This is a genomic window from Corynebacterium sp. 239_CJEI, from assembly GCF_001055995.1.
Lineage (GTDB): Bacteria > Actinomycetota > Actinomycetes > Mycobacteriales > Mycobacteriaceae > Corynebacterium > Corynebacterium jeikeium_D.
The window spans coordinates 1-46,469 of sequence record NZ_JVOW01000016.1 but is presented as its reverse complement, the minus strand read 5'-3'; the positions used below and the strand labels follow the sequence as shown (position 1 = coordinate 46,469).

Annotated in this window: 66 protein-coding genes and 1 tRNA gene; 57 read left to right on the top strand and 10 right to left on the bottom strand. The window is 58.5% G+C overall.

Annotated elements, in window-relative coordinates; genetic code table 11:
- The coding region (locus ADB08_RS11340) for an IS30 family transposase (RefSeq protein WP_049170654.1) at positions 1-711 on the top strand (711 nt) is incomplete at its 5' end.
- A 133-nt stretch (positions 712-844) separates the two neighbouring features.
- Here the strand turns inward: ADB08_RS11340 and ADB08_RS05180 are convergent.
- Both ADB08_RS05180 and orn read right to left on the bottom strand, forming a co-directional pair.
- Positions 845-920: transfer RNA gene (locus tag ADB08_RS05180), tRNA-His, on the bottom strand.
- A 142-nt stretch (positions 921-1,062) separates the two neighbouring features.
- Positions 1,063-1,716 carry an oligoribonuclease gene (gene orn, locus ADB08_RS05175; RefSeq protein ID WP_016422281.1) on the bottom strand — a complete coding sequence of 218 codons (654 nt, stop codon included), beginning with the start codon at positions 1,714-1,716 and terminating at the stop codon, positions 1,063-1,065.
- Here orn and ADB08_RS05170 point away from each other — a divergent pair.
- Together ADB08_RS05170 and ADB08_RS05165 are read left to right on the top strand one after the other, a co-directional pair.
- A complete protein-coding gene (locus ADB08_RS05170) occupies positions 1,715-1,903 on the top strand; it encodes a hypothetical protein (RefSeq protein WP_042388509.1) in 189 nt (62 codons plus the stop codon). The genes orn and ADB08_RS05170 overlap by 2 nt on opposite strands.
- A gap of 95 nt (positions 1,904-1,998) precedes the next feature.
- A complete protein-coding gene (locus tag ADB08_RS05165) occupies positions 1,999-2,643 on the top strand; it encodes a TetR/AcrR family transcriptional regulator (protein ID WP_016422282.1) in 645 nt (214 codons plus the stop codon).
- 152 nt (positions 2,644-2,795) lie between these two features.
- On the opposite strand, the gene ADB08_RS05160 is transcribed toward ADB08_RS05165, so the two are convergent.
- The 6 genes from ADB08_RS05160 to ADB08_RS05135 all read right to left on the bottom strand — a co-directional run bounded on the left by ADB08_RS05160 (position 2,796) and on the right by ADB08_RS05135 (position 6,733).
- The gene (locus tag ADB08_RS05160; protein WP_239660024.1) at positions 2,796-3,824 is read right to left on the bottom strand and encodes a tyrosine-type recombinase/integrase; all 1,029 of its coding nucleotides are present in this window, start codon (positions 3,822-3,824) and stop codon (positions 2,796-2,798) included.
- A 162-nt stretch (positions 3,825-3,986) separates the two neighbouring features.
- Entirely contained in the window at positions 3,987-4,400 is a 414-nt protein-coding gene (locus ADB08_RS05155; protein WP_049171500.1) for a hypothetical protein, read from the bottom strand.
- Positions 4,401-4,592: 192 nt separating this feature from the next.
- Positions 4,593-5,381 (bottom strand): hypothetical protein, encoded by a 789-nt coding sequence (locus ADB08_RS05150; protein ID WP_049171498.1) that lies wholly within the window; start codon positions 5,379-5,381, stop codon positions 4,593-4,595.
- Positions 5,378-5,764, bottom strand: a complete 387-nt coding sequence (locus ADB08_RS05145) for an ImmA/IrrE family metallo-endopeptidase (protein WP_239660023.1) — start codon at positions 5,762-5,764, stop codon at positions 5,378-5,380. The genes ADB08_RS05150 and ADB08_RS05145 overlap by 4 nt, the downstream gene beginning before the upstream one ends.
- On the bottom strand, positions 5,754-6,230 hold the full coding sequence (locus ADB08_RS05140; RefSeq protein ID WP_049171493.1) for a hypothetical protein: 477 nt from the start codon (positions 6,228-6,230) through the stop codon (positions 5,754-5,756). The genes ADB08_RS05145 and ADB08_RS05140 overlap by 11 nt, the downstream gene beginning before the upstream one ends.
- Before the next feature lie 179 nt (positions 6,231-6,409).
- Positions 6,410-6,733 (bottom strand): hypothetical protein, encoded by a 324-nt coding sequence (locus ADB08_RS05135; protein WP_049171492.1) that lies wholly within the window; start codon positions 6,731-6,733, stop codon positions 6,410-6,412.
- Between the two features lie 76 nt (positions 6,734-6,809).
- Here ADB08_RS05135 and ADB08_RS11620 point away from each other — a divergent pair, with 76 nt between their 5' ends.
- From ADB08_RS11620 to ADB08_RS11885, 4 genes are all read left to right on the top strand, one after another.
- Entirely contained in the window at positions 6,810-7,037 is a 228-nt protein-coding gene (locus tag ADB08_RS11620) for an XRE family transcriptional regulator (protein WP_152682211.1), read from the top strand.
- Positions 7,038-7,109: 72 nt separating this feature from the next.
- Entirely contained in the window at positions 7,110-8,150 is a 1,041-nt protein-coding gene (locus tag ADB08_RS05125) for a phage antirepressor (protein ID WP_065421652.1), read from the top strand.
- Between the two features lie 4 nt (positions 8,151-8,154).
- Complete coding sequence (locus ADB08_RS11590; RefSeq protein WP_161798514.1) at positions 8,155-8,313, top strand: hypothetical protein; 159 nt, start codon at positions 8,155-8,157, stop codon at positions 8,311-8,313.
- Positions 8,314-8,450: 137 nt separating this feature from the next.
- Entirely contained in the window at positions 8,451-8,657 is a 207-nt protein-coding gene (locus ADB08_RS11885; protein ID WP_152682210.1) for an HNH endonuclease, read from the top strand.
- 559 nt (positions 8,658-9,216) lie between these two features.
- Here the strand turns inward: ADB08_RS11885 and ADB08_RS05120 are convergent.
- Positions 9,217-9,696 (bottom strand): hypothetical protein, encoded by a 480-nt coding sequence (locus tag ADB08_RS05120; protein ID WP_049171487.1) that lies wholly within the window; start codon positions 9,694-9,696, stop codon positions 9,217-9,219.
- 85 nt (positions 9,697-9,781) lie between these two features.
- On the opposite strand from ADB08_RS05120, the gene ADB08_RS11330 reads away from it, so the two are divergent.
- The 50 genes from ADB08_RS11330 (at position 9,782) to ADB08_RS04900 (ending at position 44,938) form a co-directional block, all read left to right on the top strand.
- Complete coding sequence (locus ADB08_RS11330) at positions 9,782-9,991, top strand: helix-turn-helix domain-containing protein (protein ID WP_080971487.1); 210 nt, start codon at positions 9,782-9,784, stop codon at positions 9,989-9,991.
- On the top strand, positions 9,988-10,203 hold the full coding sequence (locus ADB08_RS05115; protein WP_049171485.1) for a hypothetical protein: 216 nt from the start codon (positions 9,988-9,990) through the stop codon (positions 10,201-10,203). The genes ADB08_RS11330 and ADB08_RS05115 overlap by 4 nt, the downstream gene beginning before the upstream one ends.
- The gene (locus tag ADB08_RS05110) at positions 10,200-10,706 is read left to right on the top strand and encodes a hypothetical protein (protein WP_049171483.1); all 507 of its coding nucleotides are present in this window, start codon (positions 10,200-10,202) and stop codon (positions 10,704-10,706) included. Before ADB08_RS05115 ends, ADB08_RS05110 begins: the two co-directional genes overlap by 4 nt.
- Before the next feature lie 134 nt (positions 10,707-10,840).
- On the top strand, positions 10,841-11,158 hold the full coding sequence (locus ADB08_RS05105) for a hypothetical protein (protein WP_152682209.1): 318 nt from the start codon (positions 10,841-10,843) through the stop codon (positions 11,156-11,158).
- 206 nt (positions 11,159-11,364) lie between these two features.
- On the top strand, positions 11,365-11,580 hold the full coding sequence (locus ADB08_RS05100) for a hypothetical protein (protein ID WP_152682208.1): 216 nt from the start codon (positions 11,365-11,367) through the stop codon (positions 11,578-11,580).
- Positions 11,577-11,714, top strand: coding sequence for a hypothetical protein (locus ADB08_RS11585; protein ID WP_161798513.1), 138 nt, complete (start codon positions 11,577-11,579; stop codon positions 11,712-11,714). The genes ADB08_RS05100 and ADB08_RS11585 overlap by 4 nt, the downstream gene beginning before the upstream one ends.
- 10 nt (positions 11,715-11,724) lie before the next feature.
- Entirely contained in the window at positions 11,725-12,609 is an 885-nt protein-coding gene (locus ADB08_RS05095) for a YqaJ viral recombinase family protein (protein ID WP_049171474.1), read from the top strand.
- Positions 12,602-13,099, top strand: a complete 498-nt coding sequence (locus ADB08_RS05090; protein WP_049171472.1) for a hypothetical protein — start codon at positions 12,602-12,604, stop codon at positions 13,097-13,099. The genes ADB08_RS05095 and ADB08_RS05090 overlap by 8 nt, the downstream gene beginning before the upstream one ends.
- A complete protein-coding gene (locus ADB08_RS05085) occupies positions 13,083-13,457 on the top strand; it encodes a hypothetical protein (RefSeq protein WP_049171471.1) in 375 nt (124 codons plus the stop codon). The genes ADB08_RS05090 and ADB08_RS05085 overlap by 17 nt, the downstream gene beginning before the upstream one ends.
- Before the next feature lie 8 nt (positions 13,458-13,465).
- Positions 13,466-13,777, top strand: coding sequence for an HNH endonuclease (locus tag ADB08_RS11825; RefSeq protein ID WP_080971486.1), 312 nt, complete (start codon positions 13,466-13,468; stop codon positions 13,775-13,777).
- A 43-nt stretch (positions 13,778-13,820) separates the two neighbouring features.
- A complete protein-coding gene (locus ADB08_RS05080) occupies positions 13,821-14,252 on the top strand; it encodes a single-stranded DNA-binding protein (protein WP_161798512.1) in 432 nt (143 codons plus the stop codon).
- Positions 14,252-14,578 carry a hypothetical protein gene (locus ADB08_RS05075; RefSeq protein ID WP_049171466.1) on the top strand — a complete coding sequence of 109 codons (327 nt, stop codon included), beginning with the start codon at positions 14,252-14,254 and terminating at the stop codon, positions 14,576-14,578. The genes ADB08_RS05080 and ADB08_RS05075 overlap by 1 nt, the downstream gene beginning before the upstream one ends.
- Positions 14,579-15,062: 484 nt before the next feature.
- Complete coding sequence (locus tag ADB08_RS11480) at positions 15,063-15,497, top strand: hypothetical protein (protein ID WP_152682207.1); 435 nt, start codon at positions 15,063-15,065, stop codon at positions 15,495-15,497.
- Positions 15,494-15,940, top strand: coding sequence for a hypothetical protein (locus ADB08_RS11160; protein WP_053087313.1), 447 nt, complete (start codon positions 15,494-15,496; stop codon positions 15,938-15,940). Before ADB08_RS11480 ends, ADB08_RS11160 begins: the two co-directional genes overlap by 4 nt.
- A gap of 142 nt (positions 15,941-16,082) precedes the next feature.
- Positions 16,083-16,499 carry a RusA family crossover junction endodeoxyribonuclease gene (locus ADB08_RS05060; protein WP_049171461.1) on the top strand — a complete coding sequence of 139 codons (417 nt, stop codon included), beginning with the start codon at positions 16,083-16,085 and terminating at the stop codon, positions 16,497-16,499.
- 469 nt (positions 16,500-16,968) lie between these two features.
- On the top strand, positions 16,969-17,415 hold the full coding sequence (locus tag ADB08_RS05055) for a hypothetical protein (protein WP_049171459.1): 447 nt from the start codon (positions 16,969-16,971) through the stop codon (positions 17,413-17,415).
- A complete protein-coding gene (locus tag ADB08_RS05050; protein ID WP_049171458.1) occupies positions 17,412-17,687 on the top strand; it encodes a hypothetical protein in 276 nt (91 codons plus the stop codon). Before ADB08_RS05055 ends, ADB08_RS05050 begins: the two co-directional genes overlap by 4 nt.
- A gap of 94 nt (positions 17,688-17,781) precedes the next feature.
- A complete protein-coding gene (locus ADB08_RS05045) occupies positions 17,782-18,240 on the top strand; it encodes a hypothetical protein (RefSeq protein WP_049171457.1) in 459 nt (152 codons plus the stop codon).
- Positions 18,224-18,376 (top strand): hypothetical protein, encoded by a 153-nt coding sequence (locus tag ADB08_RS11580; RefSeq protein ID WP_161798511.1) that lies wholly within the window; start codon positions 18,224-18,226, stop codon positions 18,374-18,376. The genes ADB08_RS05045 and ADB08_RS11580 overlap by 17 nt, the downstream gene beginning before the upstream one ends.
- Positions 18,373-18,537: a hypothetical protein gene (locus tag ADB08_RS11575; protein ID WP_161798510.1), complete on the top strand. Its 165-nt coding sequence runs from the start codon at positions 18,373-18,375 to the stop codon at positions 18,535-18,537. Before ADB08_RS11580 ends, ADB08_RS11575 begins: the two co-directional genes overlap by 4 nt.
- Entirely contained in the window at positions 18,534-19,040 is a 507-nt protein-coding gene (locus ADB08_RS05040; protein ID WP_049171455.1) for a hypothetical protein, read from the top strand. Before ADB08_RS11575 ends, ADB08_RS05040 begins: the two co-directional genes overlap by 4 nt.
- Positions 19,037-19,324, top strand: a complete 288-nt coding sequence (locus tag ADB08_RS05035) for a hypothetical protein (RefSeq protein ID WP_049171451.1) — start codon at positions 19,037-19,039, stop codon at positions 19,322-19,324. Before ADB08_RS05040 ends, ADB08_RS05035 begins: the two co-directional genes overlap by 4 nt.
- Entirely contained in the window at positions 19,321-19,710 is a 390-nt protein-coding gene (locus tag ADB08_RS05030) for a helix-turn-helix domain-containing protein (RefSeq protein WP_049171448.1), read from the top strand. Before ADB08_RS05035 ends, ADB08_RS05030 begins: the two co-directional genes overlap by 4 nt.
- Positions 19,707-19,985: a hypothetical protein gene (locus tag ADB08_RS05025; protein ID WP_049171445.1), complete on the top strand. Its 279-nt coding sequence runs from the start codon at positions 19,707-19,709 to the stop codon at positions 19,983-19,985. Before ADB08_RS05030 ends, ADB08_RS05025 begins: the two co-directional genes overlap by 4 nt.
- 8 nt (positions 19,986-19,993) lie before the next feature.
- Positions 19,994-20,146: a hypothetical protein gene (locus ADB08_RS11570; protein ID WP_161798509.1), complete on the top strand. Its 153-nt coding sequence runs from the start codon at positions 19,994-19,996 to the stop codon at positions 20,144-20,146.
- Positions 20,143-20,778 carry a hypothetical protein gene (locus ADB08_RS05020; RefSeq protein WP_049171442.1) on the top strand — a complete coding sequence of 212 codons (636 nt, stop codon included), beginning with the start codon at positions 20,143-20,145 and terminating at the stop codon, positions 20,776-20,778. Before ADB08_RS11570 ends, ADB08_RS05020 begins: the two co-directional genes overlap by 4 nt.
- 69 nt (positions 20,779-20,847) lie before the next feature.
- Positions 20,848-21,432 (top strand): helix-turn-helix domain-containing protein, encoded by a 585-nt coding sequence (locus tag ADB08_RS05015; protein ID WP_049171440.1) that lies wholly within the window; start codon positions 20,848-20,850, stop codon positions 21,430-21,432.
- Positions 21,429-21,659, top strand: coding sequence for a hypothetical protein (locus ADB08_RS05010; protein ID WP_049171437.1), 231 nt, complete (start codon positions 21,429-21,431; stop codon positions 21,657-21,659). Before ADB08_RS05015 ends, ADB08_RS05010 begins: the two co-directional genes overlap by 4 nt.
- A 1,199-nt stretch (positions 21,660-22,858) precedes the next feature.
- The gene (locus ADB08_RS05005; protein ID WP_049171436.1) at positions 22,859-23,149 is read left to right on the top strand and encodes a hypothetical protein; all 291 of its coding nucleotides are present in this window, start codon (positions 22,859-22,861) and stop codon (positions 23,147-23,149) included.
- Between the two features lie 85 nt (positions 23,150-23,234).
- Positions 23,235-23,804 carry an NUMOD4 motif-containing HNH endonuclease gene (locus ADB08_RS11155; protein ID WP_053087311.1) on the top strand — a complete coding sequence of 190 codons (570 nt, stop codon included), beginning with the start codon at positions 23,235-23,237 and terminating at the stop codon, positions 23,802-23,804.
- A 6-nt stretch (positions 23,805-23,810) separates the two neighbouring features.
- The gene (locus ADB08_RS04995; protein WP_049171433.1) at positions 23,811-25,394 is read left to right on the top strand and encodes a hypothetical protein; all 1,584 of its coding nucleotides are present in this window, start codon (positions 23,811-23,813) and stop codon (positions 25,392-25,394) included.
- 13 nt (positions 25,395-25,407) lie between these two features.
- On the top strand, positions 25,408-26,811 hold the full coding sequence (locus tag ADB08_RS04990; protein ID WP_065421651.1) for a phage portal protein family protein: 1,404 nt from the start codon (positions 25,408-25,410) through the stop codon (positions 26,809-26,811).
- Positions 26,804-28,216 (top strand): head maturation protease, ClpP-related, encoded by a 1,413-nt coding sequence (locus ADB08_RS04985; protein ID WP_049171430.1) that lies wholly within the window; start codon positions 26,804-26,806, stop codon positions 28,214-28,216. The genes ADB08_RS04990 and ADB08_RS04985 overlap by 8 nt, the downstream gene beginning before the upstream one ends.
- A gap of 28 nt (positions 28,217-28,244) precedes the next feature.
- Positions 28,245-28,628 (top strand): hypothetical protein, encoded by a 384-nt coding sequence (locus ADB08_RS04980; RefSeq protein WP_049171424.1) that lies wholly within the window; start codon positions 28,245-28,247, stop codon positions 28,626-28,628.
- A gap of 37 nt (positions 28,629-28,665) precedes the next feature.
- A complete protein-coding gene (locus tag ADB08_RS04975; protein WP_049171422.1) occupies positions 28,666-29,598 on the top strand; it encodes a hypothetical protein in 933 nt (310 codons plus the stop codon).
- A complete protein-coding gene (locus ADB08_RS04970) occupies positions 29,598-29,924 on the top strand; it encodes a hypothetical protein (RefSeq protein WP_049171420.1) in 327 nt (108 codons plus the stop codon). The genes ADB08_RS04975 and ADB08_RS04970 overlap by 1 nt, the downstream gene beginning before the upstream one ends.
- Positions 29,925-29,934: 10 nt before the next feature.
- Positions 29,935-30,372 carry a Gp19/Gp15/Gp42 family protein gene (locus ADB08_RS04965; protein ID WP_049171418.1) on the top strand — a complete coding sequence of 146 codons (438 nt, stop codon included), beginning with the start codon at positions 29,935-29,937 and terminating at the stop codon, positions 30,370-30,372.
- Entirely contained in the window at positions 30,353-30,691 is a 339-nt protein-coding gene (locus ADB08_RS04960; protein ID WP_049171417.1) for a hypothetical protein, read from the top strand. The genes ADB08_RS04965 and ADB08_RS04960 overlap by 20 nt, the downstream gene beginning before the upstream one ends.
- Positions 30,684-30,962, top strand: coding sequence for a hypothetical protein (locus ADB08_RS04955; protein WP_049171414.1), 279 nt, complete (start codon positions 30,684-30,686; stop codon positions 30,960-30,962). Before ADB08_RS04960 ends, ADB08_RS04955 begins: the two co-directional genes overlap by 8 nt.
- The gene (locus ADB08_RS04950; protein ID WP_049171413.1) at positions 30,959-31,354 is read left to right on the top strand and encodes a hypothetical protein; all 396 of its coding nucleotides are present in this window, start codon (positions 30,959-30,961) and stop codon (positions 31,352-31,354) included. The genes ADB08_RS04955 and ADB08_RS04950 overlap by 4 nt, the downstream gene beginning before the upstream one ends.
- 88 nt (positions 31,355-31,442) lie before the next feature.
- A complete protein-coding gene (locus ADB08_RS04945; RefSeq protein WP_049171409.1) occupies positions 31,443-32,360 on the top strand; it encodes an Ig domain-containing protein in 918 nt (305 codons plus the stop codon).
- A 135-nt stretch (positions 32,361-32,495) separates the two neighbouring features.
- A complete protein-coding gene (locus ADB08_RS04940) occupies positions 32,496-32,846 on the top strand; it encodes a hypothetical protein (RefSeq protein ID WP_049171406.1) in 351 nt (116 codons plus the stop codon).
- Positions 32,847-33,007: 161 nt separating this feature from the next.
- Positions 33,008-33,202 (top strand): hypothetical protein, encoded by a 195-nt coding sequence (locus tag ADB08_RS11775; protein WP_239660022.1) that lies wholly within the window; start codon positions 33,008-33,010, stop codon positions 33,200-33,202.
- Positions 33,203-33,220: 18 nt separating this feature from the next.
- Positions 33,221-38,998: a phage tail tape measure protein gene (locus ADB08_RS04930; protein WP_049171400.1), complete on the top strand. Its 5,778-nt coding sequence runs from the start codon at positions 33,221-33,223 to the stop codon at positions 38,996-38,998.
- Positions 38,999-39,009: 11 nt separating this feature from the next.
- The gene (locus tag ADB08_RS04925; protein ID WP_049171397.1) at positions 39,010-40,227 is read left to right on the top strand and encodes a hypothetical protein; all 1,218 of its coding nucleotides are present in this window, start codon (positions 39,010-39,012) and stop codon (positions 40,225-40,227) included.
- Between the two features lie 6 nt (positions 40,228-40,233).
- Positions 40,234-41,907 (top strand): hypothetical protein, encoded by a 1,674-nt coding sequence (locus ADB08_RS04920; protein WP_049171394.1) that lies wholly within the window; start codon positions 40,234-40,236, stop codon positions 41,905-41,907.
- Positions 41,908-42,255, top strand: coding sequence for a phage gene 29 protein family protein (locus tag ADB08_RS04915; protein WP_049171391.1), 348 nt, complete (start codon positions 41,908-41,910; stop codon positions 42,253-42,255). It abuts the gene before it with no gap.
- Complete coding sequence (locus tag ADB08_RS04910; RefSeq protein WP_049171388.1) at positions 42,252-43,061, top strand: hypothetical protein; 810 nt, start codon at positions 42,252-42,254, stop codon at positions 43,059-43,061. The genes ADB08_RS04915 and ADB08_RS04910 overlap by 4 nt, the downstream gene beginning before the upstream one ends.
- Positions 43,058-44,566, top strand: coding sequence for a hypothetical protein (locus tag ADB08_RS04905; protein ID WP_049171385.1), 1,509 nt, complete (start codon positions 43,058-43,060; stop codon positions 44,564-44,566). Before ADB08_RS04910 ends, ADB08_RS04905 begins: the two co-directional genes overlap by 4 nt.
- Before the next feature lie 3 nt (positions 44,567-44,569).
- Positions 44,570-44,938 (top strand): hypothetical protein, encoded by a 369-nt coding sequence (locus tag ADB08_RS04900; RefSeq protein ID WP_049171382.1) that lies wholly within the window; start codon positions 44,570-44,572, stop codon positions 44,936-44,938.
- A 166-nt stretch (positions 44,939-45,104) separates the two neighbouring features.
- Here ADB08_RS04900 and ADB08_RS04895 read toward each other — a convergent pair whose 3' ends face one another.
- The gene (locus ADB08_RS04895) at positions 45,105-46,316 is read right to left on the bottom strand and encodes an IS110 family transposase (protein ID WP_011273191.1); all 1,212 of its coding nucleotides are present in this window, start codon (positions 46,314-46,316) and stop codon (positions 45,105-45,107) included.
- Positions 46,317-46,469: the final 153 nt, after the last annotated feature.

The following is a 46,469-nucleotide window of genomic DNA, read 5'->3' as shown; positions in this document are numbered from 1 at the left end:
GATAATACGTCCATGACTATTAGCCACGAGTCGATTTACCAGGCCCTTTACGTACAAGGGGCAGGCAGCTTGCGCAAAGAACTTGTGTTTGAAAAGTCCTGCCGGACTACCCGGCCAGGGCGTAAACCCCGCTCGCTTTTAGCCGGGGTGCCCAAGCCACGTGGAAAACGCTGGACTCATGATGCCAATATTTCACTTCGCCCAGCCGAAGCCAATGATCGTGCGGTACCCGGTCATTGGGAAGGCGATTTGATTATTGGCGCAGATGGCACCAGTGCTTTAGCGACGTTGGTGGAACGCCGCAGCAGGTTTGTGCTGCTCGGCAGACTCGGCACTGACCATACTGCCGCCAGTGTCAATGAGGTGATGGTACGGATGATTCGTCGGCTCAAAGAGTCGATGGACACCACGATTTCGACGTTGACCTGGGATCAGGGAGTGGAGTTTGCCAAACACACCGAGTTTTCTGTCGCGGAGAATATCCAGGTGTTTTTCGCCGATCCGCATTCGCCGTGGCAGCGAGGTAGCAATGAGCGGATGAACCGGGATATCCGGTTTTATTTCCCCAAAGGCACCAACTTTACCGATGTCACCGACCAAGAGGTCGCCGAGGCGGAAGCATTGCTGAATAACCGGCCACGGGTAGTGCTCGACGGGTTAACTCCCCGGGAGGTAATCTCTGGTGTTATCCATGATGCAATGACCGCCTGACCCTACCGGGCCATTTTTGTCATAAACGCAGTCAGTAACTTGGATTGGCCCGCCGCCGCCAACCATAAACGCAGTTGCTAAGGCGGAAACACAAAAACCCTCGGCCCGGAAAAACCTGGCCGAGGGTTCTACTTGGGGTGACTGACGGGACTCGAACCCGCGACACCCAGGATCACAACCTGGTGCTCTACCAACTGAACTACAGTCACCATTACCGCATTAAAGGAGCTGTATTCTCAGCTCATCTCTGCAGCGAACTATATGGTAGCCCACAGTGGGCTGGAAACAAAAACAGCAGGTCAACCCGGATAAATTTGGGAAAGGGTGGGGTTTGGGTCGTCGTAAAGCGAGCTAGCCGCGAATCTCACCGTACTTTTCCGTCGATTCCTTGCTTGCGGCAGAAATAGCGTCGCCTTCGGGGCCGGGGTGGGGCAGAAGCATGGCGCGGCGGTAGTAGTCCAGCTCGCGGATCGACTCCTTGATATCTGCAAGAGCTCGGTGAGCGAGACCCTTTTCTGGAGCGCCCTTGAGGACCTGGGGGTACCAGCGGCGGGCAAGTTCCTTGAAGGAAGAGACATCAATCATGCGGTAGTGCAGGTGCTGGTCGAGCTCTGGCATGTAGCGGTGGATGAACTTGCGGTCGGAGGCAATCGAGTTGCCTGCCAGTGGGGCGGTGCGCGGCTCGGGAACCCACTGACGGATGTAGTCCAAAACAGCCTGTTCGGCGTCGGCGACATTAGTCTTGCTGTCGCGAATTTCCTGATCCAGGCCGGACTTCGCATGCATCTTGGTGACGAAATCATCCATCTGCGCCAATTCGGTCTCGGACGCGTGCACGACGATGTCCACGCCTTCCCCGAGGACGTTGAGGTTGGCATCGGTGACGAGAGCCGCGATTTCGACAATGACGTGGCGCTCGGGTTCGAGGCCCGTCATCTCACAGTCAATCCACACGATGCGGTCGAGCTCAGGGGAGAGCTGGAGGTCGGGATCGGGCTGAGCCATGATTTCACCTTTCGCTGAGATTCGGCATGATTCTGCAGTGCGCCTTATTTTGTGCCCGGACTGGGCTGTGGGGCACACGCTGACTACGCCCAGCTTAGCGATGTGGATTGTGCTGTGGTCGGGCGTGTGGATTGCCGTGTGGTTTGTGGAGCGAATTGTGGGGGAAACGAAATTAACTGGAAAGTAAGATCTTAGAATTGGACAACGGGGCATGAACTAAATCGACCTATTTGCCTGATAAAATTACTTCTGAGTTCGGATTCCAACGGGAGAAATAGTTACATGGATGAGACGAGGCGTGTTGGCGACGCTGCTCAAAGCACCACTGCGGCACAGAAACCATCCGTCGATGATGTCATCATTGCCGCTGCGCGCGAAAGCGTAATGACTGTGGGCTTGCGTAGGACTTCGATTGCAGAAATTGCTCGCAAGGCAGGAGTTTCGCGTCCGACCGTATATCGTCGATACGCTGACATTGGTGAGCTTCTGGGGGAAGTGACCAACCGCGAAATCCTGCACATGCTTGAGGGGCTCCGCTATGTCCCTGGCGATTCGCGCGCTCGCATGTTGCTGCGTATTCGAATCGTCGTTCAACGCATCATCGAAAGTGACTTTTTCCCTGGCCTGGTCAAGACAGATCCCGACCGTGTCTTAGAAGCGCTCACTGGAGAGATGAGCGATACACAGCTGGAAATTGTGGAGAAATTCATTCTCCCCGGTGTCCGTCACGGGCAGGAAGACGGCACTATTCGCGAGCACGATCCATATCTGCTGGCGCGCAACATTTACCGTCTGATTCAGACGATGGTGCTGGTGTGGCGCCCGGATGGCAAGGACGCGACGCTAGACAAGGAATCTGTCGAAGAGGTCGTCGACATGGTTGACCGCTACTTGCGCCCGGATCCTGCGGATAACAAGAAGAACTAAGAAGTAAAAACCCGCCTGCATCTGGTATAAAACCAGTTCAGGCGGGTTATTTTTGCGCCCCCAGAAGGATTCGAACCAAATGGGAAGACCCAAACTACCAGCATAAACGGGGGAAACGAAGGGCAATCCACGACATTCCCACGACATCTGAATTAGACCACTCCACGCAGCTGCTCATCCATCACATCCGCCACCGCATCCAAATCATCATCAAAAAGATCTGCATACGTGTCTAGCGTCATAGCCGCGCTCGCATGTCCAAGCTGAGATTGCACTACTTTCACTGACGCGCCAGACCCCACCATTAGTCCAGCGGCCACATGCCGCAGGCCATGCGGAGTAACATACGGGAACTTCTTGTTAGCCTTCATGACCCGTTCAAGATTCCCGTAATACCAATCCGGCGTCGATGGTGTCGGCAGTGGCCCACCATCACGCGCAGGCCACAGAAGCGCGTCCGGTAATTTATCCTTCAGCAGTGGCTCGAGCATCCGCATAACCTTTTTCGGCACTGCTACCGTGCGCTGCTCGTGCGTCTTTGGCGTTCCGATAATGACCTCACTGCCAACGGTGACAGCATTACGTTCAACACTGATACGCCGTTTGAGAACATTGACATCACGCACGCGTAGCGCTGCCGCTTCGCCCCACCGCAGACCGGTGGTTGCGAGCAGCCAGATGAGCTCAGGACGTTTGGAGTCTTTGGCTAGGGTCTTGACCTGCTCGGCGGTCAGGTACACCTTTTTCGCCTTCGGTTTACGCGGCAGGCGCACACCGCGCGCCGGATTAGAGGCCAGCACCCCGTCACCAACAGCGACATCGAGAACCTGCGCGAGACAAGCGTGCGCCTTCCTTACCGTCGACGCGCCAGCGCTGAACTCGGCCAGCCAGGTCTGCACGTCTGATCGTTTAATCCGGCCAATCTGCCACCCACCCCAGTACGGCTCCACATGCACTCGCCATGTGGATTCAGTGGTGCGATACGTCGACGGTTTGAGATGCGTCTGCGCCGCCAGCCATGAGGTGCCGAGGTCTTTCACGGTGCGACGCCGCTCAGTTTCCGGTGACCAGGTGCCACGGCCGATGTTGATCGTATTGGCTGCAGCCCATGCTTGTGCTTCGTCTTTGGTGCGGAAGCCTTGTTTGGTGCGGCTGGTGCCGTCTGGTGCGCGGTACTGCACCCTCCAGGCTGTCCCTTTTGCTTTCTTGTAGCGCTTAATGCTGGCCACTGCTAATCTCTTTCTTGTCGCTGGTTGGTTGAGCCACCCCCCCCGGTTCCCACGGCGGCACTTGTGGGGGCGCTCCCTGAATTGGTGTCGGGTCGAGCGCCCCCCCCCCTTTTGTTAGTCAGTGTCGCTGGTAGACAGGCTTGTTACCGTCGCCGGTAACGTCGTCGCGTCAAAATCACAGCGGAACTTCTGTGGCCACGGAATTAGCCGACCTGTCACGACTTCGATTTCGAACTCCATGTACCCGGTTGTTTCGCCCTGCTCGATGTAAGCGCTGTGCCTGCCCTCCCAGCCAACCGCGCGGTTCATGGACTCGTTGTTCCGTTCCAAGAGCTCGGTGTAACAGGCTTGTTTCCCGGCTTCGAAAAGCTGCTCTCGGGTCGGTTCGTCGTTGGTTCCCGGAATCGCGAAGATGATGCCGATGAATGCGACAATGGCGACTATGGCGGTTACTGGGATGACGAACCAAAGGCGCTTATAGAACGGTTTCTTAGTAGTCGGTTGTGTAGTGCGGTCTTCAAACGTCATGTTCTTTGTCTTTCGTACATGTCCCGCCAGACGGCGAGAAGGTGAGTGGTGGTACGGTAGGGCTGAATCCGGTGACAAGTCCTCCAGGGGAGGACTTCCTGCCCCGATAGGCGGGATAGCCGGTTTCGTCATGTCTATGGCATGCCGGGGCGCTCTCTAATGTCGTGCTGGGTCGAGTGCCCCCTTGTTTTTCTACCTGCGCTTACTAAACGGCGGTTCCAACTTCGACCTGGTCACAAAGTGGTGAACTACGAACGCCGCCTCGATGGCGAACAAGACCAGCCCGAAACCGAAAAAGCTAAAAAGCAAGAACGCAAAGTTAAATAGGAAAATGAGAAGCCACCACAGCATCATTGAGCCTCGACCAGGCTTCTCTAGACCTGACGCATCCTCACGGAAATGCTCGAGCACGCGATACGCCTGCCCAACAGTTAGATAGTCCATTCGTGGCGCGCGGTTATTCGGGAAGTGGTGCCCAATCTTCCCGCGCACGAATCCTCGCTGGAACGGGGTCGCGCGTTTTGATCCATCCGGCGCGAGTAGCACTTCCCAGTTCGCGGACTCCGCGGGAACTTCCGATGCTGCTGCCACGCGCTGCGTGGTTTCCAAATCTGGTGTGGTTGTGCCGTAGGTGCGCATTAGAAAATCGTCGTATTCTGCCTGCGCGATGAAGAGTTCTTCCGTGTCCAGCCGAACCGATGCGTAGAAGTCGTCCCAATCGTGGCATGTCCAAACGCGCGCTGGAACGTCTGCTGGCCCGTCGATGGTGCTGGCTAGCTCGGCGGCGTGCTCGATGTATCCGAGCGGGTGCTCGTCGTGGGTCACGTTGATTCTGTTGCCGTCGACAGTGAGTGTCGCGATGATTTCGAAAGCCTCTCCTGGGGTTGCGAAGTTGGATTCCGCGAGTGACTTCAGGTAGTCGAAATTCCTGGATTCGCCTTCAATGTCGGTGTCGAAGCGCGCTTCCTCTTCGGAGTTCATGACCGTGTCCTTTCGTAGGTGTCTCGCCAGACGGCAAGTAGGTGGGTGGTTACGCCAAGCTCACGGGCGATGGCTCCATCGTGAGCGCCGTAGAGCGCTTCCGCTGCGGCGTAGTCGGTGTGAGAGATGAGCATGTTCGCTGCCGTCATGTCGGCGGCGCGTTCCATGCGCTGGTCGAAATGTTGGATACCGGTCGGCACGTCACCTGTGAGCGCGTGCCCGAGTTCGTGCGCCAACGTGCAACGGTAGTTCGCGGCACGGAGGTCACTACGCAGGCTGATAGTCCTCGTGTGGTGGTGGTACCAGCCTTTGGGGCCACGGTCGTGGGTGGTGACGGTGACCCCTAGTTGGTCGGCTAGCTGGTGTAGGTCATCAGTCGTCAAACTCCGTGTTCTCCTCCTCGTGGTAGTCACTGTCATCGGCTACCGCGTCTTGAGGAATATCAGACCGAGCGGATTGCTTGTTCGAACGATGTTCGTCGAGGCTGGCGACTGGTGCTTCGGTGCCGTCGTAGTCGATGGCTTCGCCGGTGGGATCACCGAAGAGATTGAGGGCTTCCGGATCGGAACGACGGAGGATTTCGTCGAGAATCTGCTGATTACTCATGCGCCCGACCGAAACCTGCACGCTAATTTCCTTAACAGCCTGTAGTGATACGAAGCCCAGGTCAAGCAGTGACTTGATTTCATTAACCCCGTAGGCACGGGATATGGCAATGGCGTATTCAGCGGTTGTTTCGCCTTTTTTCTGGTGCCGTAGGAATGTCGCTTTCGATACGCCAGCACGGTCTGCTGCTTGGCTTGCGGTGGGGGAATCGGGAAGGCTTTTGAGCCAATCTTGAAGCGTCATAGGTTCATTATGAACCATATCCAAAAACCTGTCAAGCCCTGCATAAACAAACAGTTTGAATGGTCGAGGTTGACAATGAACCCAGCAAGGTTCATAATGAAATCACCGGCGCAGGGAAGCGGCCGGAGGAGACAGCCCCCAGTAGCGCCTTGGGTATGGAGCTACTGGAGGCACGTGACCTAGAGGAGGTCAGTATGAGCAACCGAATCAAGCAACTTGTTCGGATTCTCAAACGGACGGTAACCGTCAGGCCATCTAACGCTAACCGGCGTCGCGGTGGTGACCAGAACAGTCGCGTACCCGTCACTCTCAGTCCCCAGGTCCAAGAATCTGAAACCCGGGTCATCAATAAGAGCCGCGTTAATCAGAGCGACATAGAACTCCACCAATGCAGTCGGTGCAGTGAATGTCACAGGCCCAACGGTGAGAGTCGCCATGTTTTCACTGTCCGTACTACCGACGGCCTCCACGAACTCTTCCTTAGAGAGCTCAGAAAGAGACATTGAAAATCACCTCCTAACTGGGGAAGTGTCCCCGTAGGAAAGCTTAGTAAAGAAAGTGAAGCCCACTATGGAAACTATGTCGGCACCACGCTTTCGGGTGCGCCCGGGGGTGCTGGATCACATTATGCGCACCCGCCGACTGCAGACAGAAGAGCAGTTGGCGGCAGCTCTAGGCACCACTGTTGACCGGTTGCCGGACCTTCGTTCTGGAGCGCCGATTACAGCCAGGATGGCGCTACATATCGCCGCCCTGCAGGGGGACAGTGATTTCGTTGCCGGGTACTGCGAACCACTCGCCGCATAAGAAAAGCCCCTCGCTGGAACGAGGGGCAGAGCAGACCACAAAGGTCAAACACACACCAGAAAGGATACCACAATGAGTATCACCCCGTTCAACTTCCAAGGCAAGGAAGTTCGTGTCATTGCCGACAACCCAGAAAAGCCACTCTGGGTAGCGCGCGACGTAGCAACAGCGCTCGGATACAAGAACACCTCCGACGCAATTAAGCGTCACTGCAAGGGGGTCGCGAATCACTACCCCCTTCAGACTAGCGGCGGGACGCAGAATGTCCGCGTCATTGCCGAACCAGACCTCTACCGCCTGATTGTCGGCAGCGACCTGGACACAGCGCAGGAATTCGAGCGCATGGTGTTCGAAGAAGTCCTGCCGTCAATTCGCAAGCACGGCGCATACATGACCTCTGAAGCAATCGAAAAGGCGCTTACCAACCCAGACACCATTATCCAGCTCGCCACAACCCTCAAAGAAGAGCAGGCGCGGCGCGCGGAACTCGAAGCGCAGGCGAAGGTGGATGCCCCGAAGGTTCTGTTTGCTAACGCGGTCGCAACCGCCAAGACAGACATTCTTGTTGGCGACCTAGCCAAGATCCTTAAGGGCAATGGCATTGAGGTCGGTGCGAACCGACTGTTCAAGTGGATGCGCGAGAACGGCTTCCTCATTGCCCGTAAGGGGACGGATTGGAACATGCCGACGCAGAAGTCGATGGAGCTTGGCTTGTTTCGCGTGAAGGAGACCGTAATTCAGCACTCTGATGGTCATGTTGGCGTGAGTAAGACGTCGAAGGTGACCGGCAAGGGACAGGAGTACTTTGTCAGCCGGTTTTTGGACGGTCGATTCACAATTGACCGAAATGTGCTGACCGTCAATGGGGTTGAGTTCGACCTGGACGAAAAACTGACCGTCACAATGCGCGGTCGAGATGGGGAGCAGGGCAGGCAGGAAACGTTTCGCCTTGGCGCAGCGTCCAGTGCGGACATCTCTCATTACTTCCATGAAGTTCATGCGGGGAGTCATAAGCGATGGAGGGGCCGCGTTGATGACCTCGAGATGTTGGCGCGGGAGATTATCGCCCAGCGCGTGGCGTGCGTGCAGGACTTGAAGGATAAGGAGGTATAGCCAAATGACTGATTTTGACTACGAGGACGATATGACCCCGGAGGATCGTCGCGCCGCTGTGGAAGGTGCTCGGAAGATTGCTGCGGAGATGCGTGAGCACGGCTTTGAGACGTTCATGGAATGGGCTCAGTGGCGGTGGGCTAAGCAACAGGAGGAACAGTGAGTTTCTGCGAGTGGTGTGGAACTGAATTTGCCCAGCCTAAGCGCAGTAGGGGCAGGCAGAGGAAGTACTGCAAGAGGTCATGCAGGCAGCGCGCCTATGAGTCGCGGCGATATGGGATTGACGAGCTGTGGAACCAGATGAGGGGGGAACATCGTGACTGTTACCTCTGTGGCAAGCCGCTCGATTGGGCGGGAGGTCGAGATGAGATTTGCCTGGATCACAAGGTTGCGACTGTTCGTGGTGGTCGCACGAGTCCGGGGAATTGTAGGCCGGTTCATGTGCTCTGCAATTTGAGGAAGTCGGACAACTTGTTGCATCCGGATTTCTTTCGTCAGTCAGCGTAGTGATGCTGTGCAGCCCTTGAGGTAGTCAGGCCTCCGTGGTTGGTTCGACGCCATCCGTGGGCGCTGGAAATAGAACATGTGTTCGGTTTCCGTTTGTTATTTGAAGAATTTCATAGGTCGGTGCTGATACTGGCGCGTCGAGCATGGTGTGTAGATTGCGATGACCCGCGCAAGCCGGAGGGCAGGAACCCAGGTGATGTACCTGGAGGTAACGCGCGCCGACCATAAATAAAAGTACTCAGAGGTCTTGAAGATGGTTGCCCTGTTTTGGCTCGACAACGGAAGCGAGGGGCGCGGGTTCGACTCCCGCCAAGACCACTAGGGCGCGTCAACGTCACCGCCAGGCAGCCCCCCTTTTTTTCCTTGCTTTCAAGGGGGATGGGTTGAGGACCGTCAGCCACGCCTGCGCGCCCTACCAAAAACGACACACAAAAGGAGACACAATTGACCTTCTCCGCGTTCGTCCTCGGAGTCAGCATTTTCGCGCTCGTATGCTCAATCTTCGCAGCAGCCTACACATCCCTGTGTAACTACCTCATCGAATGGGACGCCGATTACATCAGTGCTTACCGCGAGTTATCGCGTTCAGGATCGATGAACGCTCTGACAGAGAAGGAGCAGTCCATTCTACGGCGGGGGCGGGCTCCAACCATTCAAGAGTTACTGTTTCGTCGTCCGTGGGGTTCCAAGAAATCTTGATGTCAATCACTGGCTTCTGATAGGCCCCGTGCGCTACGAGCAACACGGCCTCGCCAGGACGGATGTTCAGGGGCTCATCGTCGCGTAGCACCTTCTGGTAAACCGCGGCAGTCTCAATGTTCACATTGAGAGCTCCGACTGTTCCAGTGTTACGGACAATGTATTCGCCATCTTTTGGCTGCCGTACCGACCATGAGTACCGGCGTTCGTCGACTGTTCGTTGTGCTGCGTCAGCGCTGCGTTCGGCCTCCTTCTTAGAGCCGTGCGACGAGTACGCAGACCAGGCTGAGACTGCCAGTGCGCACACTGCGACTACGAGAGCAAGCCAATCAACGAGCATTCTTTTCAACTTTCAAAACTCGCCCCTCGTCCCTGCTGCAACCAGGAAACGAGGGGCTTCTTTTACTACCTAGAGAGGGGTAGCAATGAAAACTTTATCAGGGGTTACGTACCTATCTCCGGATGAGTTCGCGGAGGCTGCGAACTGTCACCCAGAAACTGTCCGCAAGGCCTGTAGACGCCGTGAGATTCCGGGGGCGACGCAGCGCACTCGACGGGGCCGTTGGAAGATTCCAGCGTCCAGCGTGCCCGCTTTTGCCCGCGGCCTGGAGTTCTACGGCGGTGATGCAGCATGAGCCAGCATGATGACCTTTTCGACCTGGTGGATGCGTGTGATTTGCGTGTGCCGGATAAGCGGGTGATTGATGAGCGCCCGGATTTGTTGGAGCTGTATACGCGGCGTCCGCGTCGTATCGAGCCGCGTGGAATCAAGTGGGATTGGGCAGCAACCGCGCTGTGTCTCACCTTCGGGACGCTTATCTTCATGGCACTGGTGATGTGCCTGTGAGCCACCAAATCGTGGAGATGTCGGACGGCACGTTCCGAATCGCAGTAGACGGCAAACGCAAAGACCTCACACAGTACCGGACAAGACAGAACGCTACCGAAGCTGCAGCGTCTATTCCGACTGCTGATGAGATGCGCGCGCACTACGAGACACTGCGGGCTAGCGGAGTGACCGTGTCTGCGGTCGCTGCCCACATTGACGTCAGCTACAAGCACGTGTGGCAGATCGTGAATGGCTGGTCGGCTGCGGTTGAGAGACGCAAGCGGTTCATGGAGATGGCAGTCCCGGAGAGCGGGCGTGCCGGAGAAAAAGGCGTGCTGGATGGATTGACCGACCAGGAACTCGACGAAATCAGCGAGGAATACGTGTTCGCCCGCACACAGCTGCGTCAGCCTACGGAGTGGGTGAAGCGTTGGCTACAGCGGTCGTACCCGCAGCTGACAGATGAGATGTTTCTGGTAATCGCCAGGACTGCGTTTCACCGGGTGAGGAGGGAAATATGAGCCGACAAAGAACCTGCATTATCCCCGGCTGCAATGCCCTTCCCGCCTATAAGGGCAAATGCACTTATCACCTCGGGTTCGTCATGGACGGCGACTCGACTGGTCGGCATAAACGCATGAGAAAGGAGACTCCGATGCCTAGACAGTTTCAGTTCTTCGACGCACCTCCACGGCGCGTTGTTGCCCGGAAGCAGCTTGAAGGCGGGCTGCTGGAGTTCGCGGAGGCGTTGCAAGCGAATCCTGGCAGGTGGGCGCAGTGCCCACCGGATCTTATCGATGATGATTTTGGGAGGTTGAGCCAGGGGGACAAGGAACGTGCTGTCGCGCGTATGGCTCGCGCTATCTCGAAGGGTGTGGCGTGGCGGCGTGATGGTGGGGTTTTTAAGGTGTCGAAGTCTGGTTTTCAGGTGTGGGCTTCGTGGCTGCCGGACGGGGAGGTGGCGGGTGCTTAGGGTTGTGACGGCTGATTGCTTTAAACGCTTGGATACGGTGCGGAAACCTGTTCTTCGGCAGGAGGTTCCAGCGTCGAAAGTCAGGTTTGAGTACCGGCAACTGTGCCGCCAGGTGTCACCAACGCTCGCCAAATTCCGCCTGTGTGAGCACTACGGTTTCGAGCCGTGGGAGGTGTCCGCGATCTTGTACTCGCCGGGTGATGGCCGTGGCTGAGCGGATGTCCGGGGTGCGTTATCGGGCGTTGCACAATATCGATAAGTGGGGGACGTTGCCTTACATCCGTGGCCTGGACGTTAACCGTCTGGTGGATGCATGGCTGGTTGAGCGTGTCGGTTCTGGCCGGTCGTACCAGCTGACGATGTGGGGGAAGGTAGCGCTGGAAGAGGAACGGAGATTACGTGAGCAGGAGGGTAGTAGATGAGTGCTGAGTTTCCGGAGGTTCGGCCACCTGAGGGCCGGACGTATCCGGAGGATGGTTTGAGCGCTGTGGCTGTTGGCTGCGGCGCTTTGTTGTTGGTTGTGGTCGCTGTGTTTGCTGCGGCCACTTTGTTTTAAGGACGGATAGATGAAGATTTTGAGGTTTGAGTCTGAGGATGAGTGGCTTGCTGCTCGACGCCAATATGTGACTGCGACGATGATCGCGCGTCTTGCGCAGTCGCGGTCGGAGTGGCAGCGCGTATGGGACGAGCGGGAACACGGTTCCAGCTTCCACGGCAATCGCTACACCGACTGGGGTAAAGACCGGGAACCAAATATTGCCGCATATATCCAGATGTTCGGCGATTCCCGGTTTGAGCGCAACGAAGCCTTGTTTGTCCATGAGGATGGTGTGAGCGCTGCAACCCCGGACATGGTGCTTGATGATGAAGGCGACCTCATGCTGGCGGAGATTAAGACCGTCAAGGCGGAGCTCGCTTGGTCGCGTCCGCCTGCTGGTTCTCATCCGCGTGATTTCATTCCGGCGAAGTATTACGACCAGGTGCAGTGGCAGTTGTTTGTGACGGGCGCGCATAGGTGCGTGTTCGCGTGGGAGCCGCATGATGATTTCTTCCCGCAGCAGATTGAGTGGTGCCTAATCGAGCGTGACGCTGATCGTGTGCGTGAGCTCTGCCAGATTCGTGATGAGTTTTTGGCGGGGGATTGGCGCGATGATGCGCGACCCGATGTGTCCAGTATCCTCCGCAGGCTGCATGAGGTGCGGTTGATGAAACGCCCGCTAGATGAAGAAGAACAGGAACTCCTCGATGAGCTCCGTGAGTGCCTGGGTGATGAGGACACGGCGTTTGAGGACGCTGGGCTCAAGGTTTCCTGGACGCTCCCGAAGCCTCGTAAGACCTGGCAGAAGAAAGCATTTGAGGAAGCGCACCCTGATTTGGTGGCCGAGTTCACTAAGGAAGTTCCGGCTAAGAAGAGGACGCTTCGCGTCACGGAGGTAAAGACCGATGCCTAAGTTCAATCCGCAAGACTATTCGACTGTCGATGAGCGCCTACGACTGTTCTGGTCCGAGAACCCGAACGGGCGCATCAGCACCGACCCGACGCATATTGAGGGAGAGATTGGGGCGACGCGGTGGGTTGTCCGAGCGGAGGTGTATCGGGACGCTACCCAGTCGGAGCCGACTGCGACCGGCTACGCCTTCGAGGTGGATGGTACCGGCATGGCGAACCAGTCCAGCGCGCTTGAGAACTGTGAAACGTCCGCTATCGGACGCGCATTGGCTAACGCTGGCTACTCGGGTGATAAGCGGGCGAACCGGCAGGAGATGATGAAGGCCTTCGTGGTGCAGGCACGCGCTGAGATTGCGCAGGCCACGACGAAGGAGCAGCTTCAGGACTTGTGGCGGCAGGCCAGCGCTGCGGGCGCTCTGGATGCGCTTAAGGCGGAGATTGAGGCGAAGGTCGCGGAGTTGAACGGAGCGGGCAATGAGCCAGCCGGATAATTTCGAGCCACTTAACCCGGTGCAGGTTGAGCACCACCTCAGGGAACTGTCGAATCGGATTGCTAAGGGCGTGCGGTACGTGTCTGAGCGTCAGTATGAGTTCGATGAGAAAGAGCGCCTGTATAAAAAGGCGTTCGCTATTGCGTTTACGACGTCGGACGGAAGTGTTGAGGATCGTAAGCAGCATGCGGTGTTGGCGACTGGGGATGCGTGTGAGGCGCGTGACGTGGCTAAGGCCAGCCTGGACTACGCCAAGGATTTGGTGAAGTCGTACAGGGACGAGATGTCGTCGTATCAGACGATTAGTGCGATGGTGCGGGCGATGTACTCAACAGCCGGGCGGGGTGAAGGCGCGTGAGTGAGCGTATGCCGCAGGAGGTTGTGGACGCGGTTCACGCCAGGGCTGGGTATGCGTGCGAGGCGATGGTTCCCCCGGTGTGTACTGGCGCTGGTGAGCATTTGCATCATCGGCAGTTGCGGAGCCAAGGCGGGGAGCACACGGCCAATAATGTCGTTGCTATCTGTAGCGCATGCCATGAGTGGGCGCACCGCAACCCCAGACAGGCGGAGGCGCGCGGGCTGATAGTCCGCAGCATGCATGACCCGGACACTACGAAAGCCCGATATAGGAACGGGGGTTATGTCCTACTTGCAGACGTTGACCCTGAACATTACTGACCAGCAAAGCGCTGGTCATTTTTCATTTGAAGGAGAAGTAACCATGAAGAGCATCAATCATATTGTTGTCGATGGCAACGCGGTAGCGGATGCGGAACTGTTCGTCACCAAGACCGGAATTAGCATCTGCAAGTTCCGGCTTGCCCATAACCACAGGAAGAAGAACCAGCAGACAGGCCAGTGGGAGACAACAAACACGTCGTTCTGGAACGTGTCATACCTCGGCAACGACGCGGAGGCGCTGGTGTCGCAGATCAAGAAGGGCGCTCGCTGGCAGGTGGCGGGGCAGGTGGAGATTGAGCAGTGGGAAGACCGTGAGGGGAATAGGCAGCGGACTCCGAGCATTAAGGCTGATGTTGTGACGGAGGTTCCGAGTTTGCGTCCGAATGGTGCTGTGAATGGCGCTCCGGCGCGTGACCCGTGGAATAGTGCCCCGCAGGGCGGGTTCCCGCAGAACGAGCAGCCCCCGTTCTAATGGACTACAACGAATTCCCTAACGCCAGGTACCCGGCACCCGACCACCTCGAGGATGGCAGGCCGGACTACCTGGACGAAGGGCTGAAAAGCATTCTCAACTCAGCGAAAACCGACGAAGAGCGCTTGGCTTACCTCGAGATGGCCATGATGAAAATCTTCGGCCCGAAGCCAGCTGAGTACATCAACCAAGTTGTGAAATCTAAGAAGGGCACGGTAGTCCTCCGGTCGCCAACGCAAGCTGAAGACACGATGGCGGCGCGTGGATATTTGATTGCCCTTCAGCAACAAGATCATAGAGGAAGCGATTCTGATGCCTCGCATTAGGACGATTAAACCTGAGTTTTGGTCGAGCCCTGGGGTGGCGAAGATGAGTCCGCTTGCCAGGTTGACTTTTATTGGGATGTGGAATTGGGCGGATGATGCTGGGCGGGGGACGTATAACCCTCGTGAGTTGATGGGTTTCATCTTCCCGAATGACTACGAAATGACAGTCGCGGAATTTGCGCAACTATGCGCGGAAATTGAGCGGCATGTAGCGGTAATTTTTTACAAGGTCGCGGATAGGGGTTTTTACTACATCCCGTCGTGGAAAAAGCATCAATCGAAGTACGCGAAGATGCAGGCCTCGAAATTCCCCGCTCCGGATGATGGCGTGAGAATCAATCCGGTAAACATGCAGGTCATTGACGGTGTAGCGGAAAGTAGCGGAAATTCCGCAACTATGCGCGGAAATTCGGGCGATAGTAGCGGAGATTCGGCTATAGGAACAGGGGAACAGGGGAACAGGGGAACAGGGGAACAGATATATATGTCCGAAACAAGTTCGGACGTGGTTGCAACCCCCAAACCACCTACGAAGCCAGCCCCGAAAAGGAACGCCTACCCACCCGCCTTCGAAGCGTGGTGGAGCGCCTACCCACGCCACCGCAACGCATCGAAGAAACAAGCACTCGAGTCATGGCGGAAAGCCACCAAGCAGATACCGCCAGCCGAACTGCAGTCGTTGACCGAGCGCTACGCGGCGACTCACGGCATCCCTGATGAGTCCAAGATCCCGCATCCGACTACGTGGCTGAATCAGTGCCGTTGGGAAACCGTGGATGCGACAGACAAGCCAGCAGCGCCACGCACCCCGATGGACAACAACACCATTGAAGCCTGGCTAGGCGAACCAATCAACGAACCAGACTTCGTAGACGCGGAGTTCTGGGAACACACCAGCATTGAGGAGGCTGGACAATGACCCCCGATGAAAAGAAGAGGCTCGCTGCGATTGTTCTGCAGCGTGGCAAGAACCTGGCCCCTGACCGGTTTGTGGCTCCGAGTCCTGCTGTCACTGAGGCCTGGGGTGACGCTTTGGGGACGGTGAACATCCCGGTCGAGATTTGGTTAGAGGCGGTTGTGTTCTGGGCGATGCATGACCGTAGTGAGCGGATGGCGAAGCCGAGTGACATTGTCGCTGCTGCGCGTGATGTCCGTGACCGTTGGGAGCGCGACCCGCAGCGCCGGCAGCTACTCGAGCAGTACAGGCTGGCGCGTCGTGAAGCCCGAGACGCGGCACTCGAGCGCGGGGAACTCCGGCAGGTACGCACGATGCCGTCGATTGATGGTGTGCGGTGGCCGAATGGGGATGAGCAGCGGCGTGATGTGGCTGTGGGGGAGTTGGGGCGTGGTAGTGGCGCATGAGCCGTCTTGAAGCTTTGTGGTGGGGGTTTTGGATCGTGCCACCCACTACTGCGAAGGAGCACCGGGCGTGGCGCACCTTGACTTACGTTCTTGACCGCGACCTGTATCGGGCGCGGTTTTTTCATGCAAGGAGAAACCAACGATGAGGTTTTTTGTTCCGGGGCACCCAGCCCCGCAAGGAAGCAAGCAGGCATTCGTGCGCGGTAAACGCGCGGTGCTGGTGGAAGTCAGCAAGCGGGTGAAGCCGTGGCGTGAGGCCGTGCAGGACGCGGCCATCACTCACGGCTGCCAGTCGTTGAACGGGCCGGTGTCGGTGAAACTCACGTTTTTGATGCCGAGGCCGAAGGCCATGCCGAAGTCCGCACCGCTGACGATGTGTGCCCGCCCGGACGCAGACAAATTAGCGCGCGCTGTCCTCGACGGTCTGACAGGCGTGTGTTTCGAGGATGATTCGCAGGTGACCCGCCTGCTGGTTGTGAAACGACGCGCAGGCACGGCAGAGGAACCGGGCGTGATGATCCATGTCGAACCGGGGGAGGAGATTCCTAATGTCGCCTAGAAGCCGATTTAAGCCGTCGAACCTCGGAATGTGGGTATGGGTGGCGCTCGGTCTGTCCTGGTCGCTCTACGAGCACGCTAGGGGGCAAAAAAGGGAGCCTGAAAAACAAAAGGGCCCCCAAGAGGCGCATACGTTGAGAGGCGTTGGGGGTGCGGTTGAAATTAATCTTACACACCCCTCTGGAGACTGCCCACCATCAAAACAAGGACCCCTGGTTGCGCATCCACGGAGAGGCTTTGCAGGGGGACCGTCGGGATTAACCTTACCCGCTCCCCATCACCCCAGCGAAGCCACTACTGGACACCCTCGGACTAGAGGAGATGCCCGAACGAATTCACTAATGACCGCGACAGGGGAGCCAATGAGCCAGGAAAACACTGATTTCCCATGCGCCACCTGCAACCGATGGTCACAGAACTGCTGCGGCCCCTGGGAAACACCCCAAGAACACGACGACTAGGAGCACCAAATGACACCAGAAGAAGCACGCCAACTACTCGAAGGCACCACACCCGGCCCGTGGGGATTCGATACGCAAACGTATGAAGAACCGTGTTACCCAGAACTTGTGGTCGATTTTCAGGTAACCACCCATAACGGCAACCAAGTTGCGGAGCAGACCGACTTCGATAGTGACGCTTATGAATCCGGGCGGAACTTCAACCTCATGGCTGCCGCCCCGGACATGGCCGCAATGATTGCAGGAATGACCGCCGAATACGCAATACAGGGCAAGGCCTCAAACTCCGATGAATGGATCACACTTTCCCAATGGACAGAGGAACTGCCGCCTCCAGGGTTAGAGACCGAAATCACCCTCACTGACGAGGACACAGGCGAAACGCACCGAATCGACGCACGTATCGCCGTCCGCTACGTCACCGCACCACAACCACTAGAAGGAGAAGAACAGTGACACCAGAAGAAGCTGCGGTCATCGTCGACCGCTGGGCCAATGAAGGCCAACCCACTACCTGGATTTCTGAAGTCGTCGACGCGGTAACCACCATCCTTGAAATGCGCACCGAGTACACCGTCGAATACCAACCCAACCCAGATTCCCCGTGGCATCGAGTTGCGGAATGGTCGGAAGAATACCCGCTTATCGACGGCGAAGAGCTCAACCCCCGCGAGCGCATCGTGAAGCGCTACGCCACCTACCGACAGCCACTAGGAGAAGAACAATGACCATCGACATCATCATTCAGCTACTCACTGACCCCGGTTTCGCTATCGGCTACCTCGGCGAAGCCGCAAACCACATCGTGAACGGAGCACCACTATGAGCGCTATCGAATTCGCAACCAACGACGCCAACCAAGCTCGCCGATACCTCAACTGCGAGCAAATGACCTACCTCACCGACGAGACGAAACAAGCCATCCTAGACGGGGTGAAACAGGGAATCTGCCGAGTCCGCGACCCTCAAATGTATGGTGGCTCATCTGGTGTGGTGCCCGAAACCAAAGACCCGGACGTGTGGAACCCGTTCATTGAACAGGTGCAGAAGCTTCACGACCGGGACTTTGAGAATCGGCCAAAACCGTTCACTTTCAAACCAGGACTCCTACCGGATGGGTACGAGGTCGAATGGGGGCATTGGACGGAAGACGGCCACATCTTCTGGTGGGGGACAGACGACGTCTCAGCGCGCATAGCCCGCGATCATGAACGCCCAGTCATCCGCTATGTCAGCCCCGTAATCCACATCAAGGAGGGTGACGATGAACCACGTGATTGAGCTCCCTGACGATGACGGCACCGAATTCGACGCGGGTGACCTCGGCACCGCCTGGCTCCCATACACCGAACCCCGCGCATGCGACCTGGAAGCCCTCGCCGTAGCCCTCATCCAACACGCCAAGGACATGCAATGACCAGGCCGCCTAAGCCCCGTGTGTGGAAAGCCGGGCAAGACTGCTGGGCCGTCACCACCGACTACTTTTGCGAAGAACTCAACCAGATGATGTACACCACCCGGCTGCTACGCACCTGGCAGCAAGCCATCCGATACGCCACCCACCAGGAGAACCAATGACCAGTATCAAAGATCTTGAGACGCAGATTGAAGGCGCAGAAGATGCCCTCGCCTTTGCTAAGGGCGAACTCGCCGACCTCAAGACCCGCCTCCGAGAACTCAAGGAACAGCAGGAGAAGGACAAGCAACCAGAGCCAGGGCCAGAGCAGGAGTCGCTGTTCGGCCGCTGGGCAACGCACCCGACATACGGGCGCGGAATCATTGTCTCCAGCGAGCCTAACGATGACGGTTACGTGCGGATAGCCTGCCGAAACGACAATCTCAGGGACGGCGCGGAGATACATTATGAACACCCTGAACACCTCACGTTCGACCCGGCGACCCTCAACACCGTCAAAGATTTCAACGACGCGCCCGAGGGAACCATCGCCGAAATCATGGTTGAACCGAAAGGCGTGTACGTCAAGAAGGACAGCGTTTGGCGTGGGGCGGGGGAGGAGTATCCGACCCCAGTACAGTCACTCGCTAAAGCACGAGTAATCCGGTGGGGGAACGGACAATGAGACTGACTGACCAGGTGCGCGCCCTAGAAGAAGAAAACACCCGGCTCCGTGCCGCGCTTGCCGCAGAGCAGGACAAGCGCCGGAAGTGGCAAGGCGCACTCAACCGCGTAGAAGACCTCATCGAGCGCGAAAAAGGCCCGCACATCAAGGACTATCACGCCGCTGTGGAACGCAACGATTACCCGACCGGGCAGGCCGCATTTTCCTCGCTATCGGCGCTGTGCCAAGCGCTTATATACATCAAGGACGCACGCGTAGAAGCACGAAAAGAGGCCAGCCAATGATCTGTGTCGGTGACCTCGACAGCATAGGTGCCACCATCAAAGCCAGACGCGAAGAACGCGGCTGGACACGCACCGAACTAGCAGCAGCCACACGCCTACCACTGCCGCTAATTAATGACATCGAAGCCGGACGCGAAGACGTGAGTCTCAACGACATCCGCGTATGCCTTTACGCCCTCAACCTGTACGTCGGCTGGGAAGTAACAGCAAAGCCACGGTGGCGAGTAGACAGCCACGTCTCAGCCACCATCCCAGGTGTCAACACAAGGACATGGACAGCCACCGCCTACCGACCAACCGGCTATATCGCTGAGTCTCGACTGTTCGGAACCTGGCGTGAAGCCTACGACTACGCAGACACACAAGCCCGGAAGGGGAAACCATGACCGTAATCGGCGCACTGTTAGCAGCCGTCGTAATCGTCGCCTACATCGGCGCTTGCATATTCGCATTGTGGCTCGGAACCGATGAAGAACAACCCGTAACGGCCACCGTCATCGCAGTAGTGCTCGTAGCCCTGCTGCTATTCGGGATAGGAAAGCTGATAGAAAACTCCGACAACTCCGTGCATTGCGGCCCCGGCACCGTCTATCGGGAGTCCAGCCGATACGACCCAGCCACCAAGCAAGTCCGCCACGACTGGGTATGCGAAGCGAATTAGGAGACCCAATGACCACGTTTGAGGTTCACCTCATCGATAAGCGCACCGGCGCGGTTGAACGCTCCCTACCAGTAGACACCTGGCTGGAAGCACAACTCATCGCCCGACGAGCCAACCACGACAAATACACAACCCGCATCACAGAACAGGAGAACCAGTGACCCCCGCCCTTATCGTGGGCGCGCTTACCCTCGCAGCAACCATCCTGGGAGCCGCAGTAAGCGCAGCCGACCACAAACGAGACCGACCGGGGGCGAGCAAGGATTCGGCAGCACAGGAAAGGACTAACACCATGTGGAACCTATTCGGAAAACCAGCCCCAACCCCCGAGGAGTCAGCCCCCGCCCAGGAGGAACTAGCCCCACGCCCGGACTACGGCGACACCTACCACTTCGAAAACATCGGAGTCGCCTGCGATCCTCCAGCAGAATACATATGGACTGAATACGGGCCACGACGAAATACCCCGCCGCTCGACCCGCCGCCCTCAATCCAAAAAGACCTCTACGACGCGAAATGCGGGGCCATCAAACTCACCAACCCACTCGGAGAAACCGGGTGGCAACCCACCATTGGGCGCATCGAACTCTGGGGAACCGACGTGCAATACCGACACAACGGGCACGCCAGCACCATCCGAGCCATCTTCGACGGAGCGGACACCCCCAGTGACGCAATCAGGAACAGCTGCTGGACGGAAAAACTAGCCATTGAGGCAGCGGAGGAGATGAAGCAGAGACTCATCGGCAAGTATGAGGAACGCCTACGCACACAATGGAGACCAGCAGAGTAGAACTCTCATGCTAAAATAGATGAGATAAACCATTGCCTAGCAGGGAAGATATAAGCAACATTGGAACAGATGCTCGCCGATAAATACCTGCAAGCACTCTCAACAATCCAACGACTCGCCCCGCTGCTCGACCAGCACCTCGAACCCGCACGCGGTAATCAGACCGACGCATACAAAGCCCCCAGTCTGCCCCGCTCCAAACCCCCGCTGTCGATGACCTGGCTCGACCTCAAACTCACCATCGAGGAGGTTCTGCGCACCACCTGCAGGCAGGTGCGTGCAGACACCGGCGGGCTGTACGGCAAGCCCGTGCCCACAGTGCAGGGCATGGCCGGGTGGCTCAGCAACCAGCATGAGCACCTGGCAGGGTGCATGTGGGCAGACTCCGAGGTGTGGTGGCACATGCAAACCGGGCAAGAAGGCTCGAGCGCAGTGGAGGAAACCATCAACCACGCACGACTACTCGAAGAAACCCTCGACCCAGTAGTGAAACACCCACCCGCAGGCACAGCCCAACAAATGTGCCTAGCCACCGGCGTACCCGCCGACACCATCCGCAACTGGTGGCGCGCAGGCAAACTCCCCTCCATCAAGATCGGAAACCGCCGCATCTACAAAGCCACCGACATCCAACAGGTAGCATCGAAGCCATGAGCGTAGACACCGACCTGTCATGGATGTGGCAACCCATCCCCTCTGGCTTTGACTGCTACACCAAAGAAGAAGCCAGGCAGGACGCAGCCCGTATCGCCCGGCACATCCTCAACCACCAGCACCAACTCGACACCACCCCGCTCGACTACACAACCACCATGAAGGCAGTGGCCATGCCGTACAACATTGGCAACCGCCCCGTGCCCGAACCCCCGCAAATGTGGTGACAAGACTTCACAGTTACCACCTTCAGGGTGTATACTGTTCGTAAGCATGAAATGAACCCCCACCCCATCCACCTTCCAGGATGAGGGCCTGGGGGTTATTTTTATGCCCACCAAAAAACACCCCCACCCCCTCGACGCTAAACAGCCCGCGAGGAAGGGGGAACATCCCAGGGGCTACCAAGCCCCATCCCCTGCGCGACCACCGCGCCCACACCCACACCCCAGCCACAACCGGCCACGGGACAGGGCAGGGCACCACCGGCGCGCAGGGGCATGCATGGGGCGCGCGAACCACTCAAGTCGACAACGCAACGCGAAGAACATTGCATCGCTGCAACGATGTCGAACACAGTACAGCAGCATAAGCGCCAAGCAATAGCGTAAGAGCAGCAGCCGTGAAGCGAACAGCAACGACATCGAACACAGCACGCTGCGACACGGACACGCTGAGCTCAGCGACGCAACAACGCAACGCGAAGAACCTTCACCACTGCAAGCGACAGTGAGCACAGCAGCAAGCATGGCAAAGAGACACGAGCACAACAGCGAAGCAACACGACAACGCAACGCGAAGAACATTCAGCATCAACAACACGATGCACACAAAGGGTGTGACTCAACAGGTGAGCAATCAGCAAGCCATAAACCAACCACAACAGTGGCGAGCACACGCTGATCCATGAGGTTCAAGCCCTCACACACCCACCAAACCCCAGGAGCCCAGCCCATGCAATACCGCAAACTCACCAAAGCCCAACAAGGCCGCGGTTGGGCACACGACAAAACCCGAGCACGCCTCCTCCACAACCACACCGACGGCGCACCCTGCTGGTGGTGCGGCAAACCCATGTACCGCGATGCGAAACTCAATTGGGACCAACGGCCTTTGCACGCAGACCACTCACGCGCTCTCGGTCAATACGGAGCTCACAACAACCTCGCAGACCGACTCTTGCACGCAACCTGCAATCAACAACGCGGCGACGGCACCAGAGACAACCAACGCCCCACAGCACAACCCACCCCACCCCCCTTCACCTGGTAACCCCACCCACGTATTAGACAGTAGTGACAACTACACAGTAAACCCCCACAAAATCTTAAGGACGTGGGGTTTCCGCGACCTCTCGCATCCCGCCTTCTCGCTTGTCTCTCTCTCGTGTTGTTTTCATCAAATTCTAGTGTTCAAGGGGTTGAATATGTCGCTTGCTGATGAGGTTAAGGAACTTACTGGCGGTCGGCCGGTGTCGGCGTTCGATCGTGTGGCTGTGGAGACGGTGGCAGCACTGTCGTACCGGTTGAAGGAAGCCCGCCTTGTTCTTGAGGAAGAGGGTTGTGTGGTTGATGGGCGTCCTCATCCGGCGACGGAGGTTGAGGCGCGGTGTTCTGCGGAGTTGCGTGGGTGGGTTCGGTCGCGTCCTGATTTGTTTGGTGAGCAGAAGAGCAGTGGCCCGTCTGGGTTGCGGAAGTTTGAGCCGAAGATTGTGTGATTAGAAGCAGGAAAAAGAGCAGCCCGGACTGGTGTTGGTAGCACCGGCCCGGGCTTAACCATTTGATCACGATAGGAGCGTGACAATGGCTGTGAGCCATATTAGCAATCAGGAAGTTTGGAAGCAGATTGCCGGATATGAGGGGCTGTATGAGGTGAGTAACCGTGGCCGTGTCCGGAGCCTGGATAGGGTCGCAGCCAATGGCCGGAAGTTTAAAGGCAAGGTCTTGCGAACGGTCACGAATCACAACGGCCATATCCGTGTGATGCTCCATAAGGACAGGAAGCCTAAGTATCACTGGGTACACCGGCTTGTCCTTGAGGCGTTTGTGGGGCCAAGGCCGGAGAATTACGACGCGTGCCACAACAATGGCATTCCGGACGATAACCGACCGGAGAATCTGCGGTGGGATACCAGAAGTGCTAATGCGAAAGACCGAGTGCTTCATGGGAATCACTACAACTATGAAAAAGAAAAGTGTCCGCGTGGGCACCTTCTTGTTCAGCCGAATTTGAAGCCTGCCGACTATAAGCGCGGTTGGCGCAATTGTTTGGCGTGCGCCAGGGCAAAGAACACTATCTACTCGCGCCCAGGCCTCAAAGACGATTTTCAAAGAATCGCAGATGCCCGGTACGAGGCGATTATGAATCAGTAGAAGGCGGTGGCTGTTGTGGCATTGATTGGTGTGCAAGAGCCTAGGCTTTCGTCAATCCCCGAGGGCTATTACGACGCTGGGGAGTTGGCGGTTCAGTTCGCGGAGTTCTGCGGGCTGACGTTGTACCCGTGGCAGGAGGACATGCTGCGGGATATGTGCATTACGGATAGGCCGGTTGAGGTCACCCAGGACGCTTTGGGTAGGCCGACTGTTGTTGGGACGTATAGCTGGTCTGCTCGTGAGGTCGTTGGCGTCGTTGCCCGCCAGAACGGGAAGGGCCACGTGATTGTGGCCCGCGAGTTGGCGGGTATTTTCTTGTTTGGTGAGAAGACTCTTTTTCATACGGCGCATTTCATGGATACGGCGATTGATGCGCAGAAGCGCCTGTGGGAGGTCATTGAGGCTAACGATGAGCTCATGGCGTGGTGGGTCGGTGAGTATGAGGGGGTTCCTCGTAAGACCACGGGTAACGGCAAGGAGTCGATTGTCTTTCCGAATGGTGCGATCGTGTATTTCCGTACGCGTACGAAGAAGACGGGCCGTGGCTTGTCGGTGGATTTCCTTGTGTTGGATGAGTGTTTTGATTTGCCGCATGAGACGTATGCGGCGTTGTCGAAGTTGACGCGTGCTCGTGAGCGGGCGCAGACGTTGTTTATTTCGTCGCCGGTGAATCGTTTTGAGCATCTGCATGGTGCGGTGATGTCGGCGAAGCGTTGGGCCGGGATTGATGGTGAGCCTGGCGTGATGTTTAAGGAGTGGTCGCCGGCGGAGGATGATGACCCGTTTGCTCCGGAGACGTGGGCTCGGTGTAATCCGTCGTTGGTGGATTCTGGGTTTGGTGCGCAGTTGGCGGATATTGAGTCTGATGCGCGGACGGCTAAGAACAGTGAGCTACTTCTTGAGCAGTTCATGGTGGAGACGTTGGCGCGTGGTAATTGGGTGCCGCGTGACGGTGAGGAAACACAGGAGTACGTGTTGGACCCGGAGGTGTGGGGCGGCAGGTTTGACCCGTCCCCGGTGCCTGCGGGTGATTCGTGTGTGGCGGTGGATGTTGACCCGGATGGGCAGCGCGTTGCGGTTGTTGCGGCGGTGAAGACTACGACGGGTTTTCATTTGATGTTGAATCCGCTTTTGCAGTTCGACCGGCCGGAGACTATCAGCGTGGTGGTGTCTGGGGTTGAGAAGAATGACCCGCTGGGTGTTCTTTTGGATCCTAAGGGCCCGTCGTCGACGCTTGTGCGCGGTTTGAATGACGCGGGCGTGGAGCCTACGGAAATGTCGTTCAAGTCTGTGACGGCGGCGTGTGAGTTGTTCCTGGCCCTGTTTGCGGAGGGGAAGATTACGCATGATGGTGACGCGCGGTTTGTGGAGGCGTTGAAGTCGGCTGTGTTCCGGACGGGGCATGGTGGTGGTCGTGCGTTGTCGAAGCAGGCGGGTTCGATTGAGCCGTTGGTGGCTGCGACTTTTGCTGTGTGGGGGTTGGTGGAGTTTGCGCCGCCGGAGCATGTGGATGTGAAGCGGAAGACCAGGTTTGTTGGTTCTGCGAAGCCTGTTGTGGCTAGGCAGCGGGTTAAGACGATGGCGTTTTAGGAGGTGATGCGCTGTGGCTAGTGATGAGCGACGTGAGATTGGTTATGCGTCGGCGGTTCGTAACCGTTACTTGACCGAGGAGAATAAAGACCTTCAGTTTCCGCAGTCTGCTCGCGTGTTTGCGAAGATGCTGCGTGAGGACACGCAGGTTAAGTCGGTGATTCGTGCGGTGACGTTGCCGATTCGTCGTGCTGGTTGGCGTCTTGACGCTAACGGGGCTCCGGATGAGGTTGTGGCGCATGTCGCGGAGGATTTACGGCTGCAGGTTGTGGGTGAGTCGCCGACGAAGCCGATTGCGCCGCGTCGTGGCCGGGTTTCTTTTGAGAAGCATCTTGAGGACGCGTTGAAGTGCCTTGTCTATGGGTACATGTTCTTCGAGCAGGTTTATGAGCCGGGCGAGGATGGGCGGGAGCACTTGGTGAAGCTTGCGCCGCGTTGGCCGGGTACGATTTCGAAGATTAATGTCGCACCGGACGGTGGCCTTGATTCGATTGAGCAGCGCGCTTACGACACTGGGCGGTACAGCCTGAAGGCCACGAAGGTCAGCGTCGATGACCTGGTCGCCTACGTGTACGAGGATCAGTGCTCGGAGTGGACTGGGCAGTCGGTTCTCCGGCCCGCGTATAAGAACTGGGTCCTCAAAGATGAGCTTCTTCGTAAGGAACTCACAACCCTTGACCGCAACGGCATGGGTGTGCCGGTGTATCGCGGTTCTGAGTTGGCGATTGACCCGGACGCTGATCTGCAGTATGGGCAGGAGGTCGCGGAGCGGCTGCGTTCGGGTGAGTATGCGGGTGCGGCTATCCCGGCTGGTGCGCAGCTGGAGTTGAAGGGCGTGTCTGGGCAGTTGGTGTCGCCGCGTGAGGCGATTGCTTACCACGATTCGCAGATTGCTAAGGCTGTTCTGGCGCATTTCTTGAACCTTGAGGGCAAGGGTGGCTCGTACGCGCTGGCGCAGACGCAGTCTGATTTGTTCGTGCAGTCTCTGCAGACGATTGCGGAGTGGATTGCGGATGTGTTCACGCAGCACGTTATCGAGGACTTGGTTCAGGCGGCGTTCCCTGAGCATGGCGGTTTGTGCCCGCGGCTGGTGTTTGACCCTATCGCGTCGAAGAAGGAGCTGACGGCGCAGGACTTGGCGACGTTGGTTCGTGATGGTGTGATTCTGCCGGATAAGGATTTGGAGGAGCACGCGCGTCGCGTGTACTCGATGCCGCCGAAGCAGAAGCTTGAGGATGCGTTGGCGGGTAAGAAGTTCCGGCAGGGGCTTGAGGAGAAGTTTGGTGTGACTCTCACGCCTACTGCGGAACCGGAGCCGCCGGGCGAGCCTATGGCGAACTATGTTGTCCGTGACGCTGACGAGATATTGCGCTCATGGATTAAAGAACGAACGAAACGAGGTGCTGTAAGTGACTGAGGTTCGTATTTTCGGCGAGATTGGCCGCGACGTGACCGCTAAGGCAGTCGCCGAGCAGCTAGACGGCATCACCGACGATGTGACAGTTCGGGTGAACAGTGGAGGCGGTGACGTGTACGAGGGCATTGCAATTATGAACCAACTTCGCGCGTGCCCCGGCCATGTGACCGTTGTTATTGAGTCGCTGGCGGCATCGGCGGCGTCATTCATAGCGGTTGGTGGTGGCGACACTGTCATTTCACGGCCTAATGCTGAGGTCATGATCCATAAGGCGTGGACTATGAACGTCGGCAATTCTGACGATATGCAGAAGGCGATTGCTGACCTGCAGCGGCAGGACGTGAAGCTTGCCGGTATTTATGCGGCGAAGGCTGGCGGTGATGTCGATGAATGGCTGGACCGTATGAGCGCGGAGACGTGGTACACGGCGGAGGAAGCGCTGCAGGCTGGCCTAGTCGATGTGATTGAGGATGCGCGCCGCCCGGTTGAGCCGGTGGCCGCGTCGAGTATCCGCGCTAGGTACTCGTGTCGGGCTGAGGCCCCGCCGCCGAAGATGTTGGGCGGTCGGGAATCGCCTGGTGTTAATGAACCGATGCCCAGTGATGGGCGGAAGGAGGACGCTGTGGATAGCGTCAAGAATCTTGCCCAGGAACTGGGTGTTGAGCCGGATATGCTTCTTGAGAAGCTGTCCGGCCTTTTTAATGAAGCGGTTGAGGTCAACGCGCCGATTACCGTCACCTACCCGGATGAGGTGGAGGTGAACCCGACCGGCAAGGTTGTGGTTGAGCCGGACACTGAACTGCCGGAGGGTCTGACGGTTGAGCCGTCTATCGGTGAGGGTTTCACTGCGGAGGCTGACGAGGCCGGGGTGGTGACTGTCCGCGCTAGTGACGCGGTGGCTGTTGATGACACTGCCGAGCTGGTTATCGCTTTCTCGTCTGGTGAGTCTGCGACCGTTGGTGTAACTGTCGTTGCCGTCGATAAGGACGATGAGGACGATGCGGAGGGCGAGCCCGCTCCGGAGCCGGCCGTTCCGTCTGAGGATGGTGCTGAGTTCGCGGGCGAGAACTACGTGACTATTCCTCGCGCCTACTTCGATGAGCTCACTGCGCAGTCGAAGGCCGGTGAAGAGGCACGTAAGGCGAACCTGAAGGCGGAGGCCGACGCATGGGCCAGCAACCTTGTCCGTAAGGGCATTGCGCTCGCGTCAATGAAGGCCGCATGCGCCCAGGAATACCTCAATGACCCGGAACTCGCGGAAAAGCGTTGGGGTAGCCTGCCGCCGATCATTAACCGTAAGGAAAATGGCTACGGCGTTGACCCGGAGGCTGACGTTGAGCCGGGTGTCCGGTCTGCCGAGGAGCTGCGCGCTCTGTCTAAGTCCCGCATGTCGGGCAAGAAGTAACAATCACTGATTCCTAGAGGAGGAATTCATGTCGAACCCTACTTTTGTTCAGGGCCCGATTTCTTTCCCGGCTGCAACTGCGCTGGAGAAGTTCACTCTCGTGAAGGTCAACGCTGAGGGCAAGGTCGAGCCGGCTGGCGCTGAGGGCGCTGTGTTCGGCGCGGTCACCGAGAAGGCCGACCCGAACCTGACCACTCTGCCGACCAACATTGCGGTTCACTACGGTGTTGCCGCGGTGAAGCTGAAGGTCGCTGGTGGTGATGCCACCAAGATTAAGGCCGGTGCCGCTGTGTTCGCGGCGGCTAACGGTGAGGTCGCTGCTACTGGCACGGTGAAGGTCGGTGTCGCTGTTGCCGCTGGCGAGGGTGACCGTGTCCTGACTGTTCTCAATGGTCTGCCTGCGTCTGCCTAGCCGGTAGCGCATTAACCTGAAAAGGAGATTGTTTAATATGGCTGAGGTTCATAACTCTGCTTTTGATGTGCTTTCCGGCCTGACCGTCGAAGAGGCACTGTCTAACCCGCATTTCATGCCTGACCTCATTCTTGATGAGCTCAACGGCGCGGAGTTCCAGCGCGTCTTTTTCCGTGACGTGACCGTGAACTCCAACATCATTGGTTTCCGTGAGGCAACCCCGAACTTCCTGGAAGACGATGTTGCTAACGTCGCGGAGTACGGCGAGATTCCGGTTTCTGACCCGACCGCTGGCGAGCTGAAGACCGCTGCAATCGAGAAGCTTGGTATCGGTATTCGTGTTTCGTGGGAGCAGCGTAACGACAACGACATGGACGCTGTCCGTCGTGAGCTGGAGGCCCGCACGAACACGATTATTCGCGCGCAGGCTCGTGACGCTCTGAAGGCTCTGAATGCTGCGAAGATTCAGGAGCACCAGATTACGACCGCGTGGGATAAGCCCGACGCTAACCCGGCTGCTGACTTCCTGGACGCGTCCGAGGTTGTCCTCGGCGCCGAGGACGGCGACGGCCACTACTTCGGTTACACCCCTGATGTTCTGCTGATTCACCCGATGACGCTGAATCTGCTGAAGCGTAATCCGGAGGTTCAGAAGCTGTACATCGGCGACATGGCGCACGCTAACCCGCTGTTCAACGGCATCTCTGATGAGCCGCTTATTTTCGGCAACGTTCAGATCGTGAAGTCGTTCTTCGTCCCGAAGGGTGAGGCGTACCTGGGTCAGCAGCAGACTGCTGGTTTCATGGCGCAGCGCGAGCCGGAGTGGGTTTCCGAGTTCTACGAGGAGCGCGGTAACTCTGGTCGTGGTGGCGCTAACCAGTCGTGGCGTTCGGATTACACTCACCGCCGTGGTTTCGCGGTTGATGGCCCGAAGTCGATTGTGAAGCTGACAGGCCTGGTGACTGAGTAATGCGTAAGGTCACGTTGGCGAAGTCGATTCGCTTTCCTGGTGACCGTCTGCGTCTTGCCGGTGAGGTCGTTGAGGTTGACGATGGTGTGTTTGCGGAGTTTGTTGGGCGGGGTGTGTTTGTTACAGGCGCGCCGAAGCCTAGTGAGCCCGTGGAGCGTCAGCGTGAGCCGGAGGCCGACGCCGAGGCTGTACCGGAGCCCGCTGGTGGTGCCCCGCAGCGTCCACGTAAAGCCGCGGCGTTGGATGCGTGGAGAGCCTACGCGACCGCGAAGGGCGTAGACCCTAAGGGCATGACGAAGGCGGAGCTTATCGCCGCCGTCGGTTAGGTGGTGAACGATGCTGATTGATGGTTTCGTAGCGCGGTTCCCCCGCGCCCTGAAGCCGGGGGAGCGTGAACGCGCCGAACTACTACTCCAGGACGCGCGCGACATGATTGCCGCCGAGTTCGGCAGGGCTGGCATGAACCTCGATGAGGAAATTGCCCGCTCTGACTGGCTGGAAGCGGTCGTGTGCCGTGTCGTGTTCGAGATGGTGTCGGCGGTGCTGCTGGTCGGTGACCGTGCTGGGTATCGCCAGTACTCGGTGACCGCCGGCGACATCACCGAGTCCGGCACTTACTCGGATGTGAATGGTAGTGCGTGGGGTGGGCTGGTGCTGACTGATAAGCACCGGTTCGATTTGGGGCTGGTGCAGCACGCTACGGCGCGTGGCCGGTTCCCTGGTGCCCCATCCTGGCCGGAACGGAGGCTTCGTCGTGTTCGACACCGTAGTTGAGATCGTCACACCGGGCACTAGGCCGGGGTATGGCCGCGATGAGCTTGACTATGACAACCCCGCCGCTGTTGAGCCTGTGCCGTTCGGTGTGGAGGTACAGCCCGCAGGCAGGTTCGAGGATGACGCTGGCGGCCGCCGCGTGTTCGTGCAGTCGGGTTTCCGCCTGATTTGCCCGCCGGGGCAGTTCCTGGACGTGTCGGCTACACAGCGTATCCGCGTGCCGGGTATCGGTGACTGCGACATCGTCGGTGACCGCGCCGACTGGTGGCACCGCACCCACGGCCACACGTCCCTACAGCTGGAGGTGGCCAATGGGTAGCCCGGAGATTGATATTGATTTCGATGAGATGTTCCGTGAGGTCATGCAGCAGCCTGGTGTGAAGGGCGCGGTGCAGGGCAGGGCGGCGAAGATCGCTGCGGTTGCCCGCCGTGAGTTCGCGAAAGCGAAGGTCGACGCGAACGTGTCCATCAGTCAGGTGTATATCCCGTCTGGGCGTTTCGGTGTCAACGTCACAGCCCATGTGGCGGACGATGACCGGGTGAAGGCCATTGGGATTATGCGCCGGGCTGGAAGGAGCGTGCGCCGATGAACGATGCCGATATTCTCATGCAGGTTATCGAGTCTGTGCAGCAGGTTCTCGGTGACGATGTGTGGGTAGCCGACCGGCTGCCGCCTGACCGTGAGTTGGCGAAGAACCTGCCGTGTGTGGTGATTGACCTGCTGCCTGGCGGGGAGGTCATGCCGTGGCAGGGCGAGTTCGCTATCCAGCAGATGATTGCTCTCGACGTGGACGTGTTCGGCAGGTCGCGCCTGGAGGCGACGCCGATTGGTGACGCGGTTCGCGCCGCGCTGCATCAACTGCCGTTCCAGGTCGAGAACAGCATTACCTCTGTGGATTGCCCGCGTATGGCGACACGTGAGGACATGAACCCTCATTTGAAGCGTATTGGTGTGGTCGCTGACCTCACTGTGACCGGGTAGACGGTCACGCACTGACAAAGACTAGAAGACGTTTTCCAGCCACCCCCTCGGGGTGGCTTTTTTCATGCAGTTTTAAGGAGAAACAGCAATGGCTGAACAGTCCACCCTTGAGGGCTTCAATGCCCGCCATGCCCGTGTCGGTATGACCGGCGCTGTCCGCGCCGCCGCACTGGGCACCAAGAAGGTCCCACTGGGCGAGAAGTACGATTCCGAGGTTCACAAGAACCTTGGCTACCTGTCCCCGGACGGCCTGGAGATTTCCTTCGACGAGGACAAGCAGGAGTACATCCCGTGGCAGGAGGTCAACCCAATTCGTGTTGACGTCACTAAGGCCGTTAAGGGCATCAAGATGACCCTGTGGGAGTCCTCGGTTGAGAACCTGGCGAAGTTCCTGGGCGTCACCGAAGACGAACTCATCAACGAGGGCGGTGTTACCGAGTTCTACGAGGGTAACCTGCCGGACTTCCCGCACGAGTTCCTGTCCCTCGACGTTATCGATAAGGGCAAGGCTATGCGCCTGACCCTGTTCGATGCGCAGATCACTGAGCGCGGTTCCCTGGTGTTTAAGAAGGACGACATGGTCGGCCTGGAAATCACCTACAACACCTACCCGGCTTCTGAGGCTGACTACGGCTCCACTGAGCCGGACGCGGTCGGTAAGACCGCGAACTGGCAGTTCAACTCCGAGTGGGCTTCTGGTGGCCGTGCCGCTACCGGTGAGTCCACTGATGGTGTGCAGGCGCTGAAGGTGTCCTCTGGCGCTACTTTGCCGGAGCTGACTAAGGGCCAGGCATACACCGCTACCGTCACCGCTTCTGGTGGTACGGAGCCGTACGAGTTCTCGGCTACTGGTCTGCCGTCTGGCCTGTCGATTGATAAGGCCTCCGGCAAGATTTCCGGTTCGGTTTCTACCGTTTCTGGTTCCAGCATTTCGGCGACCGTGACCGTGAAGGATTCGAAGAACCTGTCTGCGTCGCAGCAGGTGACTATCCCGGTCGCGTCCTAGTACTCGGCCGTCGTGGGGTGGGGTGCGGGTTGTTTTGTGGCAGACCCGGCCCGCGCCCCTTTTTCTTTTCTTTGCCCGCGTAAATGGGTCTGCCACCACATACTTCTTTTTCTTAACTCTTTTTGGAGGTCTGCCATGACTAACTTGAATCTCGACGAACTGCTGAAGCAGCGCGAAGAAGCCACCGGAGCCGAAAAGGGCATGGTCCCATTCGACTTCCAGGGAAAGACGTTCACGTTCCGCGACCCAATCCTGCTGGACGATGACGCACTCGACGAACTCTCCGACCTCGAGGACGGCCCGGACATCGCCGAGTTCTACATGGGCGCCGAGCAGTACGACCAGTTCCTTGAGGTCGGCGGCACATCGAACCTGTTCTTCATGGTGTTCACCCAGTACATGAACGAATCCCGCGATGAGGTTGGGGGAAACCCTACTCGTGGCAATCGCTCCTCGCGTCGGGCAGCGCGTCGCCGGAAGCGCTAGAAGCCGCGTTTGAGCGGTTCTACGGGTGGGACCCGATAGCGGCGTATTTCCGGCGTGAGATAACGCTGCGGAAACTCCGGGTCCTACTTGAGGGGTTGCCGGACGCTGGCCCACATACCCGCCATCTCACTGACGGCAGGGAATGGGGAGCGACCCTCGACATGCTGTGGGCAATCATGTGGGAGACAATGCGCGGCTCTGTGATTGCGGCACGCGCGGCGGGGGATAAGAAGGCCGAGTTGCCTTCTGAGAATAGGCCACGTTTCCCGTGGTCGGAGACAGATAACAAATCGAAGTTCGGTGACTTCGGGGACGCCACACCTGAGGAGGTTGCGGCGTACCTGGATTCACTTTAGGCACTGGAGGTCAAGATCATGGCTGGTGGCGTTTGGGTTCCCGTTAACGCGCAGATGAAGGGCTTTGTCGCCACTGTCATGAAGGAGGTCTCCGGCGCTGCGCGTAAGTCTGGGCAGGAGTTCGAGAAGGAGTTCTCTAAGTCTGGTGAGTCTGCGGGTACGGCACTTGCCCGTAAGGTCGAGCAAGCGACTAACGCTCTGTCTCGCGCCCGCCGTGATGAGGCGCAATCCGCGAAGGATCTGGCTGTCTCCGAGCAGGAGCTGGAGAATATCCGCTCGAAGGGCAATGCGTCCGCGTCGCAGATTATCGCCGCCGAGAATAAGGTGGCGACTGCGAAGGCGAAGAATGAAGACGCTTCTATGCGTGTTGCCCGCTCGGAAAAGGACTTGGAGGCTGCGCGTAGTGGGCAGTCGACAACCTCTAATGCGGTGAAGCGTGCTGAGGATAATCTTTCGCAGGCGCGTATTGCGTCTACTGATGCTGCTGGTAAGGTGCGTGCGGCTGAGGCTGCTGTTGGTGAGGCGCGTGATAAGGCGAAGGCTGGTGCTGCTGGTGTGGCGCAGGCTGAGCAGAAGGTGATTGATACTCGTGACCGTTATGGTGCTGGGACGAAGGAGACGGCGCGGGCTGAGCGTGAGCTGGAGAAGGCGAAAAAGGACGCTGATAAGGCGAATCTTGCGGTGACGAAGGCTGAGGGTGACCTCGGCAAGGCCAGGGTGAACCTTGAGAATGCAACGGATCAGCTGGCCGCGAAGGAACTGCGTCATAAGCAGTCGTTGAAGGACGTTGACGAGGCTCAGAAGAACGCCGGGAAGTCGGCCAAGGGACTTGGCGATGGTATGGGCATTCTTGATGGGAAGCTGGGGGCGGTGGCGAAGTCCGCCGGTGCTGCTATCGCCGGTTTCGCTGGCTTCTCGGCTATCAAGAATATGGCGTTTGACTTGGGGCAGCAGTTCTCTGAGATGGATCGCACTATCCGCGCTGGCACGGGCGCGTCGGGTGCCGCGTTTGATGAATTGGCGGAGTCGGCGCGTCGGGTGGCGACTGAGCTTCCGGCGGCTGATGGTGACATTAAGGCGATTGGGTCTACGCTCGCGGACCTTAATACTCGGCTCGGCGTGTCTGGCCCTGAGCTAGAGACGCTGACGAAGCAGTTCACGGCGCTGGATACGTTGGGGTTTGAGGCCGATATTAACGCTGCGTCGCAGGCGCTGAATGGCTTCGGTATCGAGGCGAAGGACATGCCTGCTGCGATGGACGACCTTTTCCGGGTGTCGCAGGCGACGGGCGTGTCGATGGATGACCTGGCGAACTCTGTCACCAAGGGCGGGCCACAGTTGCGTGAGTTCGGGTTTAGTTTGCAGGACGCAGCGGCGTTGACTGGTCTGCTGGATAAGGCTGGCCTGGATGCGAATAAGACTATCGCGGGTATGGGCAGGTCGATGGTGGAGTTCGCTAAGCAGGGCAAGGACGCGCCGGAAGCCTTGAAGGAGACGACTAAGGCGGTTGGCGACCTGCTGGCTAAGGGCGATGAGGCCGCGGCGATTGATATGGCCGCGAAGCTTTTCGGCACTAGGGGCGCTGGCCAGTTTGTGGATGCGGTGAAGACCGGCGCTTTCAGCGTCGATGACCTGAATTCTGCTATCGGTGCGACGGGTGACACGATCCTGGGTGTGGAGGAGCAGACTCGCACTTTCAAAGATCAGTGGAATCTTTTTAAGCAGCAGGCGGGTGTTGCGCTGGAGCCGTTGGGTAAGGCGTTGATGGGGGTGCTTATCCCGGCGGTGGAGTCCGCGTCGGAGAAGGCTCGCGTGTTTGCTGAGAAGATGCAGGCGATGGGCCGGTTTGTGCAGGATAATTCGACGTGGCTGGGGCCGCTGGCGCTCGGTTTGGGTGCTGCGGCGACTCAGTTTGTTGCGCTGTACAAGGCCATGAAGTTTGTCGAGATGGTCAAGACGGCTAAGGCTGCTGGTGAGCTGGCGACGAAGATTAAAATCGTTGGTGCTGCCACGAAGGTGTGGACTGGCATTCAGGCCGGTTTTAACTTCGTTATGAATTTGAACCCAATTGTTCGCTGGGGCACCCTAATTGCGGCGGCTGGTGTCGCTCTGTGGGCATTCTTCACCAAGACCGAAAAGGGCCGTGAAATCTGGGGCAAGTTCACCGATTTCATGAAAACAGCGTGGGACGCAACCACCCGGTTCTTCAAGGACGCGTACACCGCCTACATCGAGCCGGTGTTCGACTGGATTGGCGAAAAGTGGGAGAACCTGAAGTCCTTGTTCTCCGCCGGTTTCGGCGAGAACTCCAACCTAGGCGGCATGTTCACCACCTTGAAGGACGCTGTCGGTGTTGCGGTGGATTGGATTGGGCAGAAGTGGGCTGAACTCGGCCCCGCCATGAGCCAGATTTACGACACGTGGATTCGCCCAGTCATTGATTTCTTCAAGGCCGGTATCGACATGCTTTCCACCGCTATCCAGTGGTGGGTGAACAACATCACGAAGCCTGCGCTTGACCTTCTGGGGCAGGCGTTCCAGATCGTGTGGAACACGTTCATCAAACCGGTTATCGACGGTTTCAAGACCGGCGTTGACCTGCTGGGGCAGATTTTCCAGATCATCATCAACGGGGTGATTGTCCCCGCGTGGCAGTTCATGGGCGACATGTTTATGTCGGTGTGGACGAACATTGTCAACCCGGTGTGGGAGTTCATGAAGAACCTGGTCGGCGTGTTGGCGGACGTGCTGACCGGTAATTTCGACAACATCAAGAACCGCTTCTCTGACATGGGGCGGAACATCCACGACATTGTCATGGGTGTTGTTAAGTCCGCGATGGACTTTTTCCGCGGCCTGGTGGAGATGGTCGGCAACGCCTGGCAGACATTCAAGGATATTGTGCAGACCGTCGTTGATGTGGTCAAGCAGAAGATTCAGGAGATGGTTGACCGCCTATCCCAGTTCCCAGGCCAGGTTCAGAACCTGTTCTCGCAGGCCGGGCAGTGGCTTGTGTCTGCTGGCCGGAACATCATTAACGGCCTGTGGAACGGCATGAAGTCCGCATGGTCGAGTGTAAAGAACTGGCTGTCCGAGAATCTGTCGTTCTCCGCGATTGGTTCTCTGGTTGGTCTGCGCTCCGGCGGTATCGTCGTCAACGCTGAGGGCGGCATTATGCGCGCCTACATCGACGGCGGTATCGACCAGTTGGAGCAGTACGCCAACGGTGGCCGCCGTGGTGAGCGTCATGTGGCGCAGATCGCCCCGGCTGGTTCGTGGCGTGTGTGGGCTGAGCCGGAGACCGGCGGCGAGGCTTACATCCCGCTTGCTCGGTCGAAGCGTGGCCGATCCACTGCGATTCTTGATGAGGTCGCTGGCCGGTTCGGATACCAGCTGGTTAATGAGCGGACTGGTCGCCCGTATGACGGCAATTACTCTGGGAACCTTGGCCCGCAGCATGTAACCAATTTCGCTGACGGCGGCGTGGTTGCTACCGAGGACGATTTGATGCGCCTAGCGCAGGGCGAGGGCGCTTCACGCCCTCTTGAAGGTGCGCCGTATGTTTTCGGCGGCTCTAACTGGGGTGACTGCTCCGGTACCGCGTCGGCGTTTGCAGCTAAGGCTGTTGGCATTGACCCGTTCCCGCGTAAGTTCTTCACCGGCGATGAGGCTTCGTGGCTTTCGTCGCATGGCTTCCAGCGCGGGCATGGCGGCCCCGGCGACCTGCGTATCGGATTCCGTAATGGCGGCCCCGCTGGTGGCCACACCTCCGGTACGCTGCCGGACGGCACGAACTTCGAGATGGGTGGCGCGCGCGGTAACGGCCAATTGGGCGGTGGCGCCGCTGGTGCAGATGATTCGTACTACAACGAGTTCTTCTATATCAGTGTTGCCCCTGCGTTTGAGGACGTGCAGCTCGACGATCTTGGCGACCTGTCGCCGGATGAGCAGATGGCGGCGTATGCGCAGAACCCAGACGCGGTGAACTCCTACTACGCGGAGCAGGCGGAGCCGTATGTGGCTGACTCGATGCCGGACACCTCTGCGGCTAGTGAGCCGCAGGCGTTCGGCGGAGAAACCACTATCTCCGGTGCCGCCGGTTCGGTGGTGCAGGAGTTGGTGACCGGCCAGGTCGGTGACGCGCTGGCGGTGTTCGGCGTGCCGGACACTATCCCGTCGTGGCTGATTGGGGCGCAGAAACTCGCATCGAAGTTCTGGAACGGCCCCGATAAGAAGTACGGTCAGGGCGATAATCCTGGTACGTCGACGGCGGAGCAGCACGCTATCGAAAACCACGACGCGGCTGTTACGTCGATGACTCCGACGGAGCTTGCGGCCGACCCGCAGTTGTCTCAGATCCCTGAGAGCGAGCGGGACGTTATCGTTCAGCCGGAGGTCCCGGAGTGGGGGCCAGGGTTCTTCGCGTACGAGATTTCCCGTGCGGCGATTGACTCCGGTTTTAACCCGTCCGGTGACGCGGCGGATGCGGCGCAGATTGGTCTGATGACGGCGCTGGTTGAGTCTAGTGACCCGATGCAGATGTATGCCAACAACAGCGTGCCGGAGTCGCTGAACTACCGGCACGACGCGGTCGGCTCCGACCATGACAGTGTTGGTCTGTTCCAGCAGCGCGACAACGGCGCATGGGGCACAGTGGCGCAGCGCATGGATCCCTACGAGTCGGCGAAACTGTTCTACCGCGAACTCTCAAAGTTCGATTGGCAGAGCATGGAGCCGGGCGACGCTGCCCAGAAGGTTCAGCGCTCCGCGTTCCCTGACCGGTATGCGGCGAAGATGGATAGGGCGGGGCAGCTGTACGGCGACACTGGCCTGTTCACCTACAACCAGGAGACCGGGCGGAATGATGTGAAGGGCACGGTCACGCGCCCAGAGCAGATTGAAGCCGGTGTCTACGACAACGGTGGCATTCTCAAGCACGGTGCTGCGGCGTTCAACTTCTCGAAGAAGCCGGAAGCGATTCTGACGAACGAGCAGTGGGAACAGCTGCAGGGCATGGCCGATAGCGCCATGAACAGCGACCTCGCGAAGGAACTCACCACCGCCATCAACGGCGGCACCGGCGAGGATGGGCAAAAGCACGGCGGCATCCTGAAGGACATTCAGGGTGTGACGATGGGCAACATCCGCCAGCAGCTGCCGAACCTAGCGCGCCAGATTGTGTCCGGAACCGTGCGTACCGGTGGCACGTTGGCGTTGACCGGTGCGAAGGCCGGTGTTGGCCTGGCCGGTGCTGGGCTGGATGCTGGTATTGGTGCTGCGACGGGTGCAGCGTCGAGTATGGCCGCTGGTGTAGGCGGTTCGCTTGGCGCGATGTTGCCAGGTATTGGCACCGCTGTCGGTGGCGCTATGGGGTCGCTGGGCGCGTTGACCGGGTTCAGCTCTGCCGGTGATGCGTTATCCACTGTTGGTACTGCGGCGATTGACATGGTTGGCCAGCCGGTCGTTGATATGGCGGCGTGGTACACCGGCGAGGTCGCGGCCGGGTGGACGGATGCGTTCCTGCAGTACGGGGAGCAGCTGTTCGGCAGTGTTGAGGCTCCGTTCCAGGACATTCTCGGCCCCGTGTCGAGCGCTGTGAATCAGGTGTCCTCGAAGGTGAATGAAATGCCGATTGGTGGTGGCAACGTCGGCGCGTCGGAGTCGCAGGGCGAGCAGCAAACTGGTTCGCTGCGTGGCCCAACGACGGTTATCAATGTGCATTCGGTGCAGGAGGCGTTGGAGATGCAGCGTCATGCGGAGCGCCGTGAGTTGGCCGGTTTCGGCCTAGGTAGGTAGGAGGATGCTTCTTGTCTGTTTATGGTCGGCATAAAATCACGGTCAACGTCATTGGCGTTAACGGCATGAAGTTCTGTATCTCCGGCGACAAGGCCGGGGATATGGGCATCTGGCTGATGGACGAGCACGTTGGCCTGCTGGATACGCCGGTGGAGACGATTTGGTCATCATCGGCGGCGCAGGTCGGTGCGACGTTCAACGCGCTGCGGTTCCAGGCGCGTGAGGTCACGCTGCCGGTGGTTATCCTCGACTCACCGTCGCGTCCGTGGCAGCGGGCGGACTCGCAGTGGCGAAAAGCGTGGTCGTACACGGAGGACGCGCAGATTGAGATCATTTCCTTATCTGGGCGGCGTGTGCTGTCGTGTCGCCTGTCCGCCACTCCGGAGGTGGAGCTGGGCAAGGGCGGACAGTTCAAGGGTTCGGCGCGGATGTTGATGCATCTGAAGGCCGGTGACCCGATGTGGTACGACCAGGACGTTACCGACGTGTGGCGTTTCGACGGTATCCGCTGGAATGGAACTGTCACCGTATCCAACCCGACTGACCAGCCCATGTGGCTACGCTGGACGCTCACGGGCCCGGCTTCGATGATTCTGCCGGACTTTTCGTGGGAAACCCGCGAGGGCTATCCGGGGTTCGAGCACCAGCGCCGCCTTATCACCCTGCCGTTCCAGCCCTACGGAGTCGATGTCGCGGTGGATACTGACCCGGAGGTGGAGCAGATTGTGTCCATCCAGCGCCCTAGCTGGGGTGCGAAGATGAACGGCCAGTTCTTCTGCTACCCGGTGCCACCGTGGACAACGGAGACGGAACTGCCGGTGTTCGTGAACCCGCTGCCGTGGACTAACGACATTTGGCGGGCTCTGCAGATTCCGTTCGCTATCCCCACCGACGCTCTGGCGAAGACGGCGGAGATTCTCACCCGGATTATGACCCCGCTGGATATTGGTGATCCGGGCATGCTCGGTATCGACCAGCTGGCGGAGTACGTTGACCAGGCTTTGCAGGAGATGTTCCAGTTCTTCCGGGATAAGGATAAGGACGGTGACGGGCAGACCGATGCGTACGCGTGGGTGCAGGAAGCATCAAAGAAGCTGACGAAGAAGACTATCGGCCAGTTGTTTGAAAAAAGTGTTGGGTACACGGCGGGGCAGTTGTTTACTCTGCCGGGCGCTGCGGTGCAGGTCAGGCAGGTGCGCCGCTGGTCGCGCCCGTACGGTTTGGAGTGATGCAGTGTGGCTATTGCGTTAAGTGACCCTATCGAAGCGGTGGATAAGCACCTCGATGAGGTGTGGGAGCGGCTGCGGAATGAGCGTCTTGCTCGTGTTGCCCGCAGGCAGGTTCGCCCGCTGATTCGCCTGTGGGACGGTGACTGGAATTTCCGGGGCGTTGTCGCAGGCGAGATTGACTTCAGTTTCGAGTGGCGGATGAATGATGTTGGCGGCGGGTTTGTGAAACTCCCGCACGATCATTACCTGGCGCTGTGGGCTATGGGCGTGTATAAGCGTCCGACCCGGAATATTCACATCACGGTGGATAAGGACGGTGCGCGTTGGGGTGGACGCATGCAGTCCGCCACGTTGGTGAAGAACGAGGACGGCACCCGGCATGTCGAGTTGAAGTTCCTGGATGATGTGAAGGAACTCGACCATATCCATGTGTGGCCGAACCCGTTCCTCCCTGCTGGGGTGCAGTTCCCGAAGGCATTCATTTTGGCCGGGCCGTCCCGCTACACCCTGAAACTCGCCCTGTTCATTAATCTGATGCGTTTGTCCGGGAACTTCTGGCACCTGCCGGATAATCCGCTTGATCCGCGCACGTGGGTGGAGGGCATTGTCCCGCACCTGTGGCCGATTCTCGTGCAGCCGGATTCGCTGGTCATGGATGACTCACAGTGGTGCATTATTTCGTCGCGGTTTGATTCGTGGATGGAGATGGCGCGGCCGATTCTGCAGGACGCGGGGTTGATGATTGTCACGCGTCGGTGGATTGAGGGTGACCCGAAGCCGAAGGGTTATCTGTTTCCGCTGCGGACAGGTCAGCTGGTCGTGGACATCGTGGACAAGTCCGGTGTGTATGAGCAGACGGCGACCGGCGGCACGATCTTCGGCGGCATGTGGCGCACGGTCACCCGTCTGGGCGACAACCTGGTCGATGAGGTCATCACGGATGTTGTGAACCCGGTCGAACCTGCAGAGTACTCACTGTCGCAGTTCCTGGGGACGAAACCGGCGCAGCCGTGGGTGGTGTTCCGAGACGGAGACGTGTCCCCGGTGAAATCCGGCTCGTGGACATGGGAACCGGCGACGGTGGTGCAGATTAACGCGGGCGGTAGGTCAGCGCCCGGGGTGAACACGTTCATCTCGGCGAACATTCAGCTGGTCGGAAATCTGATTGGCGCGGTGTTCCTGATGAACGGCATCGGCGCAATCGCGGACACGGCGCTGAAACCGCTGTACGAGGATGTTTTCCTGGCGTTCGGGTCGATTAAGTCGCCGTTCCGGTCGGCTAAGGCTGGGTGGTCGCACTACCACGAGGGCTGGGCTGACGGCGCAGAAACAAGTTATTCACTGTCTGGCCTGGTGGCGTTCCGTCAGGCGTTCTGGGAAACCCGGTCACGCTCCAAAGTCACCGTTGACCTCGAGGGCGGGCCGTGGACTATCGGCACTGAAGGTCAGGGGCATTGCTGGCTCGGTGACCGTGTCGGCGTCACGCTGGAGGGCATGCCGCGCGGCCAGTACGAGGTGCATCAAATCAGCGGCCTTGTGCTGGCTGGTTCTCGTGGTGAGCCGGTGAAGTGGTCGATGACCGTAGGCGACCCCCGCACCGACCAAGCGCCGATTGAGCGGCTGCTGAATCAGTCCCGCTTCTTCTTTGAGGCGATTAAGAAACTAGGAGTGTGGTCATAAATGGCGATTGACCAGCGTAAGGCTGATATGGCCGACCCGGAGCAGCATTTCGCATGGGCGTTGGCGTCTTTTCCGGTGATGGCTGATGGCACGCCGATGGTTCTGCCGGTGATGTGTTTGCCGGTGGTGTCGAGGTTCCTGTGGGACTGTGGTTTCCGTCATCATCCGGAGTTGCAGCAGTTGAAGCAGGTGCTTGACCCGAGGGCGGCGTTGCAGTCGGCGGGTGTGCGTTGGGTGCCGGTGGAGGATGAGGAGAAGGTTCCTGCCCCGTCGGTTGATTTATCGAACTTGTCGGATGCGGAGGCGGCTGCGGTGCAGGCGGCGCTTGATCGGAGGAATCAGTCATGACGGCTCCTGGTGAGGGTGTGCCCGAGGGCGGCTACTCGGTGTCGAATTTGGCTGAGTTGCAGGCTTTGGATGAGGCTGCGGTTTTGCGGAAGCTTCGGCAGCCGATTGACCGGGCGTGGGGTGATGTGAATAAGAACTTGTTCCAGCGGATTGATGAGTGGGGGCAGGAGAAGATTGTGAAGCCTCTGCAGCAGATTTTTGCGGGTCGGAAACCAGCGGGCTGGGAGCACGTGGCGGATGAGTTTCAGGATGGTCAGTTGGCGTTGAAGAACACGCTTGAGTTGCTGTCTCCGTTGCTTGATTATGGTTCCGCGTATATGGACGCTAAGGGCGGGTTTCTGCAGTTCGGCGACAACCACGGTGTGATGCCGTTTACGCGATCGATTGGGGAGATGAAGGGCTGCGAGCTGCACGATAACGGCATTAGGTTTTTGTCTGCTGGCTTGTGGGATATCCGCTGCCAGATGGCGTATGGGAATAATGCGCTTGGTGTTGGTAATGGCACGGTCGAGTGGTTTGTGAGGGTTTACCGACCGGACGGCACGTTGTATTCGGAGCAGGTTGGTCTGGAAGCGAACGTGTGGAGTAAGACCAGCTATATCGCGTCGTCGGTGGTTGTGCCGGAGCAGGGTTACACGGTGAAGATTGAAGTTTCGTGGATTCACGGGTCTAGGCGACTACTTGGTGGGCCGCGTAATAACCGGCTGGTTGTGCAGCACATTTCTAACAAGGTCGGTGTTGGTGGCACTGGCGCTGAGGATTCGTACATTGAGGACATTGTCCCGGACGGGGAGGTTGAGCCATGACCGTTTTAATCGGTGACGTGAAGGACATTGGTTGGAAGCCGACGGATGGCACTATCACTATTTTTTCGACGGCGACGCGGCGTGCGAATGCGACGACGGGGATTGTGACCAGGGAGCGTCGTGAGGTTCCGTTGGTGGCTGGTCGTTTTCGGACTGGTGCTCTTGACCCGGGGCGGACGACGGTTGAGCTTGTGGCGCCCGGGGTTTTCGAAAGCTGGACTTTTGATTTGCCGACGGACGGCACAGTGTCGCTGGCGGATATGATTGAGAATTCTGAGGAGTATCAGCCGTCTAGTGCTGTGGTGAATGCTGCGCAGGCGGCGGCTGCTCAGGCGGAGTTGTCGGCTCAGCGTGCGTCGGGGTTTGAGTCTGGCGCGGAGCGCGCCAGGGATGAGGCTGTGCAGGCGCAGGCTAGTGTGCAGCGCGTGCTGGATGGTTCTTTGGCGTTGGTGCGTGGGGAGTTCACTGACCTGACGGATAGGGCGGAGTCTGCTGCTGTGCGTGCTGAGCAGGCGCGTGACGCGGCGGAGGGTTCCGCTGAGGGTGCTGCTGGTTCTGCTGTGTCTGCGAAGGAAGACGCTGACCGTGCGGAAGCAGCGGCGGGTAAGGCGGCGACTACGGCCGCTGACCAGACGCGGGCTGAGCTTGCGGGGTTCGCTCAGGCTGCGGCGCAGTCGGAGCAGAATGCGGCGGGGTCTGCGTCGGCGGCGCAGGGGTTCGCTGAGCGCGCGGGTGTGGCTCAGTCCGAGGTGGCTACGGTTGCTGGCAGGGTTGAGGCTGATCGTGTGCGTGCGGAGTCTGCTGCGCAGGGCGCGGAGGCATCGGAGTCGGCTGCTGCTTCGTCGGCGGAGTCGGCGCGGAATGCTGCTGATGCTGCTGGTGGTGCGCGCCTTGGTGCTGAGCAGGCGCGTGATGAGGCTGTGCAGGCTGCGGAGTCGGCGCAGGTTGGTGCCCCGGAGGGTGGGTGGCCGCGTGAGGCACTGTCGCAGGGTGTGCGTGAGTCTTTGACGCGGGCGGATTCCGCGTTGACTACGGTTCCGCGCGCCACAGGCCAGGTCGCGGGCGGTGTGCAGCTTGCGGGCGACCTTGCCGGTACGTGGGATGCGCCCACCGTGCCGGGGCTGGCCGACAAGCTGGACAAACAGCCGGTATCGGAGTCTGTGACTGCTGGCTCGCTGGTGCAGCGAACCGAGGGCGGGCAGGTGAAGACGGCTACCCCACAGGCTGACGATGACGCGACCACGAAGGCGTATGTGGACGGGATTCTCCCGAAATACGAGTATGACTACAATCCGACTCCGTTGACGATGGCGCTGCGTACTGGAACGGGCACGATGCGTGTTGGTGACGCAGTGGGCGCGAAGGACGCGGTGACGAAGGCGCAGTTGGATGCGCTTGCGGCGCGTGTGGCGGCGTTGGAGAACAACGCGGTCACGTCCACCACCTACCGCACTATCGCCCGTGGTACTGGTTCACGCTCGGACACTATCTACATTCAGGAGTAGCCCATGCCAGTACTAAACCGTGTGAAAGGCATCTACCGTGGCCGGGCGCTAGTCGCTTTTGTGCGTGTCGCCGGTCGCGTCATCTGGCAAGCCAGGAAAATCGTGGGCTGGAACAAAATCGCCGGGCCGTACCAAGTAGAACACGTCTCTAAAAGACAGAGGAAAATCACTTTTGCGACCGGGAGTAAAGACGAATTCCAAAACCTACAAAGAACTACCGACTTGTATCTGAAAGGCGATGACGGCGAATACTACAAGGTCACGCGCGTTGACCCTGGGCTTTCTTCGTCCGTGTATATCGACGTGAACGTAGAAGACACTATCGCCGAGACAGGCAGCATGGTCAGTTTCTACCAGCCGGTGTGGGGGTAAAAGATGGTTGTTCTCAACAAAGCCAAGGGTATCCGTGTCGGGGGGGGGTGTCCCTATGTTTTTGTCAAGTGCCAGACCGATGTTGACGAGCACAGTCTTGGGAGTAGTTTCTTAGGCGTGCCTAGGAGCCGGCCAGCGTGTGCTGGTCGGCTTCGTCTTTGGGGCTTTATGCGGCGACGGGGCGTGGCGGGATTTCGCGGAAGAACTCCTTGTTTTTCAGCATCGCGTAGATGACATTGCATCGGCGTCGTGCCAGGCAGATGACTGCTGCGTTGTGGCGTTTTCCTTCAGCGCGTTTGCGTTCGTAATACCGCCGTGACGGTTCGTGGCTGCGGATAACTGCGAATGCGGAGTAGAACAAGGCGTTTTTCAGTCGTTTATTGCCTGACCGTGCCGGGAATTCACCTCTGATCGACGAACCGGATCGTCTAGTCACGGGTGCTATTCCAGCATAAGCAGCTAAGTGGCCAGCACTAGCGAAGTCGGAGCCATCACCGATCGCAAGAAGGATCTGCGCTGCGGTCTTGATGCCGACTCCGGGCATACTCATCAAGACCTCACAAAGAGGGAAATCAGCGAGCATCTCTTCAACCTGCTCAGCAATGGTGTTTCGTTGCTCTTTGAGGGCCTGGATGTTTGCAGCCAGTTGAGGAATTACTAACTCGGCGGCATCGCTTCCAGGCACGGTGACTGTTTGAGCTTTCAGCGCTGTAAAAATGTCGTCTACCAGCGGGGTGGGGTCTTTACGTGTGCGCTTGATCATCCAGTTCAACACTCGTTGGTATCCGGCTCTTTTTAGCCCCTGCGGTCCCTTGTAATGGATCAATAATTCCAGGATCGGCGTGCGAGTCAGGGTGCTACCAGCAAAAACTCGTTCCAGGCTGGGGTAGATCTGGGTGAGGACACTGCGAAGCCGATTGACAGTGCGAGTGCAATCGCGGGCGATGTCATCATCGAAGCCGGACAGCATCTTTAGGGCGGAGAGTACCTCATCATTGCGGTCGACGGCACGTAGCGTGTGGGGCATTGTGCGGGCGGTGTCGGCGATGATGAATGCGTCGCGTTTGTCTGTTTTTGCACGTCCCGGATAGAGATCTGCAGCTTTGCGCATCGCAAGACCTGGCAGGTATCCGACTTCGCAACCGCAGTCCCGGGCTACAGCAATCGGTAGTGCGCCGATGGTGTTGGGTTGGTCGACGATCACGAGCACGGTGCCAAGCTTCTGAAGCTGGTGAAAAACGCCTGCTAGTTCGGATTCGAGTTGAGGCAACGGTTTGTCGAAGACCTTGTTGCCATCACGGTCTAAGGCGCAGGCGTGGTGTTCAGATTTGCCGACGTCTAACCCAAGGAATATGTCGATGGAATGCTCCGGAGACATGATGAGCTCCTAGAAAACGAGATGGGTATGGCGTTGTTCCAGTCGCTGGTGTCATGACCTTCGTTGCAAGCACCCACGTTACAAAGAGACCTAGTTTAAAACTGGCCGTGTCCCTATCAGCTGTCATCGAAAGTCCTGGCACCCGGCGGCAAC

Excerpts from the sequence above, each read along its gene's own strand:
- ADB08_RS04950 (WP_049171413.1), top strand. The coding sequence starts at position 30,959 with ATGAACGATGCCGATATTCTCATGCAGGTTATCGAGTCTGTGCAGCAG.
- ADB08_RS05005 (WP_049171436.1), top strand. The coding sequence starts at position 22,859 with ATGTCGCTTGCTGATGAGGTTAAGGAACTTACTGGCGGTCGGCCGGTG.
- ADB08_RS05095 (WP_049171474.1), top strand. The coding sequence starts at position 11,725 with ATGAAGATTTTGAGGTTTGAGTCTGAGGATGAGTGGCTTGCTGCTCGA.
- ADB08_RS05030 (WP_049171448.1), top strand. The coding sequence starts at position 19,321 with ATGATCTGTGTCGGTGACCTCGACAGCATAGGTGCCACCATCAAAGCC.
- ADB08_RS05120 (WP_049171487.1), bottom strand. The coding sequence starts at position 9,696 with ATGCTCGTTGATTGGCTTGCTCTCGTAGTCGCAGTGTGCGCACTGGCA.
- ADB08_RS05105 (WP_152682209.1), top strand. The coding sequence starts at position 10,841 with ATGCCTAGACAGTTTCAGTTCTTCGACGCACCTCCACGGCGCGTTGTT.
- ADB08_RS05140 (WP_049171493.1), bottom strand. The coding sequence starts at position 6,230 with ATGACGCTTCAAGATTGGCTCAAAAGCCTTCCCGATTCCCCCACCGCA.
- ADB08_RS11575 (WP_161798510.1), top strand. The coding sequence starts at position 18,373 with ATGACCAGGCCGCCTAAGCCCCGTGTGTGGAAAGCCGGGCAAGACTGC.
- ADB08_RS04940 (WP_049171406.1), top strand. The coding sequence starts at position 32,496 with ATGACTAACTTGAATCTCGACGAACTGCTGAAGCAGCGCGAAGAAGCC.
- ADB08_RS04955 (WP_049171414.1), top strand. The coding sequence starts at position 30,684 with ATGGGTAGCCCGGAGATTGATATTGATTTCGATGAGATGTTCCGTGAG.
- ADB08_RS04930 (WP_049171400.1), top strand. The coding sequence starts at position 33,221 with ATGGCTGGTGGCGTTTGGGTTCCCGTTAACGCGCAGATGAAGGGCTTT.
- ADB08_RS05135 (WP_049171492.1), bottom strand. The coding sequence starts at position 6,733 with ATGTCTCTTTCTGAGCTCTCTAAGGAAGAGTTCGTGGAGGCCGTCGGT.
- ADB08_RS05075 (WP_049171466.1), top strand. The coding sequence starts at position 14,252 with ATGGACTACAACGAATTCCCTAACGCCAGGTACCCGGCACCCGACCAC.
- ADB08_RS04965 (WP_049171418.1), top strand. The coding sequence starts at position 29,935 with ATGCTGATTGATGGTTTCGTAGCGCGGTTCCCCCGCGCCCTGAAGCCG.
- ADB08_RS04980 (WP_049171424.1), top strand. The coding sequence starts at position 28,245 with ATGTCGAACCCTACTTTTGTTCAGGGCCCGATTTCTTTCCCGGCTGCA.
- ADB08_RS05015 (WP_049171440.1), top strand. The coding sequence starts at position 20,848 with ATGCTCGCCGATAAATACCTGCAAGCACTCTCAACAATCCAACGACTC.
- ADB08_RS04970 (WP_049171420.1), top strand. The coding sequence starts at position 29,598 with ATGCGTAAGGTCACGTTGGCGAAGTCGATTCGCTTTCCTGGTGACCGT.
- ADB08_RS11825 (WP_080971486.1), top strand. The coding sequence starts at position 13,466 with ATGCCGCAGGAGGTTGTGGACGCGGTTCACGCCAGGGCTGGGTATGCG.
- ADB08_RS11330 (WP_080971487.1), top strand. The coding sequence starts at position 9,782 with ATGAAAACTTTATCAGGGGTTACGTACCTATCTCCGGATGAGTTCGCG.
- ADB08_RS05170 (WP_042388509.1), top strand. The coding sequence starts at position 1,715 with ATGATTTCACCTTTCGCTGAGATTCGGCATGATTCTGCAGTGCGCCTT.
- ADB08_RS05040 (WP_049171455.1), top strand. The coding sequence starts at position 18,534 with ATGACCAGTATCAAAGATCTTGAGACGCAGATTGAAGGCGCAGAAGAT.
- ADB08_RS05155 (WP_049171500.1), bottom strand. The coding sequence starts at position 4,400 with ATGACGTTTGAAGACCGCACTACACAACCGACTACTAAGAAACCGTTC.
- ADB08_RS05010 (WP_049171437.1), top strand. The coding sequence starts at position 21,429 with ATGAGCGTAGACACCGACCTGTCATGGATGTGGCAACCCATCCCCTCT.
- ADB08_RS05060 (WP_049171461.1), top strand. The coding sequence starts at position 16,083 with ATGAGGTTTTTTGTTCCGGGGCACCCAGCCCCGCAAGGAAGCAAGCAG.
- ADB08_RS05150 (WP_049171498.1), bottom strand. The coding sequence starts at position 5,381 with ATGAACTCCGAAGAGGAAGCGCGCTTCGACACCGACATTGAAGGCGAA.
- ADB08_RS05055 (WP_049171459.1), top strand. The coding sequence starts at position 16,969 with ATGACACCAGAAGAAGCACGCCAACTACTCGAAGGCACCACACCCGGC.
- orn (WP_016422281.1), bottom strand. The coding sequence starts at position 1,716 with ATGGCTCAGCCCGATCCCGACCTCCAGCTCTCCCCTGAGCTCGACCGC.
- ADB08_RS11775 (WP_239660022.1), top strand. The coding sequence starts at position 33,008 with ATGCTGTGGGCAATCATGTGGGAGACAATGCGCGGCTCTGTGATTGCG.
- ADB08_RS04910 (WP_049171388.1), top strand. The coding sequence starts at position 42,252 with ATGACGGCTCCTGGTGAGGGTGTGCCCGAGGGCGGCTACTCGGTGTCG.
- ADB08_RS05045 (WP_049171457.1), top strand. The coding sequence starts at position 17,782 with ATGAGCGCTATCGAATTCGCAACCAACGACGCCAACCAAGCTCGCCGA.
- ADB08_RS05115 (WP_049171485.1), top strand. The coding sequence starts at position 9,988 with ATGAGCCAGCATGATGACCTTTTCGACCTGGTGGATGCGTGTGATTTG.
- ADB08_RS11620 (WP_152682211.1), top strand. The coding sequence starts at position 6,810 with ATGTCGGCACCACGCTTTCGGGTGCGCCCGGGGGTGCTGGATCACATT.
- ADB08_RS05035 (WP_049171451.1), top strand. The coding sequence starts at position 19,037 with ATGAGACTGACTGACCAGGTGCGCGCCCTAGAAGAAGAAAACACCCGG.
- ADB08_RS05125 (WP_065421652.1), top strand. The coding sequence starts at position 7,110 with ATGAGTATCACCCCGTTCAACTTCCAAGGCAAGGAAGTTCGTGTCATT.
- ADB08_RS04915 (WP_049171391.1), top strand. The coding sequence starts at position 41,908 with ATGGCGATTGACCAGCGTAAGGCTGATATGGCCGACCCGGAGCAGCAT.
- ADB08_RS05025 (WP_049171445.1), top strand. The coding sequence starts at position 19,707 with ATGACCGTAATCGGCGCACTGTTAGCAGCCGTCGTAATCGTCGCCTAC.
- ADB08_RS04900 (WP_049171382.1), top strand. The coding sequence starts at position 44,570 with ATGCCAGTACTAAACCGTGTGAAAGGCATCTACCGTGGCCGGGCGCTA.
- ADB08_RS11585 (WP_161798513.1), top strand. The coding sequence starts at position 11,577 with ATGAGTGCTGAGTTTCCGGAGGTTCGGCCACCTGAGGGCCGGACGTAT.
- ADB08_RS05165 (WP_016422282.1), top strand. The coding sequence starts at position 1,999 with ATGGATGAGACGAGGCGTGTTGGCGACGCTGCTCAAAGCACCACTGCG.
- ADB08_RS11590 (WP_161798514.1), top strand. The coding sequence starts at position 8,155 with ATGACTGATTTTGACTACGAGGACGATATGACCCCGGAGGATCGTCGC.
- ADB08_RS05080 (WP_161798512.1), top strand. The coding sequence starts at position 13,821 with ATGAAGAGCATCAATCATATTGTTGTCGATGGCAACGCGGTAGCGGAT.
- ADB08_RS11160 (WP_053087313.1), top strand. The coding sequence starts at position 15,494 with ATGACCCCCGATGAAAAGAAGAGGCTCGCTGCGATTGTTCTGCAGCGT.
- ADB08_RS11570 (WP_161798509.1), top strand. The coding sequence starts at position 19,994 with ATGACCACGTTTGAGGTTCACCTCATCGATAAGCGCACCGGCGCGGTT.
- ADB08_RS11885 (WP_152682210.1), top strand. The coding sequence starts at position 8,451 with ATGAGGGGGGAACATCGTGACTGTTACCTCTGTGGCAAGCCGCTCGAT.
- ADB08_RS11580 (WP_161798511.1), top strand. The coding sequence starts at position 18,224 with ATGAACCACGTGATTGAGCTCCCTGACGATGACGGCACCGAATTCGAC.
- ADB08_RS04975 (WP_049171422.1), top strand. The coding sequence starts at position 28,666 with ATGGCTGAGGTTCATAACTCTGCTTTTGATGTGCTTTCCGGCCTGACC.
- ADB08_RS05090 (WP_049171472.1), top strand. The coding sequence starts at position 12,602 with ATGCCTAAGTTCAATCCGCAAGACTATTCGACTGTCGATGAGCGCCTA.
- ADB08_RS11155 (WP_053087311.1), top strand. The coding sequence starts at position 23,235 with ATGGCTGTGAGCCATATTAGCAATCAGGAAGTTTGGAAGCAGATTGCC.
- ADB08_RS04905 (WP_049171385.1), top strand. The coding sequence starts at position 43,058 with ATGACCGTTTTAATCGGTGACGTGAAGGACATTGGTTGGAAGCCGACG.
- ADB08_RS11480 (WP_152682207.1), top strand. The coding sequence starts at position 15,063 with ATGTCCGAAACAAGTTCGGACGTGGTTGCAACCCCCAAACCACCTACG.
- ADB08_RS04895 (WP_011273191.1), bottom strand. The coding sequence starts at position 46,316 with ATGTCTCCGGAGCATTCCATCGACATATTCCTTGGGTTAGACGTCGGC.
- ADB08_RS04945 (WP_049171409.1), top strand. The coding sequence starts at position 31,443 with ATGGCTGAACAGTCCACCCTTGAGGGCTTCAATGCCCGCCATGCCCGT.
- ADB08_RS05085 (WP_049171471.1), top strand. The coding sequence starts at position 13,083 with ATGAGCCAGCCGGATAATTTCGAGCCACTTAACCCGGTGCAGGTTGAG.